43 protein-coding genes and 1 pseudogene (1 of these 44 cut by a window edge) are annotated in these 57,671 nt (G+C 48.5%); 28 read left to right on the top strand and 16 right to left on the bottom strand.

What is annotated here, in order from left to right:
- Positions 1-622, top strand: partial view of a TetR/AcrR family transcriptional regulator gene (locus JNUCC31_RS12450; protein WP_192271515.1) — the 3' portion only. The gene continues 2 nt to the left of window position 1, outside the view; only the last 622 of its 624 coding nucleotides appear in the window; only part of the start codon is in view: it crosses the left edge, with 1 base visible at position 1; its stop codon occupies positions 620-622.
- An 84-nt stretch (positions 623-706) separates the two neighbouring features.
- Entirely contained in the window at positions 707-1,297 is a 591-nt protein-coding gene (locus JNUCC31_RS12455) for a GNAT family N-acetyltransferase (RefSeq protein WP_192271517.1), read from the top strand.
- Between the two features lie 181 nt (positions 1,298-1,478).
- On the opposite strand, the gene JNUCC31_RS12460 is transcribed toward JNUCC31_RS12455, so the two are convergent.
- The gene (locus JNUCC31_RS12460) at positions 1,479-2,780 is read right to left on the bottom strand and encodes a serpin family protein (RefSeq protein ID WP_192271519.1); all 1,302 of its coding nucleotides are present in this window, start codon (positions 2,778-2,780) and stop codon (positions 1,479-1,481) included.
- A 198-nt stretch (positions 2,781-2,978) separates the two neighbouring features.
- Here JNUCC31_RS12460 and JNUCC31_RS12465 point away from each other — a divergent pair, with 198 nt between their 5' ends.
- Positions 2,979-3,581, top strand: a complete 603-nt coding sequence (locus JNUCC31_RS12465) for a hypothetical protein (RefSeq protein ID WP_192271521.1) — start codon at positions 2,979-2,981, stop codon at positions 3,579-3,581.
- Positions 3,582-3,744: 163 nt separating this feature from the next.
- On the opposite strand, the gene JNUCC31_RS12470 is transcribed toward JNUCC31_RS12465, so the two are convergent.
- From JNUCC31_RS12470 to JNUCC31_RS12485, 4 genes are all read right to left on the bottom strand, one after another.
- A protein-coding gene (locus tag JNUCC31_RS12470; protein WP_416234357.1) for an IS3 family transposase occupies positions 3,745-5,072 on the bottom strand; the annotation gives its coding sequence in 2 pieces (ribosomal slippage) (positions 3,745-4,703 and positions 4,703-5,072; 1,329 coding nt in all).
- 524 nt (positions 5,073-5,596) lie between these two features.
- Positions 5,597-7,477, bottom strand: coding sequence for an ABC transporter ATP-binding protein (locus JNUCC31_RS12475; protein ID WP_192271523.1), 1,881 nt, complete (start codon positions 7,475-7,477; stop codon positions 5,597-5,599).
- Positions 7,474-9,201 carry an ABC transporter ATP-binding protein gene (locus JNUCC31_RS12480; RefSeq protein ID WP_192271525.1) on the bottom strand — a complete coding sequence of 576 codons (1,728 nt, stop codon included), beginning with the start codon at positions 9,199-9,201 and terminating at the stop codon, positions 7,474-7,476. The genes JNUCC31_RS12475 and JNUCC31_RS12480 overlap by 4 nt, the downstream gene beginning before the upstream one ends.
- Positions 9,198-9,740 (bottom strand): MarR family winged helix-turn-helix transcriptional regulator, encoded by a 543-nt coding sequence (locus tag JNUCC31_RS12485; protein ID WP_192271527.1) that lies wholly within the window; start codon positions 9,738-9,740, stop codon positions 9,198-9,200. The genes JNUCC31_RS12480 and JNUCC31_RS12485 overlap by 4 nt, the downstream gene beginning before the upstream one ends.
- A 280-nt stretch (positions 9,741-10,020) precedes the next feature.
- Between JNUCC31_RS12485 and JNUCC31_RS12490 the strand changes: the two genes are divergently transcribed.
- The 3 genes from JNUCC31_RS12490 to JNUCC31_RS12500 all read left to right on the top strand — a co-directional run bounded on the left by JNUCC31_RS12490 (position 10,021) and on the right by JNUCC31_RS12500 (position 15,402).
- A complete protein-coding gene (locus JNUCC31_RS12490; RefSeq protein WP_192271529.1) occupies positions 10,021-12,294 on the top strand; it encodes an S-layer homology domain-containing protein in 2,274 nt (757 codons plus the stop codon).
- A 166-nt stretch (positions 12,295-12,460) separates the two neighbouring features.
- Positions 12,461-14,269: a sensor histidine kinase gene (locus JNUCC31_RS12495; protein ID WP_192271531.1), complete on the top strand. Its 1,809-nt coding sequence runs from the start codon at positions 12,461-12,463 to the stop codon at positions 14,267-14,269.
- Positions 14,266-15,402, top strand: coding sequence for a response regulator (locus JNUCC31_RS12500; RefSeq protein ID WP_192271533.1), 1,137 nt, complete (start codon positions 14,266-14,268; stop codon positions 15,400-15,402). The genes JNUCC31_RS12495 and JNUCC31_RS12500 overlap by 4 nt, the downstream gene beginning before the upstream one ends.
- 149 nt (positions 15,403-15,551) lie before the next feature.
- Here the strand turns inward: JNUCC31_RS12500 and uxaC are convergent, their stop codons facing one another.
- Positions 15,552-16,994: a glucuronate isomerase gene (gene uxaC / locus JNUCC31_RS12505; RefSeq protein WP_192271535.1), complete on the bottom strand. Its 1,443-nt coding sequence runs from the start codon at positions 16,992-16,994 to the stop codon at positions 15,552-15,554.
- Between the two features lie 205 nt (positions 16,995-17,199).
- Here uxaC and JNUCC31_RS12510 point away from each other — a divergent pair, with 205 nt between their 5' ends.
- On the top strand, positions 17,200-17,946 hold the full coding sequence (locus JNUCC31_RS12510; RefSeq protein WP_192271538.1) for an MBL fold metallo-hydrolase: 747 nt from the start codon (positions 17,200-17,202) through the stop codon (positions 17,944-17,946).
- A 126-nt stretch (positions 17,947-18,072) separates the two neighbouring features.
- On the opposite strand, the gene JNUCC31_RS12515 is transcribed toward JNUCC31_RS12510, so the two are convergent.
- The 3 genes from JNUCC31_RS12515 to JNUCC31_RS33280 form a co-directional block, all read right to left on the bottom strand.
- Positions 18,073-19,545: an alpha-amylase gene (locus JNUCC31_RS12515; RefSeq protein ID WP_192271540.1), complete on the bottom strand. Its 1,473-nt coding sequence runs from the start codon at positions 19,543-19,545 to the stop codon at positions 18,073-18,075.
- A 192-nt stretch (positions 19,546-19,737) separates the two neighbouring features.
- Entirely contained in the window at positions 19,738-22,059 is a 2,322-nt protein-coding gene (locus JNUCC31_RS12520) for a helicase C-terminal domain-containing protein (RefSeq protein WP_192271542.1), read from the bottom strand.
- Positions 22,060-22,095: 36 nt separating this feature from the next.
- Positions 22,096-22,242: a hypothetical protein gene (locus JNUCC31_RS33280; protein ID WP_228469632.1), complete on the bottom strand. Its 147-nt coding sequence runs from the start codon at positions 22,240-22,242 to the stop codon at positions 22,096-22,098.
- Positions 22,243-22,527: 285 nt separating this feature from the next.
- Here JNUCC31_RS33280 and JNUCC31_RS12525 point away from each other — a divergent pair, with 285 nt between their 5' ends.
- The 11 genes from JNUCC31_RS12525 to gcvPB all read left to right on the top strand — a co-directional run bounded on the left by JNUCC31_RS12525 (position 22,528) and on the right by gcvPB (position 39,732).
- A complete protein-coding gene (locus JNUCC31_RS12525) occupies positions 22,528-24,435 on the top strand; it encodes an LTA synthase family protein (protein ID WP_488656257.1) in 1,908 nt (635 codons plus the stop codon).
- Between the two features lie 278 nt (positions 24,436-24,713).
- Entirely contained in the window at positions 24,714-26,420 is a 1,707-nt protein-coding gene (locus JNUCC31_RS12530; RefSeq protein ID WP_192271544.1) for an amylo-alpha-1,6-glucosidase, read from the top strand.
- Between the two features lie 193 nt (positions 26,421-26,613).
- The gene (locus JNUCC31_RS12535; RefSeq protein WP_192271546.1) at positions 26,614-28,362 is read left to right on the top strand and encodes a sensor histidine kinase; all 1,749 of its coding nucleotides are present in this window, start codon (positions 26,614-26,616) and stop codon (positions 28,360-28,362) included.
- Positions 28,340-29,524 carry a response regulator transcription factor gene (locus JNUCC31_RS12540; RefSeq protein ID WP_192271548.1) on the top strand — a complete coding sequence of 395 codons (1,185 nt, stop codon included), beginning with the start codon at positions 28,340-28,342 and terminating at the stop codon, positions 29,522-29,524. The genes JNUCC31_RS12535 and JNUCC31_RS12540 overlap by 23 nt, the downstream gene beginning before the upstream one ends.
- A gap of 129 nt (positions 29,525-29,653) precedes the next feature.
- Complete coding sequence (locus tag JNUCC31_RS12545) at positions 29,654-30,916, top strand: ABC transporter substrate-binding protein (RefSeq protein WP_192271550.1); 1,263 nt, start codon at positions 29,654-29,656, stop codon at positions 30,914-30,916.
- Positions 30,917-30,940: 24 nt separating this feature from the next.
- Positions 30,941-31,927 (top strand): carbohydrate ABC transporter permease, encoded by a 987-nt coding sequence (locus JNUCC31_RS12550; protein WP_192271553.1) that lies wholly within the window; start codon positions 30,941-30,943, stop codon positions 31,925-31,927.
- Positions 31,927-32,739 carry a carbohydrate ABC transporter permease gene (locus JNUCC31_RS12555; RefSeq protein WP_062321381.1) on the top strand — a complete coding sequence of 271 codons (813 nt, stop codon included), beginning with the start codon at positions 31,927-31,929 and terminating at the stop codon, positions 32,737-32,739. The genes JNUCC31_RS12550 and JNUCC31_RS12555 overlap by 1 nt, the downstream gene beginning before the upstream one ends.
- Positions 32,740-32,770: 31 nt before the next feature.
- Complete coding sequence (ebgA, locus tag JNUCC31_RS12560) at positions 32,771-35,902, top strand: beta-galactosidase subunit alpha (RefSeq protein WP_192271555.1); 3,132 nt, start codon at positions 32,771-32,773, stop codon at positions 35,900-35,902.
- A complete protein-coding gene (locus JNUCC31_RS12565) occupies positions 35,895-36,677 on the top strand; it encodes an SDR family NAD(P)-dependent oxidoreductase (protein ID WP_192271557.1) in 783 nt (260 codons plus the stop codon). Before ebgA ends, JNUCC31_RS12565 begins: the two co-directional genes overlap by 8 nt.
- A 49-nt stretch (positions 36,678-36,726) precedes the next feature.
- Entirely contained in the window at positions 36,727-38,127 is a 1,401-nt protein-coding gene (gene gcvPA, locus JNUCC31_RS12570; protein ID WP_192271559.1) for an aminomethyl-transferring glycine dehydrogenase subunit GcvPA, read from the top strand.
- Positions 38,128-38,154: 27 nt separating this feature from the next.
- The gene (gene gcvPB, locus JNUCC31_RS12575; protein ID WP_192271561.1) at positions 38,155-39,732 is read left to right on the top strand and encodes an aminomethyl-transferring glycine dehydrogenase subunit GcvPB; all 1,578 of its coding nucleotides are present in this window, start codon (positions 38,155-38,157) and stop codon (positions 39,730-39,732) included.
- A 222-nt stretch (positions 39,733-39,954) separates the two neighbouring features.
- On the opposite strand, the gene cidR is transcribed toward gcvPB, so the two are convergent.
- On the bottom strand, positions 39,955-40,839 hold the full coding sequence (gene cidR / locus JNUCC31_RS12580; RefSeq protein WP_192271563.1) for a cidABC operon transcriptional activator CidR: 885 nt from the start codon (positions 40,837-40,839) through the stop codon (positions 39,955-39,957).
- 157 nt (positions 40,840-40,996) lie between these two features.
- On the opposite strand from cidR, the gene JNUCC31_RS12585 reads away from it, so the two are divergent.
- The 5 genes and pseudogenes from JNUCC31_RS12585 to JNUCC31_RS12600 all read left to right on the top strand — a co-directional run bounded on the left by JNUCC31_RS12585 (position 40,997) and on the right by JNUCC31_RS12600 (position 43,999).
- Positions 40,997-41,368, top strand: a complete 372-nt coding sequence (locus tag JNUCC31_RS12585; RefSeq protein ID WP_192271565.1) for a CidA/LrgA family protein — start codon at positions 40,997-40,999, stop codon at positions 41,366-41,368.
- A complete protein-coding gene (locus tag JNUCC31_RS12590) occupies positions 41,365-42,045 on the top strand; it encodes a CidB/LrgB family autolysis modulator (RefSeq protein ID WP_192271567.1) in 681 nt (226 codons plus the stop codon). Before JNUCC31_RS12585 ends, JNUCC31_RS12590 begins: the two co-directional genes overlap by 4 nt.
- A 105-nt stretch (positions 42,046-42,150) precedes the next feature.
- Positions 42,151-42,669 carry an AbrB/MazE/SpoVT family DNA-binding domain-containing protein gene (locus tag JNUCC31_RS12595; protein ID WP_192271569.1) on the top strand — a complete coding sequence of 173 codons (519 nt, stop codon included), beginning with the start codon at positions 42,151-42,153 and terminating at the stop codon, positions 42,667-42,669.
- A 127-nt stretch (positions 42,670-42,796) separates the two neighbouring features.
- A pseudogene (locus JNUCC31_RS34100) lies at positions 42,797-43,190 on the top strand (Crp/Fnr family transcriptional regulator); the annotation flags it as partial.
- Between the two features lie 2 nt (positions 43,191-43,192).
- The gene (locus tag JNUCC31_RS12600) at positions 43,193-43,999 is read left to right on the top strand and encodes a DNA alkylation repair protein (RefSeq protein ID WP_228469715.1); all 807 of its coding nucleotides are present in this window, start codon (positions 43,193-43,195) and stop codon (positions 43,997-43,999) included.
- Positions 44,000-44,137: 138 nt separating this feature from the next.
- On the opposite strand, the gene JNUCC31_RS12605 is transcribed toward JNUCC31_RS12600, so the two are convergent.
- The gene (locus JNUCC31_RS12605; RefSeq protein WP_192271573.1) at positions 44,138-44,524 is read right to left on the bottom strand and encodes a DoxX family protein; all 387 of its coding nucleotides are present in this window, start codon (positions 44,522-44,524) and stop codon (positions 44,138-44,140) included.
- A 404-nt stretch (positions 44,525-44,928) separates the two neighbouring features.
- Here JNUCC31_RS12605 and JNUCC31_RS12610 point away from each other — a divergent pair, with 404 nt between their 5' ends.
- Complete coding sequence (locus JNUCC31_RS12610; RefSeq protein WP_192272957.1) at positions 44,929-45,228, top strand: winged helix-turn-helix transcriptional regulator; 300 nt, start codon at positions 44,929-44,931, stop codon at positions 45,226-45,228.
- A 116-nt stretch (positions 45,229-45,344) separates the two neighbouring features.
- Here JNUCC31_RS12610 and JNUCC31_RS12615 read toward each other — a convergent pair whose 3' ends face one another.
- From JNUCC31_RS12615 to JNUCC31_RS12635, 5 genes are all read right to left on the bottom strand, one after another.
- Positions 45,345-46,349: a Gfo/Idh/MocA family protein gene (locus JNUCC31_RS12615; RefSeq protein ID WP_192271575.1), complete on the bottom strand. Its 1,005-nt coding sequence runs from the start codon at positions 46,347-46,349 to the stop codon at positions 45,345-45,347.
- A 69-nt stretch (positions 46,350-46,418) separates the two neighbouring features.
- Positions 46,419-48,083 carry a glycerol-3-phosphate dehydrogenase/oxidase gene (locus JNUCC31_RS12620; RefSeq protein ID WP_192271577.1) on the bottom strand — a complete coding sequence of 555 codons (1,665 nt, stop codon included), beginning with the start codon at positions 48,081-48,083 and terminating at the stop codon, positions 46,419-46,421.
- A 392-nt stretch (positions 48,084-48,475) separates the two neighbouring features.
- Entirely contained in the window at positions 48,476-49,963 is a 1,488-nt protein-coding gene (glpK, locus tag JNUCC31_RS12625; protein WP_192271579.1) for a glycerol kinase GlpK, read from the bottom strand.
- A 23-nt stretch (positions 49,964-49,986) separates the two neighbouring features.
- Entirely contained in the window at positions 49,987-50,565 is a 579-nt protein-coding gene (locus tag JNUCC31_RS12630; RefSeq protein ID WP_192271580.1) for a glycerol-3-phosphate responsive antiterminator, read from the bottom strand.
- A gap of 247 nt (positions 50,566-50,812) precedes the next feature.
- The gene (locus tag JNUCC31_RS12635; RefSeq protein WP_192271581.1) at positions 50,813-51,580 is read right to left on the bottom strand and encodes a GTP cyclohydrolase II; all 768 of its coding nucleotides are present in this window, start codon (positions 51,578-51,580) and stop codon (positions 50,813-50,815) included.
- 747 nt (positions 51,581-52,327) lie between these two features.
- On the opposite strand from JNUCC31_RS12635, the gene JNUCC31_RS12640 reads away from it, so the two are divergent.
- The 4 genes from JNUCC31_RS12640 (at position 52,328) to gntK (ending at position 57,174) form a co-directional block, all read left to right on the top strand.
- Positions 52,328-53,602, top strand: a complete 1,275-nt coding sequence (locus tag JNUCC31_RS12640; RefSeq protein WP_192271582.1) for an ABC transporter substrate-binding protein — start codon at positions 52,328-52,330, stop codon at positions 53,600-53,602.
- Positions 53,603-53,730: 128 nt separating this feature from the next.
- A complete protein-coding gene (locus JNUCC31_RS12645) occupies positions 53,731-54,597 on the top strand; it encodes a carbohydrate ABC transporter permease (RefSeq protein WP_192272959.1) in 867 nt (288 codons plus the stop codon).
- Between the two features lie 21 nt (positions 54,598-54,618).
- Complete coding sequence (locus JNUCC31_RS12650) at positions 54,619-55,446, top strand: carbohydrate ABC transporter permease (protein WP_062321352.1); 828 nt, start codon at positions 54,619-54,621, stop codon at positions 55,444-55,446.
- A gap of 177 nt (positions 55,447-55,623) precedes the next feature.
- Complete coding sequence (gene gntK, locus JNUCC31_RS12655) at positions 55,624-57,174, top strand: gluconokinase (RefSeq protein ID WP_192271583.1); 1,551 nt, start codon at positions 55,624-55,626, stop codon at positions 57,172-57,174.
- Positions 57,175-57,671: the final 497 nt, after the last annotated feature.

The raw sequence follows: 57,671 nt of genomic DNA on the forward strand, positions 1-57,671 counted from the left end.
GAGCAAACAAACAAACCCGCCCCGTTCCCCGGGCAGACCCAAAGCTGGTGCCGAACAGACATCAGCCCAGTCCAAAATACTGATGACCGCCTCACAGCTCTTTATGGAATATGGGTACGAGCCCGTCTCCCTCCAGCAAATTGCTTCACTATGCGGAGTGACCAAAGCGTCGATCTATTATCATTTTTCCAGCAAAGCCGAGCTGTTCACCGTTGCCATCACTCGCATGATGGCGATGGCCATGCAGCAGACCGCCCTTCGCCTGGATGAACCACGAACGTTGCAAGAGCGGCTGATACGTGTTGCGGAAGCGAAGATGGAACATTCACATATTGAAACCGAGGCCATGTTGCGTGAAGCGGAGAAGCATCTTAATCCGGAACAGCTTGCCCAGATTCGGGAAGCCGAGGTTCGAATTTTTGAAGTTCTTGCTGCCCACTTCCAGCGGGAGATGGATAACGGTTATCTGCGGACTGCCAGCCCTATGCTGCTGGCTCATGCGTTTACGTCTCTGCTGATGTTGGCTAATCGTGAAGACGTGCGTAACATGCATGCAAATATTACCGATCTGGCACGCGAGCTGGTGGCACTGTTTTTGGTGGGGGCCGTTCACCGGGCGTAAAAGACCTCTCTACACTTTTGCCAATGCAGCGATACCGGTTCAATTTGTTAAGCAAGTATTTTTGAACTACAGGAGGAATGAACCATGTCCCAACCAACACCATCCCAACGAATCCCACGTCTGTTGGAAACGAAGCGCATCTATCTGCGTCCGCTTGAACCAACTGACATTGATACCTATTTTCCCGGATTGTTTGACCCCGAGATGCGCAGACTCACCGGAACACAAAACAGCTTTACCCGTACCCAAGTAGAACGCTACATCGAAAACGCGGCCCAGGATGACTCGCGGTTGCTGCTGCTGATTGCCTTACAGGAAAATGACCAGGTCATCGGGGATATTGCCCTAATGGACATGCACGCCAAGAATCGCAGTGCGCACATTCGGATCGCCATTGATAACATTGAGCACCAAGGAAAGGGGTATGGAAGCGAAGCTATGCTTCTCATGCTGGATTATGGTTTCGGCATCTGCAATCTGCACCGAATCGAACTTGAAGTATATGCCTTTAATCCACGTGCTATTCATACATATGAGAAGCTCGGATTTCAGCGCGAAGGCGTGAAGCGGGATGCTTTCTATTATAATCACCAATATCACGATGCCATTCAGATGAGCATACTGGAGGATGAATTCCGTGAACGCCATACCCCCCGTCAGACAGGTAACGATTAGTCTATTTGCCCATTTAAAAAGAAAAAACCGCGGAGCAGTAACCGTCCGCGGTCAGAAAAGTCAGATGATCGGCCAGCGTGACAGCTCGCTGGGTATCTATATATTTAAATCCATTCGTATCGTTTGACTCCGGCCCATCCATCACATGAAAGAACGGTTTGGAAGGTTTGCTCTACTGCGCTTATTTCTCCTCAAGTGGTTCCGGGTTATAAATAGATCCAGCAAACACCCATGCATCTGTAGCCTCATCTACTACAGCGACCATAAATGGACGATTCACCTCAAACTTCGCCGGATCAGTTGGCGGAGCACTTCCGGCCTCCATTCCCACCATTGTTGAAGCAGCAGCTACAGTACCTTGCTCGTTAACCTCCATCACTGCATGATGAAGTATCTGACCAATGTATGCTTGCAAGTTCGGTCCGGGAGTAATCATATCCGTGAAATTGGCGGCATAAGGGTCAAAGGCCATTTCCATACCCAGCCGTTGCAATACCTCTTTCAGGTTCAAGCCATACTCTGCACGAAAACGTGGCAAGGACAGCTCAACCAGCCTGTATTCAGAACCGGTATCGAGTCTTTTCGGGTCATCCAGCAACTGCTGATGGACCTCTTCCAACGTATGACCCTCTCGCGGCAAAACGACGAGTAGATACATCTGTCCTTCTCCGTAGGGCAGTCTAACCGCCTGCCAATCCTCATTCTCCGTGTAGTGGAACTGCCTCGACTGATGCATCATCCGCACAGAAAGGGCTTTTCCACTTGCCGGCTTGAACTCGTCGTCAGTCGTGTACTCCGGGTTAAACTCATCCATCCAGTTTCCATCAAATGCAATAGCATTCACCAGAATCATCAGAGCTTCATCTCCAGGAGGCTCCTGCATCAAATTTGGGATCATGCCTTCGGTATGCTGCTTCACCCATTGGTTGATCTCTTCCTTTGCTTGTGCCGGTTGTTCATTCAACGTCCTGATCTCGGCATCATAAGCGTGCTGTATGGTTGTTTGGTATGCTTCCTCTACCGGAATTCCTTTCTTCGTCCACATGGAGTTCGCTACACCGATCTGTATGCCTTTTCCCGGATGGGTCAACAACTGCTGCAAAGCCGCTTGAGAAGCATTCACTCGGTCCATTTCCATCCCCGACCAGCCCATGACCTCTGCCATCTCTCGCCTGGTCTCACCTATGCTACCGTTATATGCCATGCCAATCGCCGCCGCAATGCTGTAAGGTGAAATCAGCAGATTATTCCCGCCAGCCTTCTCTTTTGCGCTCATCTGTTGAAGGATGCGCAGCCCCATGGCGTTCATGGCTTGGACTCTTTCGGGTTTGATTTCTTTGAGAGCAGCATTTCGTTCTGTCTGGGATAGCTCCTGATTCGAATTGGATTCCATCTTGTCCGGGTCCTCCTCTGATGAACAGCTTGTAATGATCAGCCCACTTATACAACATAATAACAGCAGTATCCCTAACCGTGTATGCATCGTAATCCCTCCTCATCCGTAGTACTCAGATACTCGTCAAAGCTATTCACTGATTTCCTTTTTTTACTAGACGTATGGTTGAGAAAAAAGGTTACTTACACTTCTATACCAGGGTCACCAATTTCTACTGTAGAAAGCACCATTCAAAACGAGTCAAAACGGTTATATCTATACCATATACGAATGGAGGGATTCCCTATGATTCCGTCAACGTTGGAACAATTGGAGCAAGTTCGCAAGGAATGCCGTACCATGGTCAAAAAGAGAGCCACCGCTTCAGCCGGTTCAACACTCGTTCCTCTTCCCGGTACAGACGTACTGGCCGATGTGGGGATGCTCATGCAGCTATTGCCTGCCATTAATAATAAATTTGGATTATCGCAAAAGCAGCTTGATGGTATGGACCCTGAGACCAAATCCATGATCTACGGGTTCGTCATGTCCATCGGAAGTAAAATCATCGGACGTATGGTAACCAAAGAACTGGTGGTACAGGTGCTGAAAAAAGTCGGGGTACGCGTAGCTACCAAATCGGTCGCCAAATTTGTCCCTTTTGCAGGTCAGGGGCTGGCTGCCGCACTCAGCTTCACGGCGATGCGTTATGTCGGGAATAAACATATCGAGGACTGTTATGAAGTTGTGAAACGCATGATCGAGCAGCGTGAATTACTACCGGGTGAACCAGCGCCTTCTGCGCTTGAGGAAGCTACCGGTGACGCGAAGGTGGAAGTGAAGACGTCCTCCAGCTCCTTCGCAGATGTACCTGCGAAGGAGCCTGACGATCAGCAAGAAAGTAAATAAATGAGTCGTGATAATTTCGGTTATACAGTGCCGATATGACAAAATTGGATTATCTTATAAGACTCTTGGAACATCGTATGTGGATAAGATGAAGAACCTAGACAACAAAAAGGGACGCAGCAGTGGTAAAATGTACCCCTTGTAAAGGACAATTAAAAAAAGGTTAGGCCACCTCAAGCTGCTGCCTGTAACGCGCAGGCGGCAGCTTCTTTAAGTTCCATTGACCTCGATAATGATTGTAATAGATCATGTAGCTTTTCACTTCTTGCGTAACTTCTTCCAAAGTCATACACGTTTTGAAATTCGTTTCATCTTTAAAATGCCCAAAGAATGATTCTTGTGGAGCGTTATCCCAACAGTTTCCTCTACGTGACATGGATTGACTTAGCCCCATTTCTTTCACAAGCTTTTGGAACTTCGGATTGGTGTAGTGAAATCCTTGATCCGAATGAATCAAGGCATCCGAGGTGAGATGGCGATGTTTCTTGAGTTGTTTCAACGTGTCGATCGCAATGTCCAAACCAAGTGAAGCAGAGACTTCATAGGCTAAAATTTCATTCGTTTCGGCGTCTTTTATCGTGGACAGATAGGCCCGCTTGTTTTTCCCATAGGTTAAATACGTGATGTCGGTTAAGAGAACTTGACCGGCGACCCCTGGCTTAAAGGCTCGCTTTAACGTGTTGGGACAGGTTCGATGCTCTTGAGTGGCTTTGGCCATACGTCGTGCAGGATTGGCTTTTCGAATCGGACAAACGATGTTGTACTTTTGCATGACTCGACGGATACGCTTGAGGTTGTATGTAACTCCATATTGGTTCTCCAGCGTCATTTTGATTTGACGAGCTCCCTTCTTCCTTCCCCGGTAACGGTAGGCTTTCAGAAGAATCGCTTTGACGTTTTCATCGTTTTGTTCCTGTTTTTGACGATGTAATTGAGCATTTTCACTACGATATCGATAGTAGCCCGAACGTGAGACCCCGGCGATTTCACATAGAACATGCACCTTTCGCTGGAGAGGGTATGCCCTCATCATCTGTTGAATCAGTTCGAATTTTTGCCACGTACTTAATTGAATTTCTTTTTTCTCATCTGCCTTTCGAGTTGATCGAGCTTTTTTAAGAATTCATTCTCCGCTTCAAGCCATTTCATTTTCGCTTCTAAACGGGCATATTTTTCTTCGAGACTTAATTCGCGGGTCAGAGGACGTCCTGAGGCGTGTTTTCTAGCGTCTGTTAATCCTGCAGGTCCTTGTTCCTGAAAAGCCGCACGCCATCGATTGGAAGCCTTTCGAATCCGGGTTGCCCCCAAAACGTCAATGGCAAAGCCCGCCTCCTGAAAAATCTCACTTGGAAACTTACCTTGATTATACTCTTGAATAAATCGTTCTTTAAAAGCATCCGTATATGTAATGGCTTTAGCACTGACATTTTTCACATAGGGATTTGTTCTTAACTGAGCTTGCTCTTGAGTTGTAAATAACTTTTTAGACATCCACTTTGACCACCGCTCGTTTTTTATTCATTGTACACAAAAAAGACCCTATAAGATGACCTTTTTAAAGTGTCCATCTTATAGGGTACATTTTATGGTTCACATGGCTTCGTCCCTTTTCGTTGTTACTATCTTCTAGACTGCATCGTATCTTTTGCTCTGTTGTTGCAACCTCAGTATGATGATGATCTGTGGACGAACGTTTAACGAACCGAGCACACGCTATTGGGCCAAATAACACCATTTCTGCGGTCTAACGAACCTCAGACGCTTTATTTCCTCATTCTGTGCTCCCTTTCGCCGCTTTTTACTAATTTCGTGGGATTAGCGTGTCTCCAGTTCGTTAGCTCTGGCATCCCACGCTAATCCCCGATATAAGGTGCCCTCGATTCGTTAGCGTTGGGAGATGAGACATCGTACACTGCATTGCATGATACACTGCTTCTTGCCCTGCATCACACCATTCACGATAAATAGCCGGGATCACCCAGAGGGTGCCCGGCTATTTTTAACGCTGTCAGTTATTAGATCGCCTGCGGCTGTTGCTCCGTGAACTGACTGTTGTACAGATCGGCATAGAAGCCCTGTTTGGCCATTAACTCCTCATGATTGCCCTGCTCAATGACGTTACCATGATCCATGACAAGAATCAGGTCGGCACCACGAATGGTGGACAATCTATGGGCAATGACAAAGCTGGTGCGATCCTTCATCAGATCATTCATCGCTTTCTGGATGAACACTTCAGTCCGCGTATCGACACTGCTCGTCGCTTCATCCAGAATCAGAATGGCCGGATTCGCCAGAATCGCTCTCGCAATGGTCAGCAATTGCTTCTGTCCTTGGGAAATGTTCGATGCTTCTTCATTCAGCACCGTGTCATATCCATCAGGCAAGGTACGAATGAAGTGATCGGCATGGGCTGCATCGGCCGCTCTGATGACTTCCTCTTCCGTTGCACCTTCCCGGCCATAGGCAATGTTGTCACGGATCGTTCCGTTGAACAGCCATGTGTCCTGAAGCACCATCCCAAACAGGCTACGCAGCTTACCGCGTTCCATGTCCACGATATTAACGCCGTCAATCGTAATTTGGCCGTCCTGAATTTCATAGAAACGCATCAGGAGGTTGATCAAGGTCGTTTTCCCCGCCCCAGTAGGCCCGACAATGGCTACCGTCTGTCCCGGTTTTACATCAATATTCATATTATGAATGAGTAACTCATCCGCTTTATATCCAAAATTCACACCATGGAATGCAACGGCACCCTGTGGCTGCTGCAATTGTACCGGTTTTGAAGACTCCGGAACTTCTTCCTCTTCATCCAGCAATTCAAATACCCGCTCCGCCGAAGCGATCGTGGACTGAATGATATTCGAGATGTTGGCGATTTGGTTGATCGGCTGAGTGAATTGACGGGAGTACTGTGTAAATGCAAGGATATCCCCGATGGAAATGGCACCACGCGTAACAAAGATCCCACCGACTACACAGATCAGCACGTAACCAAGGTTACCTACAAACGTCATCAGCGGCATGATAATACCCGAGATAAACTGGGCTTTCCAACCGGATTCATACAGTTCTTCGTTCACTTTTTCGAACTGTTCTACCGAATGCTCTTCCCGTCCAAAGGCTTTGACCACCTTGTGTCCGGTGTACATTTCCTCGACATGCCCGTTCAATTCACCAAGTGATTTTTGCTGGCCTGCAAAGTGCTTTTGCGAACGGGATGCCACCAGCATTACAACAACTACGCTTAATGGCAGTGTCAAAATGGTAATGAGGGTCATCCATGGACTAATGGTCAGCATCATGATGATAACTCCGACAATGGTGACTACAGACGTAATGAACTGTGCCAAACTTTGTTGGAGCGTATTACTGATGTTGTCCACATCATTTGTCGCCCGGCTTAAGGTTTCCCCATGGGTACGGGAGTCAAAATATTTCAGTGGCAGACGTCCAACCTTGGCACTGATCTGCTCACGCATGTCATACACAACTCGCTGAGCGACACCAGCCATCAGATATTGCTGAATGTACATGAAAGCTGCACTAAACAGATAGAGTCCCACAAGCAGATACAATACTTTCATCAAGGCAGGAAAATCAATCCCGGCACCTTGCACTCCCTGAAGGATGGCAATAGCGCCTTGACTGAGAATATCGGTCCCTTCCGCCATAACCTTCGGACTGATGATGCTGAACACGGTACTTAGAATTGCAGCAACCAACACACCCAGCAAACGATAGCTATGAGGCTGAAGATAACGCATCAAGCGCCGCAGTGTACCCTTGAAATCCTTTGCTTTCTCCACAGGAGGCCGCATGCCCATTCCGCCTCCGGGATGACCCGGCCCGCCAGGGGGACGAGGTGACTTGCGTTCTGTACGTTCACTCATGCGATCTCCTCCTCTGTCAGCTGGGAGGATACAATCTCGCGATACACTTCATTGTGCTCCAGCAGCTCTCTATGTGTTCCTGAACCGACAATCCGTCCCTCATCCATCACCAGAATACGATCCGCATCCATCACCGTACTTACACGCTGAGCCACAATAAGCACTGCTGCTTCAGTCGTTTCAGTCTTCAGGGCAGCACGAAGTTTGGCATCGGTTTTGAAATCGAGAGCCGAGAAGCTGTCATCAAAAATATATACTTCCGGACGGCGAATGAGTGCGCGTGCAATGGACAAACGCTGCTTCTGTCCACCGGATACGTTGTTACCTCCCTGCGCAATGACGCTGTCGTAACCGTCTTTCATCTCCGTAATGAAGTTCTCTGCCTGGGCCGTTTGAGCGGCTCGCACAATTTCCTCCATCGTGGCGTCATCCTTCCCGTGCCGAATATTCTCCGCAATCGTTCCGGTGAAAAGAACCGCCTTCTGCGGTACAAATCCAATTTTGGCCCGCAAATCTTCCTGCCGAAGCTCACGCACATCCGTACCATTCACCCGTACAGTACCCTCGGTTACATCATAAAAACGTGGGATAAGACTAAGTAATGTGGATTTCCCTGAGCCCGTACCGCCAATAATGGCTGTAGTCTCACCCGGGCGTGCCGTAAATGAAATGCCTGACAAAGCAGCATTCTCTGCACCCGGATAACGGAATGTCACGTTGTCGAATTCAATGGTGCCTTGCAGCGATTTCATATTTCGAGGCTGCTCTGGGTTGCTGAGATCCGGATGCATATCCAATACTTCGTTGATCCGCTCTGCCGAAGCCGAAGCTCTTGGAATCATGACAAAGATAATGGAGACCATAATGAGAGAGAACATGATTTGCATCGCATACTGAATAAAGGCAATCAATGAACCAATATCCATATTGCCGCTGTCAATCCGCTGTCCACCAAAATAAAGGATCGCAATCATAGAAAAGTTCATAACCAGCATCATGACAGGCATTAATGTTGCCATGAGTACATTCACTTTAATGGAAACGTCTCTCAGATCCGTATTGGCTCCATTAAAACGAACACGCTCATGCTCCCCGCGATTAAAGGAACGAACTACACGAATCCCTGTTAGTTGCTCACGCAATACCAAATTAAGTCGGTCCAGCTTTTTCTGAATTTGTTTGAACAAAGGCAGACCCTTCGCACCAATCAGTGCAATGGCTCCCGCCAGCACAGGCAGGACCACCAGGAAGATGGTCGATAATTTGGCATCCTGGGATACAGCCATAAAGATACCACCGATACACATCATCGGAGCCATAACCATCATGCGCAGCATCATCGTTAGTACGTTCTGAACCTGCGTTATATCATTGGTCGTACGGGTAATCAGCGATGCTGTACCCAATTTATCGAATTCCTGTAACGAAAAGTTCTCCACATGGCGGAACACTCTGCTGCGCAGTTTTTTGGCAAATCCACCCGCTGTACGGGAGGACAGATAACTGGCTGTTACGGAACAGGCTGTGCCTCCAATGGCGATTACCAGCATCCAGCCGCCAATCTGCCAGATGTAAGGAACATCCCCTTTTACGATACCGTCATTGACGATATCCGCCATCAGGGTTGGCAAGTACAGCTCAGCCAATGACTGCAGCAGCACCAGACCCAAAATAAAGAAAATGGGGATTCGGTACGGCTTCAGCATGCGAAACAATTTCATCATGGCTTATCATCTCCTTGTGTGGACGTATCCGTCTGTTGGGAAACCAATGTATCAAAAAAGGTGTACACCTTGGTCAACAACTCCGCTAATTGAAGACTGTCTTCCTCTCCCAAATGCTCGACGAGCTGGTTGAATGTTTGCATTCGCTCCTCATGTGCAGCTCGAATAATCTCTCGGCCTGCGTCGGTAATGGTGATGCGAACTGCCCGTCGATCCTCGGGGTCCATAGTTCGCTTGACCAGTCCCTCATCCTCAAGACCTCGAATGACAGGAGTAATCGTCGGTGATTTTACGCGCAACAAAGCACTGATTTCCGATACTTTCAGTCCTGGATGATTCGATTGGATTGTGTCATTGAAATCAGGCGGATTGTCCTTCCAGTTCAACCGTTCTCCAGGATGCATGCCGTGGAGTAAACTGCCCAATACCATAATTTCATTATGATTGCGCCCATGAGGTTTATGCTGCCTCCATTTGCCTTTACTAAACTGCATGATGGAGTATAAAACCTTCTGGGCGACCGGATCTATACCAGTCATTATTGTCCCCCCTCTTATTTTCGTTATCATTCCATAGAGATCCAACACCATAGGATATCTATTAAATAGCATCTCAATTAAATAGCCATTCAATTAATTAGGTGTACTAAGTATATTCTTGTGAAAGTTGAAAGTCAAACAACAAATTTATATATAAATTTAACACCCCAAGAGGCTACTTAGGCTTGGGGTGTTGGGTTTGTCATTTTCCCGTCATTGGCAGTAGATATACTTGTTTTAAAAGCAATTAGTCACAATTTGAAGGAGATGAAGGTTCGAAATGAACAGGTTTACAATAGGAAAAACAGGGGTGCTGCTGGCTTTGTTTGCAGCTTTGCTGAGCGGTTGCGTGGGAAACTACTCTTCCGCAAAGGTTGTTTTTAAGAATGATAAGCCAAATGCAGACGAACAGCTTTATATCCGTTATGCGGATGGAACTGTAGCTGACGTTCCAAATCCCGAAGCGGAAACAACCGTTACCGTTCCACTCGATAATAGTAAATTAACGGTCGGTGGATATATTGAAAGCAACGACATCGCATGGGTACCGCAATACTCCTATGACTCAAGTGATTTTTCAGATATTAAGCTGAATATCGACGCCATTGCGAACACAAAACCTTCCATGTCCGCTCATCGTGTGGATTTCACCGAAGCGCCGAAGATGGATGCCTCTCATCCTGGATACGCAAGTGTTACACTTAGCGTATATGACGGTCAAGATGATCTTGTGGATGGTCAGACCGAAATCTTTTTGAAAAGCGATACTTCGAACGTGTTGTTTTATAACACCAATCCACGGCCGAATAGCGGACAAATGACAGCTAATGGAGCATTTTCCTGGTATACGACAAACGGATACGTCACATTCCTTATTCAAGCCAATTCTCCTCAAATCAATAAAAAAATTAGTGTGTATTCCGGATCTAAGCTTCTGACGGATAATCTCTTTCATGTCGTGTCCGATATCAAGGTATACAGCACGAACGTCGCCAATTCGATTCCAACGGGCCAAACGTTGTCCATGAATGCAGAGGTGACCCCAGCGAACGCAATTAACCCTGCCGTAACCTGGTCTGTCACCAATGAAACAGGAACAGCAACCATCGACTCAGAGTCAGGTGTACTGACAGCCGGAGATCCAGGGACGGTCTTGGTACAGGCTACTGCAACGGATGGTAGTGGAGTCGTCGGCAGTGTTCGAGTTACGATCACGCCACTTCCCGTTCTGGTGAACTCCATTACCGTAACAGGAAACACCTCTGTACAAGTGGGCCAGTCCATTCCATTGACCGCGAATGTTCTGCCAGCTGATGCAACGAATTCTTCAGTCGTATGGACAGTACAGAACGGAACTGGCAAAGCGACCATTGATACGAACGGAGTGCTGACTGGAACTTCCGCAGGAACCGTTCTGGTTCAAGCCAAAGCAGCAGATGGCAGCGAAGTATTGGGTGACGTTGAGATCACGGTTACACCTGTTCTCGTGAACTCCATTACCGTAACAGGAAACACCTCTGTACAAGCGGGCCAGTCCATTCCATTGACCGCGAATGTTCTGCCAGCTGATGCAACGAATTCTTCAGTCGTATGGACAGTACAGAACAGAACTGGCAAAGCGACCATTGATACGCACGGAATGCTGACTGGAACTTCCGCAGGAACCGTTCTGGTTCAAGCCAAAGCAGCAGATCTTTCAGGCGTGTTCGGAACCAAAACCATTGAGATTACCGCGATCAACAATGGGGGTACAGGAGGCAACACAGGTGGAAGTACTGGAGGAAGTACTGGAGGTAGTTCAGGTGGCGGTTCAAGCTCAACGCCGACCACTGCCCCAACACCAGCACCAACTCCTGTGGTAAAACCGGAGCCGACTCCCGAGCCAACAACGATACCAAACGCTGTATCAGGAGCGAAATTCAACGAGCAAGTCGTGAATTTGGATAACCTTATGACGAGCCTTAACCAAAAAATTAAAGCAGCACAGTCTAATCCTGCTGTACAGTTATCGGATACAAGTAAGCACTGGGCTGCATCAACAGTAAATACCTTCGTGAAGCTGGGAGTCGTAACAGGTTATGCCGATGGCTCCTTCCACCCGAACGCCAGTATCACACGTGCCGAGTTTGCAACGCTGATCGCCAAAGTATTCGATCTATCGAGTAGCCAGGGCAGTGCAATGAGTGACGTATCCGGTCACTGGGCCGAAGCTTCCATTCGCTCCCTGCAAGGTAAGGGCATATTATCGGGCTACCCCGACGGCACATTCAAGCCAAATCAGGAGATTAAGCGTTCCGAGATGATCGCCATCATCTCTCGCATTATGGATCTGAGGAATGTAATCACGACGGAAGCCCCTGTCATCACGGACCTTGAACAGACCTGGAATAAAGAGCAGCTTCAGCAGGCTGCTGCAGCCGGAATCATCACAGGAGACGGAAAAGGACAGTTCCATCCCGCAGACTCCGCCTCCCGTGCTGAAGCACTGACGATTATGCTACGAGTGCTCCAGACCAATCCCGAACTTGGTGCACTTCTGAAATCCATCCAATAAGTCCGGAATCACATCAGTCCGCTCGGCCTCTCGAAGGCAGAGTGGACTTTTTTTCAAACAAAAAAATGTAAATCCCCCTTTCAAACACATATGTTTTTGATTCTATTTCTGCTAAAATTGGATGCATATCATGCAAGAATATGACTTGATTAAAGGCGGCTCATCTATGAATTATAATCTGTACTTATCTGCACTATTGATGGCTGCAACCTGCTGTTCTTTAATGATGGCTTACCTCTCCTACAAAAGAAGAAATTTGCCCATTGCTGTTAGTTACGGCCTCGGGATGTTTGTCAGTTCTTTTTATACTTTCGGGTACGCATTTGAGATCGTTAGCGGAAGCCTGGATCAGATCCAATTCTGGCTCCGAATCGAATATATCGGCATTCTGCTCGGTCCCATCTGTTTCTTTCTTATGGTGCTGCAATATACGGGACGAGAAGCCTGGGTACGCATGCGTAACGTTTTATTGCTGCTCATTGTACCTCTCCTTACGTTTATCGCACATATCACCAATAAGTCGCATCACCTATACTACAAGAGTATGACGATCGATAATTCCGCAGGCTTTCCTCTGTTCTCTTTTGAGAAAGGACCCCTATATCAGGTTCATGTCCTATTTTCCTACACGCTGTTTTTTATGGGTATTTTCTTCCTTGTACAGATGTTCCGACGTGCTATACCACGCATGAAAAAGCAAATCTCGCTGATGATTCTTGGCTCCTGGGGGCCATTCGGTTTTTCTCTTGTTTACTTAAGTGGTGTCCTCCATTCACCAATCGATATCTCACCTTTTGGATTTATCATCTCGGGTGTCTTCTTTATGTGGGGAATCTTTCAATTCAACATGTTTCGTTTGGCTCCGCTGGCTTGGCAAAAGGTGTTTGAGTCCATGCAGGATGCTGTCATTGTCTTTGATCTGGACCACGTCTTAACCAGTTTCAATCGCTCTGCACGTGGAGTTATTGAGGGACTGCACCCCAAACATATTGGTCAGCCCGCAAGTCTTGTCCTTGCGGATTACCCACTTCTATTGGAGAAATTGATCCAGCAACCCTCTTTTGCCAGCAAGGTTCGGCTATCCGGCGTGCAAAGTAACAAGTTGTATAATGTACATTTTTCTCTGGTAACTCACCGAGGCGGGAAACACATCGGCAAAATGATGCTGCTCAGCGATGTGACTGAAGCCATCCGGGCAGAAGATAAGCTTCAGGATAATGCCAGAAAATTAACTGAATTGAACACATTCAAGGACAGAATGTTCAATGTGGTCGCTCACGATATTCGTGATCCCGTTGCCGTACTTGTCAATCTGATGGATTTGCTTGAAGAAGAGATACAGGACTTCGGCGGGGATTCGGAGGAGATTGTTCAGGAGATGAGACAACAGATCCAGAATACGTTCGCCTTGGTGGAGGGATTGCTCGAATGGTTCCGTAGTCAGAGCGGAGGCCAGGTCTTTCATCCCGTGGAGCGGAACCTGACCCATTCCGTTGAAGCGAGCATACGTCTGCTTCGCTTGCGCAGTGAAAATAAGCAGATTCGGATCATTTCTAACATATCGCCGGGAATCTCCGTATATGCAGACAAGGATATGCTCGATCTGATCCTTCGAAATCTGTTATCCAATAGCATTAAATTTACGAATTTGGGTGGACGAATCACATTGAACGCTAATCGGGTGGACCAGCATATTGTCGTATCCGTAAGTGATACCGGGGAAGGCATCTCGGATGAACATGCACACTCTCTCCTTCAGGACGAATATCCGATATCTGCCACAGGAACTGCTGGAGAACGAGGGATCGGGTTTGGATTGAATCTGTGCAGAGAGTTCGTGCGCCTGAACGGGGGCGAAATCTGGTTTGACAGCAAACTCTCACAGGGCAGCAATTTCTACTTTTCCGTTCCGGTTCCTCCTGAACCTGGTGCGGCTCAGCCACTATTCTCAATGAAAGCGGGGATTGGGGCATGAAAGTCATTCTGGTGGATGATGAGAAGGCCATGCATCTCATTATGAAAAAAATGCTGGCCAAGATCGAGAAGGTCCAGATTGTGGGCGCATTTCTGGATACTACGGCCGCAACAGCATACTTGGCCGATCATGAGGTAGACTTGATTTTTGTAGATATTAACATGCCCAGGGAAAGCGGGCTCGAATTTGCTGAAGGGCTGCGAAAGCTGGGCAAACAGACGCGAATCGTCTTTATAACCTCCCACAAGGAATATGCCTTATCCGCTTTTGATGTCTTCGCTTTTGACTACATGGTTAAACCTGTGGATCAAAATAGACTTCAACAGACTGTTCATCGGGCACTTGAGGAATGGCGTAAAAGCCCGGTAGCTGAGACCACGAAAGTCTCACAGGCTCAATCTGTCGAATTCAATGGGCTGGGGAGAATTGAGATTCAGAGTCCCAAAGGAATCAAAACGAAATGGAAATCCAGCAAAAGTGCAGAACTGTTCGCATATCTGCTCATTCATAAAGGCCGGCTTGTGTCCAGAGCACGTCTAATTGAAAATATTTTTGGGGGCATGCCACAGAAAAATGCGGAAGTCTATCTCAATACGACGGTCTATCAACTGCGTAAACTGCTGGATGCGTACGGATTGAAACAAGTACTTCACACAGACAACAACCATTACGCCCTGAATTTGACGGATATCACAGTAGATTTTCTTCGTTTTGAAGAGGGTTGCAAGATGCTTTCTGTCATTCAATCCGAGGAAGACATTGAGCAGGCGCGGACACTGGAGCAATTATATGTGGGCGATTTATTCGGGGATAATGTCTATACCTGGGCCTGGAGCGAAATCGAGCGTTTATCAATCGTGTATACCTCGTTAACCCGTCGATTATGTCTGGCCCTGATGAGAGTACGCGACATCAGCTCAGCCACCCTTTTGCTCAAGAAGCTGCTGTCTCGTAACGAACTAGACGAGGAATCATTAATGCTGCTCTTGCAGGCGTTAACTACACAGAAGAACAAAGAGGCGCTGATCGAGCAATACGCACATTTTACGAGTCAGTTGCTTCGGGAAATCGGTACAGGCCCTTCTCCCGAAGCATCCGCTCTATACGCAAAGCTGCTGTCTGAACTGGAATAGATATGGGACCATCGGTACGAACTATAACATAAAGAAGCTCCCTTCAAGTCATCAGGTTGATCTTTAAGCCTGACGACTTGAAGGGAGCATTTGGTTTACTCGAAAGAGACAGGTGATCTGAATCGAGGAAACATTTAAATTTTACCGGATCAGGATTGCGAAGCAGAGACCGTCTTCAGTGTGGATGCAAAAGGGAAATACGCCTTCGCATTGTTGTAGGCGATGCCTTGAACGATCTGTCCAAGCATTTCCATATCATGCGGTACCTCACCCTGTTCGGCCCATTCACCGATGAGATTGCAGACCAGGCGGCGGAAATACTCATGTCTTGTGTACGAGAGGAAACTGCGGGAATCGGTCAGCATGCCGACAAAACGGCTGATCAGACCAACATTCGCCAGCGCCTTCATTTGAGCGAGCATGCCGTCCTTTGTATCGTTGAACCACCAGGCTGCACCCAACTGGATTTTGCCTGGAATACCGCCGCCCTGGAAGCTGCCGATAATCGCAGCGAGCACTTCATTATCCCGAGGATTCAGGGAATACAGTATCGTTTTGGGCAACGCCTGCTCCTGCTCCAATGCGTCCAGCAGTCCAATCACCGCAGAAGAAAGCGGCGTATCATTTACGGAATCATAACCGGTATCCGGACCAAGCTGTGCGAACATCCGGCTGTTATTGTTGCGGGCAGCATTAATATGGAACTGCATCACCCAGCCGCGATCTGCGTACAGTTTGCCGAGGAAAGTCAATGTTACCGTCTTGTACTTGTCCTCTTCCTCACGGCTAACCTTCTGCCCTGCGAGAGCCTTGGCAAATATAGCTCCTGCTTCCTCCCGTGTAGCCACACCGAAAGGTACATAATCCAGTGCATGATCCGATACTCTGCCACCTACGGAATGGAAGAACTCCACCCGGGATTCTAGGGCAGCAAGGAATGAGTCATAATCAGAAATCGCCGTTCCGGCTGCCTGGGACAGCTTGCCTACCCATTCCGAGAAAGTATCGCGGTTCAATTCCAGCCCTTTATCCGGACGGAATGAAGGCAGCACAGCGGTATTGAATCCTTCCATCTCCTGAATCTTCAGGTGATATTCCAGGGAATCACATGGATCATCGGTTGTGCATACCACGGTGACATTGGATTTGGTAATCAGATCACGCGCACCGAAACCTTCACTGTTCAGTTTGGCATTTACCTTTTCCCAGATGGCCGGGGCACTCGTCTCATTCAATACTTCATAGACACCGAAATAACGCTGCAATTCCAGATGAGACCATGCATACAGCGGATTACCAATCATCATCGGCACGGTTTTGGCATAAGCGAGGAAACGATCGTAATCAGTTACGCCTTCTCCACCCGTAATATACCGCTCCTCAATTCCGTTTGCGCGCATGAGCCGCCACTTGTAGTGATCACCGTATAACCAGGCCTCCGTAATATTGCTAAAGGCTTTATTCTCGTAGATCTCCTGTGGACTGAGGTGGCAGTGATAGTCCATAATCGGCATGTCCTTTGCATAGTCCTCATATAACTTGATCGCCGTTTCATTGTGCAACAGAAATTGTTCATCCAGAAAAGACTTCATTCGCCTCACACGCTCCCTTTAGGTGAGTTTACGTTCATATGGGTTCACTTCCCAATCTTTACGCTACACTGTTTGCCCACAAAGTTCAATATAAAATGATAGCGTTATCAAAAAAGGTTGCTTTAGGCATATTTCCTGGAACAAGGTATACTGAATTTAATCGCACTGATACTGATCTGAAGATTGATAGAAGGAGATGGAATGGATGAAAATAACATTTCTTGGTACAGGAGACATGTTCAGCGTGGAGCAATACCACAACAGTATGCTGGCCGAATTCGGCGACACCCATCTGGTTATTGATTTTCCTGAATCCAATGCAAAAGCATTAAAGGAATATGGCTTTTCTATGACGGAAATCCACAATGTGTTTATTACCCATCTGCATGAAGATCATATTAACGGAGTACAGATGCTCGGATATTATTCACAGATTGTGGGCAATCGTAAGCCACGTCTTTTTATCCACGAAGAGTTGATTGATCCGTTATGGAATATTTTATCTCCAGGCATGCGCTATACCACAGATGGGGAGCGCACGATGAGCGACTATTACGATATCGTACCTTTACCGGATGGAGGCACATTTGAACTGGGGGGCGTGACGTTTGAAACTTTTCGAACACAGCATGTGCCGGGCATGGTCAGCAATGGCCTTCTTGCAAAACCCTACTTCTACTATAGTGCGGACAGCACACTGGATCAGGAACGGGTGGAACAGAATGCCGCTGACGTGCAGCTCATTTTCCATGAATGTCATATGCATGATCTGGTGATCAAATCCCATACTTCATTGAAGGATCTGCAGCAGCTGCCTGCCGAAGTGAGACAGAAAACCGTGCTGATGCACTATCACGATGAATACGCGGATGCTGACAAACGGACACAGTTCAACCAAGAGCATGATCTGCAAATGGTGGGCACGCTGGAATCGTTTGAACTGGATGTGTAAGTAAGTCAGTTAATTTAACGAAATATGGGGAACCGTTCCTAAAAACGAAGTTAACCCAAAGAGGGTATCTTCGAAGCCTGATTCCATGGCAACGAGACACCCTCTTTGCTTACTGTTATATCTAAATTATTCTCCCTGCTCACCCTGATCCGGGAGAGCCCATACGGAGACGCCCCCGCCACATACATGGAAGGTGGCCCAGCCGTCTTTCCCAATGGTAATGCTATCCTCACAGCTATGCGTCAGATCGGTCCAGACTTCGCCAGCACGGTGCTCGCCAACAAACATTCGTTTCTCGCCATCTTCTCCGTTCGAGATCACAACCGCACAGCCAGAGCCTTCGATTTCCTCCACGCCGCGGCGCACCCAGCCAATGGTATTCGGATGATCGAAGTAGTCCTCCTGCTCCCCGTATGCCTTATGACAGCGAGTTGACAATAGAATGTCCAGAATCTCCTTTTTGCCATCTACAGGCTCGGGTCCACCTATACCGTAATAATCTCCATAAAAGACAACAGGATATCCGTCACGGCGCAGCAGCGTCAGTGCATACGCACTGGGCTTGAACCAGTCCGCAACCCAGGATTCCAGTGCTTCATGCGGCTGGGAGTCATGGTTGTCGACGAATGTTACGGCATGGGTAGGATGGGTCTGTACCAGCGTATCCTCGAAAATTTTCGAAAGGTCAAAATTTCTGCCCGCCAGCGAGGCCTCATGCAGCTTGTAATGCAAGGACACATCAAACAGATCAATCTGATAGTCTACGGTGTCCAAAAATTCACGACACGCATCCAGGTTGGAGTTCCAGAACTCACCTACGATGTAGAAATCCTGACCGCGTTTGCGGATCATCTCAGCTGCGAATTCCTTGATGAATTCGTGGTTGATATGCTTGATCGCATCCAGTCGGAAACCGCTGCATTGCAGCGTATCGATGAGCCATTTTCCCCATTGCAGCATTTCCTTTCGGACATCCGGGTGATTGTAATCAATATTGGCGAACATCAGGTAATCATAGTTGCCGAACTCATCGTCGACATTCTGATTCCAGTTCTTGTTCTCTCCTGCAATGCGGAACACACCGCTTCGTTCTTCTTTGGCATCAAAGTCGGTGCCGTTGAAATGTTCGGCGTTCCATTTGAAAGAGGAGTATTGATCCCCGCGACCCGGAAATGTGAATTTGGTCCAGCCCTCAATCTCGAACGGTTTGGAGATTTCCTTCAACCGATCATTGGGATCGACCTCAATCACCTTGAAGACTTCGGTCTCATCCGCACCTGCCTTATGATTCATTACCAGATCCACATAGACGGAAATGCCATTCTTCTGGCACTCGGCAATTGCCTCGACCAGTTCCTGTTTGGTGCCATATTTAGTGCGCACGCTGCCCTTCTGGTCAAATTCGCCCAGATCGTACAGGTCATATACGCCGTAACCAGTATCCTCAGCAGATATGGCTTTCGTCACCGGAGGCACCCACACGGAGTCGATACCTTTGGCTTTCAGCTCTGGCGCCATTTCGGCCAATCGCTTCCAGTGGTTTCCGTCTGCGGCCAGGTGCCATTCAAAAAACTGCATCATCGTATGATTTCTCTTCATTCCCAACCGACCTCCTTGATTGCTTTCGAAGCGGACCACGGTACGGATGTATATCGTCCTTGTTCGTTCGTATGCTATCCAAGTAATACCCTTTTCGGCCTATCCTTCAATCATACTGAGAAAGAAAACTGAAAAAACCTGCTATCGTTCTTTACATGACAGAATGTGTAGTTCAATTCCATATCATTATCATTATTGGGGCAAAATTCGTGTGTAGTCCTGCCATTCTTCGGGCAGCAATGAACGATACGGTTCCTGGGTGAATCGATCGTCAACCAGCACCAGCACACCTCTGTCCTCTTCCGTACGTATCAGCCTGCCACCTGCCTGCAATACCTTGTTCATGCCGGGGAATACATAAGCATAATTAAATCCATTGCGCCCTGTCCGACTATAATAATCACGGAGTACGTTGTTCTCCAGACCAATCTGGGGAAGTCCCGCCCCAACCACCACAACACCGTTCAGACGATCACCCGGCAGATCCACACCTTCCGAAAATACACCGCCCATAACGGCAAATACCAATCGTGTTCGTTCCGGATGTGGCTGGAACGCGTCCAGAAACGCCTCCCGTTCCTCTTCACTCATGCCCTGCTCCTGCATCACGACTTCTGCCTCGCCAGGCTGTTCCATATACGTCCCGTGTACTTCGCGCATATACGGATAAGAAGGGAAAAAGACGAGCAGGTTGCTATGGGGCCACTCGGCAACCAACTGGCGCAGCATATTGGCAATGGGCTGCCTCGAAGCTTCACGATCCCGATAGCGAATCGATAATGGCAGCAATCTCACATCAAGCTGTTCCCGCTGGAACGGCGAAGGGATACGTAAGGTATAATCCTCTTCCTCCGCACCTAGCATATCCCGGTAATAGCCGAGTGGTGACAATGTCGCAGAGAAATGAATCGTGGAACGGAATCCTTTGGCCGTCTGGCGCAGCAGCACGGATGGATCAAGGCAGAACAGCTTCACTCGTACTTCACTTCGCACACATTCTGCATAGGTAATGAAGCGTTCATCGTACAGCTTGGCAATGCGCAAGAAATTCTGTGCGGTGAAATAAGCATCCAGCAGCAATTCATCCGTCTCGGCATTACCCGAACCCCCTTCTACAAGGCATTGCTCTGCAACCATGACAAAAGGCTCCAGCAGTTCAATCAGTTCCTCGGGTGCTTCCTGCTGCAATATTTTTCCTTCATCTCCACCGTTCTTGCGAAGCGTGATCAGGTATTTGTCGATGGCACCCGTACGATCAGCGATGGCTTTGGCGGCGGGCACACGGTTGCCCAGCGGTTGGAACTCCCTTTTGACATCCAGAAAGACCGCCTTCTCCAGCTCAGCCGAAAACATCATTCGGCCCCGATCAACCAGATTATGTGCCTCATCGACCAGTAAAACCGTCTTGCGTTTCTGCTCCTCCAGCATGCGTTTGAGAGAGATACGCGGGTCGAAAATATAGTTATAATCGCAGATCACTGCATCCGCTGCATACGCAGCATCCAGTGAAAATTCAAATGGACATACCCGATGCTTGCGTGCGTACTGTTCAATAACCGGGCGTGTCATTAACGTCTCATGTTCCAGCATATCCAGCACGGCCCCATTAATACGGTCATAATACCCTTCACACATGCCACATTGTCCCGTATCACAGGCTTCTTCTTCCTTAAAACAGATCTTGTCCTTCGCGGTCAGACTGACCACATGCATCTTCAATCCTTCCGCCTGCATCCGGGCAAAAGCCTCTTCTGCCGCAACACGCGTCGTCGTTCTTGCGGTCAGATAGAACAATCGCTTGGCTTCCCCTTCACCAATGGCCTTGACCGTGGGAAACAGTACGGACATCGTTTTGCCAATACCCGTTGGCGCCTTCGCCATCAGTCCCTGCCCCTCACGAATCGTCTTGTATACCGCTCCTGCCAGCTTGCGCTGTCCCTCTCTATATTTGCGAAAAGGAAAGGGCAGCTCTCGAACGCTTCTATCTCGCTTCTCTTCATAGGCCACGATCATCTCTGCATATGGCGCATAGCCAGCCAACAGCTCTGCCGCAAACTGTTCAAGCTCCTGCCGTTCCAGCATCCGACGAAACCGTCTTTCTTCATTACTCACGGTGTGCACGTATGTAAGCTGTACCTGCATACGGGGTTCATCATGCTGAACAGCATACATATAGGCATACATCATAGCCTGCGCCCAGTGTACAGGGGCCCCATCGCCCAGATCGTCCAGGTTTCCCGCAGTTGATTTGATCTCATCCACCGTCAGCTGGCCATCCAGACGAATCAACCCGTCGCATCGGCCCTCCACCACGTAGGTTAAGTCGCCATGTTGCAGCTCCACTTCGAGAACCACTTCTTTTAGATCCTCTTCTGTGTAATCTTTCTGCACCCGCTGGTGTATTCGGGTTCCCTCCTGCATCGATGCATTCGTACGAAACCCTGGACGTATGCTGCCGCTGCGGTACACATATTCCACCAAAGGCCTGACTGATATTCGAATTGCGGTTGTCATGCGATCACCCGTTCTGATTGTAGTCTTTATACTTTATCACGAAAAGTAGTGCTCAAACCAGCCAATCAGCAGATTGGACTCCCCCCACCGCAACCGCAGCACGAGTGAGGGGCTGACAGCACAGAAGCCTGCCATGTTCCCAAGACCGTCTTTCATCACCGCATTCACTATTGAATAATCCAAAGGGAAACTTTGGCTTTTAATTGGGTATATAATTTACAGGATATCATGCTGCACGTTGGGCAAGCATCATTAAACTTTCAATTAACAGCCCTTTCCGCCTCTTCTTCCATTGGAAGGGGTTGTTTGCATATTCGAGATTATGAATGGCCCCATGCTCTGCTCTCTGTTCTTAGTATTCCTAAACAGGCGAGCCGGTTATGAAGTTGGGTACTTTTTGACACAACATGCCATGAGATAGCATAATACTTGTTAAATGAAACTTCGGAAAGGAAGGAAGGCGGTAACTTGTCACGCAATTCACTCACCCGGTTTCTAAGCGGACCGTTTATAGTGTTCACCGTTATTATGATGATCAAAAGCTCTCTGGCCTGGATTGTAATCTTCGATGACATCCCCGTCTGGAAACCGCTTCTGACAGAGTTGCCGCTGATCTGGATTTGCTTCTGTCTGATTGAATGGTTCGCAGCGAAACGCCGGATGTGGCTTTACCTCGGGCTAGATCTGATTCTGTCGGGTATCTTCTTCGCAGCCATTATGTACTACAAATATTATGGTGTCATTGTCAATTATCACGCCCTCGCACAGGTGAATCAGGTAACCTCGGTCAAGAGCAGCATGTTCTCTTTGCTCGATCCGTATTATTTGTTTATTTTTGCGGATATTCTGGTTATTGCAGGGATACTCATTCGTCGCCGGATCAAGCTCGGCGTGACCGAACGTTTGGGCAGAATGCCGCTGGAACGACGCGCCAGAAGACGGATTGCCTCGGTCATCCTGATGCTGTCCATGGTGCTCTGCATGCTCAACATATACCCTAACCGGGCGAGCATGAGCGAGATTACACAAGCGGAGCAGATGGGAATTCTCGGTTATGAAGCGTATACCATTCTGGCTGACCGCCCTGATAAGCCCGTACCCATCGATAAGATCGATCAGGACCATATCGACGAGATTAAACAAACGACAGCATTGCCTGCTGTTGTAGAGCAAGGCGCAGCCAAAGGACGTAACGTCATTGTCCTCCAGCTCGAATCATTCCAGAACTTCCTGATCGGATTGCAGGTGGATGGACAGGAGGTTACACCCCATCTGAATCAATTGGCTGCACAGAGCCTGTACTTCCCCAACTTTTATCAGCAAGTGGGACAGGGCAATACGTCGGACGCCGAATTTGTGGTGAATACATCGTTCTACACGCCACCCAACGGGGCCGCAGCTACCGTCTATGCCAATAAGGAGCTCCCAAGTCTGCCCAGATTGATGTCAGCGAACGGCTACCAGACAGCCACTTTCCATACGAATGATGTGCACTTCTGGAATCGAGATCAGTTGTACAGGGCGCTTGGATTCGACCATTATTATGACATTAATTATTTTGGAACTGAAGATTCCATCGCCTTCTCGGCATCGGATGAAGTGTTGTACAGCAAGACACTGGATAAACTGGAGGCCATGCAGGATTCAGGATCACCCTTCTACGCACAAATTATTTCCATGTCTGCACACCATCCTTACCATTTACCAGAAGATAAGAAGAGTCTGACGTTGCCGGAGCGGTATGTTAATACGTTGCCAGGGGATTATCTTGTATCCCAGCATTATGCCGATCAGGCTGTGGGGCAGTTTATCGAGGGACTTAAGGAACGCGGACTATGGGAAAATAGCCTGCTGGTCGTTTACGGGGACCATCTGGGTCTGCCGATTTACTCGCTGGATCGGACTGACGAGAAGTTGATGCAGGAAATCTACGGTCGGGAATACACGTCCGCAGACATGATCAATATTCCACTCATCGTCACCGCTCCTGGCATCACCCCGGCAGCTAAGCTGGAACAGATCGGAGGACAGGTGGATATTCTGCCAACGATCGCCGGGTTGACCGGTGCCTCTCTCCAGAACCAACTGCATTTTGGGCAGGATTTGCTGCGTGAGGGAAATAATCTGCTGCCAGAGCGCTATTATCTGCCCTCCGGTTCCGTATTGAACGATGCTTCACTGTTCGTTCCTGCGACGGGATATGGAGATGGAACCCATTACTCTCTTGCGAATGCGGGAAGACAGGATGTAATTTCAGCAGAGCAATCAACTTCTTCTGGCTATATTACGAAGGAAGAGTATGAACGGGCATTGGATCTCCTTCATTTATCCAATAGTTATCTAACTCAGTTGCCTAATCGAAATGCAGTAAAATGATCCAACATGCAAAATGAACCCATCTTTCACTTTTAATTCATGATAAAAAAGACAAGAGTCCGTGAGAAGGTCCGATAACGACCTGATTCATGGGCTCTTTCTATTCCCTCTATATCTAACACTTTCTCCCCAATTCTCTAACAAAAAGACACCTATAACCACCCGATTCATCCATTACCAACAAATTCCCCTCTTTAGCGAAGACACCTGGACGTTCCTGTTCCTTGAGCAGCGGTTTACAATTAGAGCGTATTATTCCTTGTTGAAGGAGGACGATCATGAAATTTGACCTGAACATTGTACCCTTCAGCCGCAGAGAGTCGTTCCTTGCAGTCTCTCTTCTGCCTGAAAGCAAGAATAGACAGCAGGGCCTCTATCTTCGAACTGTACGGGGTGGGGATGATAAATTTGGCGAAGCGTTCCGTATTGAACTGCTGGATCAGCAGAATCAGACGATTCCATTCACGGCAGAAGCTTCTCCAGAAACTGTCCGGCTGAATTCATCAGAGCCCGCAATCTTTGCTGAAATCTGTATTTCGGATAGCCGCACGGTCCGCTTCCGCTCGAAAGGGTGCGGGATCAGGTTGACCTTTATCCCGTCAACTTATGATTATGCATATGAGGTAAATAAGAACAGCTGGGAAGTGAACAGCTTCACCCATGAATGCCGATTCATGCTGACTGGACTTGTAGGCGACATGAAGCTGGAAGTGCCGTGGGATAAAATCAAGAGCTCACGCGTAATCGCGGAGTTCAGTATGGATATGGACACGAATACAGCTGAGTTTGCCGTTGAGGAGTTCCGCACAGTATGGGAGCCTCGGCCAAAATGGGCGTCCTTTGATGATGACGTAGAAGCGGTTCAGACTGAGTTTAACCGGTGGCTTGACAGTAGTCTTGCGATCCCTGATCGCTGGCAGGATGCGCGGGAGCTGGCGGCTTACATTACTTGGTCCTGTCTGGTTCCCGCGGAGGGATGTCTGACGCGTCCTGCCATGTACATGTCGAAGAACTGGATGACAAATATATGGAGCTGGGACCACTGTTTCAATGCGATGGCGCTTGTTCGTCATGATCCAAAACTTGCATGGGACCAGTTCATGATCTTTTTTGATCGACAAGATGAAAGTGGCTTGATTCCTGACTTTGTGAACGATAAATATGAACTGTGGAACTGCAACAAACCTCCTATTCACGGATGGACACTAGCTTGGATGATGCAACGTACGGATGCTATCCGCGAGTCGCAGCTTCGTGAAGTGTACGGTCCATTGTCCAAGTGGACGAAATGGTGGTTCCGGTATCGTGATGATGATGGTGATGGGATCCCCCAGTATAACCACGGTAATGATTCCGGCTGGGATAACAGCACAGCATTTAATAATGGAATACCTGTAGAAAGCCCGGATTTAGCTGCCTTTCTGATTATCCAGACAGAGCTTCTTGCTGAAATTGCAGGGTTGCTTGGGCTTACGAAGGAATCTTCGGAATGGAGAAAGCTGGCGGATGATACGCTGGAGAAGATGATCAGCCACTTCTGGAAAGATGATAGATTTATCTCCTTACGTTCAGGTACACATGAACCTTCAGCTGGAGACAGTCTGCTGTTATTCATTCCGATTCTACTGGGCAAACGCCTGCCTGAACCGATCAGAGATCTTCTTCTGGAAGGGCTCAGGGAGGAGAATCGCTTTCTGACGGAAAATGGTTGGGCGACCGAGAGCATAAGCAGCCCTTACTATATACCAGACGGGTATTGGCGCGGACCGATCTGGGCACCATCGACCATGCTTCTCGTGGAAGGCGCAGCCGCAGCTGGTGACCTGGAACTGGCTCGGGAAGTATCCCGCCGCTTCTGCAATATGCTCAGCCGAAGTGGTATGGCAGAGAATTTCGACGCGCTGACTGGTGAAGGCCTACGTGACAGGGCGTTCACATGGACATCGAGTGTGTTCCTGGTTCTGGGGCATGAGTACACAACCTAAAACGAATAATGCACCTCCCCGTAAAGCTGTTTTAAACGGCTTACGGAGAGGTGCTTTTCCCGTTTCCCCGAGAAATTTTATTTGCACACAACAATTTGAAAGCGTTACCATGAAATGATTGGATTCTTCTATAGGCTATCTGTCCATGCTAGAATGCAGGTAGATGTAGTTATAGCGAGAGGGGAAATCGTTTATGAACGTCCAATGGATCAGGCAGCTTAATAAACGCATTTTCTCTGGTTCCTATCGCAGTATACGGACCAAGCTGCTTTTCTGTTTTCTCATCGTCACTCTGATTCCTCTGCTCTCGCTTGGTGCGTTGTCATACTACCAATCTGCCAAAATTATCAATTCCCAGTTTGGCAAATATGGTGAAAATGCTGTAGCGCAGTTGGAGCAACAAACAAGTTCATCTTTAAGCCGAATGAAACAAATGAGTGAAACGATCTACTCGTATTTGCTTGACCCCGCCCATGCAGATTTAAGAAATCAGGCACCTGTAAGCTATAGTGAAATCATTGAGAAGAATGACTTTGAAGCCCTACTCAAATCGCTGCGGACGGATCTAACCGCTGGAATCTATATCATTACTCCCTCTGGTTATTATTATGGAGAGAACAATTTGAATGTTGATAAGCTGAAAAATATTCCAGAATGGAAGACAAAACCCGCTTCTTATAAAGGAATATACTGGCTCGGCTTTTATATGCAAAATCACGCAATGAGCAGCTCAGGTGATTCGAATCTTCCCGTCCTTGGACTCGCTGTTCCGATTCATAACTCCAACGGGACGCAAAACGGAAGTACCATACTCATAGAGGAGAATGCGCAGGAACTGATCCATATGTTCAAACTATTTGAAACAGATACGAAGTCGCATCTGACCATTAAAGCTTCGGACGGAAGGATTGTGTATGAGAGCGCCTCCACTTTTACGAAGAAGGACAGTGATATTACATGGATTCGGACCCTTGCCGTGAACCAGTGGACCATAGAAGCAAGATTGCCTGCCAAAGCCTTCTACCTATCCTCGGGCATTATTCGGTCGAATACGATTGTCGTGGCCGTTATTTCATGTCTGCTTGCTTTTGGACTCGCTTATCTGTTTTCATCAAGATTTACAGCGCGTATTCGCACGCTAAAGGATTCGATGAAGAAGGTCAGCTTCGGTAAGCTGGATACACGGATGCCGATCGAAGGTAAAGATGAGCTAGGTAGCCTTGATATGAGTTTTAACCGGATGGTAAGCGGTGTCCAATCGCTCGTACAAGAAGTGGAACAGAGCGAACGACTCAAGAAGGAAGCGGAACTGAAGGCTTTCCATTATCAGATTAACCCCCACCTGCTGTTCAATACGTTGAACTCCATTCAGTGGAAGGCCCGTCTGGAAGGGGCTGATGATATCCGTCAGATGTTATATCACTTAACGATGGTGTTAGAAGGAAATCTGGATATATCGCAGGAACTGATCACGTTGGGCAGAGAGCTACGCATGATAGAGCATTTTCTGAAAATTCAGGAGATCAGGTACGGAAATGTGTTCAGCTATGAGCTGAATTGTGAGGACTCACTAAAACAGTATCTGATCCCACGTATGACTCTGCAGCCACTGTTTGAAAATATATTTTTCCATGGCTTCACGGATGGGATAGGTGTAATTAAGCTGGATATCACCGTAGTAGAAAGGAATGAGCTTCTGCTGATTCTCAGGGATAATGGAGCGGGTATGACGGAAGAGAAACGGGAGCGTCTGCTTCTTCCAGATCCGAAACGTCGTGGGCGCGGAGGATTAGGCGTACAGAATGCAGACCAGAAATTCAAACTGCACTTCGGCTCACAGTACGGGCTTACGGTACATTCGACTAAGGGTGAAGGTACAGCGATTGTCATTCATTGGCCCAAAGAGGAGGAGCACCCGGATGGATACAGCAAAGAGAATTAAGGTACTGATTGCAGATGATGAAAGTATTGTACGGAAAGGTCTACGTTCGACCGTACCTTGGGAGAAATTTGGAATGGAAGTTGTAGCTGACGCGCCCAATGGACAAAAAGCCTGGGAAGCCTTTCTGGAGCATAGGCCTGAAATTGTCATTACAGATATTGTAATGCCAGAGATGGATGGCATTGAGCTGTCTCGCAAGATAAAAGAGATGGCGGCGAAGACCAAAATAATTCTGCTCAGTTGCCACCGGGATTTTGAATACGCGCAGCAGGGAATTCAACTTGGGGCATCCGGATATCTTTTGAAAACCGCTTTTGAGGACGAAGAACTTGAAGACATGTTAAAGAAGTTCCAGCAGGAACTGTCTGTCTTCGCCCCAGCCTCTCCAAAAGACGAAGAACGAATGGAAACATTGCTCTTTGCATGGCTGAACGGGCATAGCTGTAAATTTCCAGAGGAGCTGGAGAAGCTGCATAGCGATCAATGGCATTGTAATGGTCAGCCGCTGTTGATATATCTGATTCGAACGGCAGAATGCGGAGCAATGTGGACCGAGCTACTACAAGATGCTGGGAAGAATGAATGCAGCATGCGCGAGGGTACGATCATTCCTTATGGAGAAGAATACTGCTATTGGATCGTTCCTGATACGCTGCGAGAGTCAGCAGACAGCCTTCTGGTAGAGAGTAAGAGCAAATGCAGTCAGTTGAAGTGGACTCGTAAAGAATCCTTGCTCCACAGCGATGATCTGAAGCAGGCGTTCCAGAACCTTCATAAAGAAGCTGAGCTAGAGAAGCTGTATGGGATATCCGTAAATCATTGGCCAGATCCGATCTGGAAAGCCGTGAATCTACTGTATGCTAATCCCGCAGCTGACTGGTCAGCCAGCGAACTGGCGGAAGAGGTTGGGCTCAGCCGCAGTCATTTCTCCATTCTGTTTAAGAAGGCTGTCGGTGATAGTTTCATTGCCTTCCAATATAAACGGAAACTGCGCCTTGCTTATGGTTTACTGCGGGATACACATCTAACCATGCAGGAAATTGCGGAACGGACAGGACTTGGGGACAGCAAATATTTTAGCAAATGGTTCAAACGCTGTACGGGTCAGACACCGAGTCATTACCGTGCCCAACAAAAAGACGACAGCTCTCGAACAGATTGACACCTGCTTCAATAATTCGAACAAAATCACAACAACATTCGAATAGATACACGTTTTGAACCGCTTTCATTCGCGTTACGATGAAAGCGGTTCAATTATTATAAACCTCACTGACAGGGAGCTGACAATATGAAAAAAAGAATTTCACACATTGTCCTTGCAACGACGCTGATGGTATCCATACTGTCTGCATGCAGCGGTAACGCTGGAACAGCCAATCCGGAGAACGGCGGTTCGGATCAGACGAAGACGCTTCGTTTTGCAACCTGGGATACGGGAGACGCGCTCAAAATTGAGCAGGATATCGCCAAGAAGTTTGAAGCAGAACATCCCGGTACAAAGGTGCAGGTTGAGGCCTATGCGGACGGATTTGACCAGAAGCTTGCCGCAGGCTTTGGAGCAGGTAACCCGCCAGACGTCATGTACATGTGGGACTTCCCTACCTACCACCAATCTCTTGAACCACTGGATAGCTTCGCAGAGAAGGATAAAGACCTGAAGATAGATGATTTTTACAAAGGATTGTTCAACTATGGAAAAATTGACGATAAGCTATACGGCATTCCGGCCGGTTTCACGACACGTGTCGTCTATTATAACAAAAAGCTCTTTGACGCTGCCGGTGTCCCTTATCCCAAAGACGGATGGGAATGGAGCGAATTCCAGGATATCGCTAAGAAACTAACGGATTCATCCAAGAAGCAGTACGGCTTTGGTGCCCGCGCCGAGAATGATACGTATGACTTGCAGGGCTTTGTCTGGAGTAATGGCGGCTCCTTTATTTCCCCGGATGGTAAAACCATCGAAGGCTACATGAACAGTAAAGAAACCGCTGAAGCGATCCAAATGTTTGGTGATATGGTGAAGGACGGCACCGCCGTGCTTACAGGTGGTAAAGGCCAGCAAAGCGGTGATGATATTTTTAAAGGCGGTAAGATCGCCATGTGGGAAAGCGGAATCTGGCCGCTCGAATCATTCAAACAAGCGGGAGTCGATGTAGGTACGGTCGAAATTCCAGCTTTCCCAGGCAAACCGGTTAAAGGTGTACTGGCCGAATCCGCCCTGTCTATTGCCAAAGACTCCAAGCACAAAGAGCTGGCATGGGAATTCGTTAAATTTTATGTCTCCAATGAATCGATCAAAATGCGCGTTGCTGACCTGCCAGTACGACAAAGTGTTGTAAACGAACTCAAGAAGGATCAGGACCCACTCTACAAGCCTTATTACACCATGCTTGAGCGTTCGGACAATACACCTGCATTTCTACTCAATCCGAAGTGGAATGAAGTGAACCGACAGCTGTCGGCTGCGGTGGAAGCAGTCATGCACGGCAGCAATGCCCAAGAAGCATTGAATCAGGCGGTTAAGGACAGCGAGCGATATTTGAAATAACACTTGTAGAAAGAAGGTTAGGAGATGGCTCAGACCTACCTGCAGAATACATCGGAACCGATAGCTACCCTTAAGGCCTTGAAAAAACGCAAATGGGGTGGGCTTGCGCCCTACCTCTTTATCTTCCCATGGATATTTGGATTTGTTGTTTTCACTTTAGGTCCCCTGCTGTTCTCGCTGGTCATTTCATTTTTTGATTGGCCCATCGTCGGAAAGGTAACTTTTATCGGGCTAGACAACTACGTAGAGATGTTTTCGAATGATCCACTTTTTTGGAAATCTCTATTTGTAACACTGAAATTTGCAGCCCTCTTCGTCCCGCTCAATATTATAGTCGCACTCGGACTTGCCATGCTGCTAAACCAAAGGGTTAGAGGAAGCGCCATTTTCCGTACGGCATTTTATCTCCCCTCTGTCATCTCAGGTGTGGCGCTTGCTATGATCTGGTCCTGGGTATACAGCGGAGACTATGGAATTCTGAACTATTTCTTGTCCGTCCTTGGCATCCAGGGGCCTGATTGGCTGAATGATACGAACTGGTCGCTTGTTGCGATGGTCGTTGCCAGCCTCTGGGGACAAGGATCCATGATGCTTATTTTCCTGGCTGGACTTAAAGGCATTCCCAAGGACCTGTACGAATCCGCTTCAATCGACGGAGCAGGTAGAATCCGAAAGTTCTTGAGTGTAACCATTCCGATGATTACACCAACCATTCTGTTCAACCTCATCACATCGATTATTGCAGCATTCCAGCAGTTAACTCTTGCCCTGCTACTCACGGGAGGCGGGCCAATGAAATCAACCTATTTCTATGCGATGTATATGTATGAGAACGCTTTCAAATATTTTAAAATGGGTTACTCTGCCGCAAACGCCTGGTTTATGTTTCTGATTGTGCTTACCTTGACGTTTCTGGTATTCAAATCTTCGGAAGCCTGGGTGTTCTATGAAGGTGAAATGAAAAAGAATCCGCAGAAGAAGCTTAAAGCCAGTAAAAGGGGGCGGGCCTGATGAAAAAAGTATTTGCTTACGTGTTGCTGATTGTTTTCTCACTGCTGTTCATCGCCCCACTCTTCTGGGCGGTGACCACGGCACTGAAATCACCGCAGGAGCTTTATCTGTTTCCTCCCAAATGGATTCCGTCCGACTGGAAATTCAGTAACTTCGCAGAGGCATGGAATATCCAGCCCTTTAATTTATTTTTAAAAAACACACTGCTCGTTACGGTTTTATCCACCATAGGTCAGCTGATATCCTGTACGCTCGTTGCTTACGGCTTCGCCAGATTTCAGTTTAAAGGCCGTGATTTCCTGTTTCTTGTCGTTCTGGCGACCATGATGATCCCGTGGGAAGTAACCATGATTCCGCAGTATATGGAATTCAACTATTTGGGATGGATCAACACACTCAAACCGCTGATTATTCCGTCGTGGTTTGGCTCTGCCTATTATATCTTTTTGTTACGGCAGTTCATTATGACCCTGCCCCGTGAGCTGGATGAAGCAGCGACGATTGACGGCGCCAGTAAAATGACGGTTCTGCTCCGAATCATTGTGCCGCTAATGGGACCTTCGCTGATCCTGGTTTCCGTATTCCAGTTCATGAGTTGTTGGAATGATTATCTGGGACCGCTCATTTTCCTGAATGATCAGACAAAATATACGTTGACGCTTGGCCTATCTCAATTTAAGGGCATGTACGGTGTTGATATGCAGTCCATCATGGCCATCACCTGCTTAATTTCGATTCCGCCGCTTGCGATTTTCTTCTTCGCCCAGCGTTACATTGTCGGCGGAATTGCCACGACAGGTATTAAAGGATAGGACACACCGATAGAGGAAGGGAATGACGATCATGACTGTTATGAACATTGGGCGCGACTGGGATAACCTCAGCGTGCTGGAGAGAAACCGCGCGAAGAGTCGCTCCTATTTTATTCCTCACTCCAATAAAGAAGATGCTCTGAGCTATGACAGAGGAAGCTCTCCGTGGTTCAAATCGTTGAACGGCATTTGGAAATTTCAATTCGCTGAGGGGCCTGAGCTGGCCCCCCCGGATTTTCATCAAAATGAATACGACACCTCGGGTTGGGATGATATCCCTGTCCCTGGCCATTGGCAGTTGCAAGGCTACGGAAATCCGCATTACACGGACCTGTACTACCCATTTCCTGTCGATCCTCCTCATGTACCTAATGATAATCCAACGGGTAGCTACGTAAGGGAATTCACGCTGCCAGACCATTGGGACGGAAGAGTTGTTTCACTTAAGTTTGACGGTGTAGATAGCGCATTTCATGTATGGCTGAATGGTTCGTTTGTCGGGTACAGTCAAGGCAGTCGCCTGACATCGGAATTTGATCTGACCCCTTACCTGCAGGCGGGAGTTAACCGATTGGCAGTCCGGGTTTACCAGTGGTCTGACGGTAGTTATTTGGAGGATCAGGATATGTGGTGGATGAGTGGCATTTTCCGGGATGTCTATCTGGTTTCCGAGCCTTCAGCGTTACGCATTACAGATTACCGAATCGTAACAGAGCTAGATACAGAGTTTACGAATGCGGTACTGTCGGTCCGATTAGACCTGAATGGAGAAGAAGTTCAGGGCAAAATACAGTTGCAACTGCTGAATAAAATTGGAGCGCAGATCCTGTCTGCTGAGAAAAATGTAAATCATCCTTCAAGTGTTGAGTTCAACCTGCCTGTGGCGAAGCCTTCCTTATGGAATGCCGAATCTCCTTATTTATATCATCTGATCATTTCATTGGTTGACTCGAAGAATCAAGTTATAGAAACGATTGCCCAACGAGTCGGGTTCCGCCGTGTGGAGGTCAGGGATGGACAGTTCTTGGTTAATGGCGTAGCGATTCTTCTCAAAGGCGTGAACCGACATGACCATCATCCAGATACAGGACGAACCGTTACGGTATCCACCATGCGCGAAGATATCCTAATGATGAAGCAGCACAATATCAATGCGGTGCGGACGGCACATTATCCGAACGACCCGCGGTTCTATGATCTATGTGATGAGTATGGGTTATACGTTATGGAGGAGACGGACCTGGAAACGCACGGCTTTGAGCCGCTGGGCAATATTTCACGTCTTAGCGACGACCCGGCTTGGAAGGATGCCTATGTGGACCGTATCCGACGTATGGTGGAACGCGACAAGAATCACCCTTCCGTAATTTTCTGGTCGCTTGGCAATGAATCGGGCTTCGGCTGCAATTTCCGTGCGATGTCTGAGTGGTGCAAAGCCAATGATTCCACACGACTTATTCATTATGAAGAGGACCGTGAAGCGGAAGTATGTGATGTGGTGAGCACGATGTATTCTTCCGTGGAGAAGATGGAAGGTTTCGGCCAGCTAACGGATCATCCGAAGCCACATATTCTATGCGAATTTGCTCATGCAATGGGCAATGGACCCGGAGGGTTACGGGCGTATTTTGACACATTTGATACTTATCGGCGCCTTCAAGGCGGCTTTGTGTGGGAATGGATCGATCATGGACTTAGCAAAAAATTAATCGATGGCAAGGTTGACTATGCTTACGGCGGCGATTACGGTGATGTACCGAATAACAGTAATTTTGTTATTGACGGGCTGGTTCGTCCAGACCGTACCCCCTCTCCGGGACTCATTGAATATAAGAAAATCATCGAACCCGTCAGGGTCACAATGATAGATGCAGGAAAGATTCGCGTAACAAACCGTTATGATTTCGTGACACTGGATCATCTACAGGTCCACTACAGTGTCACGGCTGATGGACGAACCGTTAACAGTGGTGTACTCGTACTTCCGCAGATTAGTCCGGGTGATAGCGCGGACGTATTGATTCCAAATTTGGATTTGACAGATCAACAGTCGATTCATTTTGAGCCGGGTACAGAGATGTGGCTGAATGTCGGATTTACGCTGGCAGCAGACTGCGCTTGGGCGGAGCAAGGGCATGAGGTAGCTTGGGCACAGTTTGCACTGCCGAGTCATTCAAGCTCAGCCACATCTTCCATATCGCAGATGTCTGTAGAGCAGAAATTGTCAGTTACCGAAGAAGGACGCGAGCTAGTCATTGCGAATGACAGTTTCCGTATTTCATTTGACCGTCTACGTGCAGGGTTTACGTCCCTTCGCCTGAACGGAAAGGAGCTCATTCAACATGGACCCCGACTCAATTTCTGGCGCGCACCGATTGATAACGACATGTATGTGCTCCCAGATTGGCGCAAGGCACACCTCGATCGACTGACAGAGCGGATAGACAATTTTCGGTGGGAGCAGCTGGACGAAACGTCAGTACGTGTTATCTGGACTTCTCGCATAGCACCACCCGTCCACGATTGGGGCTTCCGATGTGAAACGTCCTATACGGTAACTGCAAGTGGACTAATCATGATGGATGTGAAGGGAATGCCAGAGGGAACACCACCTGCTATGCTCCCGAAAATCGGTCTTCAGATGGAAGTGCCCGGTGATATGGACCATGTGAAATGGTATGGGCGCGGGCCGGGTGAGAGCTATTCGGATAGCCGGGAGGCCGGACGTTTCAGCGTATACCAGAACAGTGTAGATGGATTGTTCACATCGTATATCTACCCTCAAGAGAACGGAAATCGGACAGATGTAAGGTGGATGTCGATAGTCGATGGAGCAGGAATCGGTCTGCTGGCGGCAGGAGCGCCAACGCTAGATTTCAGCGCTAGACGTTACACAGATGGTGATCTGGAGAAGGCCCAGCATATGAGTGATTTGGCACCTCGAGATTTCATCACACTGAATCTGGATTACCGACAGAATGGGCTGGGAAGTAACAGCTGTGGCCCAGCACAGTCCCCTGAAAATACAGTTAAGCCAGAAGCGTTCCGGTTCCGCATCTTGCTCCAGGCTTATATGGCAGAGGATAGCTCTCCTGAACGGCTGAGCCGCCGAATGAGTACAGAAGCGAAGCAATATGAAATGGAGGAAGATCAACATGCTTAATACACATGACGTTTTGAATTTATCTGGCAAGGTAGCCGTCGTTACTGGCGGAGCATCAGGCATTGGGCTGGCCACCGCTGAGCTTCTGGCGAGCTTCGGGGCACATGTTGCCTTGATTGATATCAATGAAGCTGCGGGTAACGAGGCCGTCGCCAGTATCCGTGAACGGGGCGGTCAGGCCAGCTTTTACTGCTGCAACGTGACCTCTGCCGCAGACTGCGAACGCACAGCCTCAGAGATTGAATCAGCTCTTGGAGGGATTCACATCCTGTTCAATAACGCCGGGGTCATCCGCCGCAAAACGGTTACCGAGTTGGATGAAAGAGACTGGGATCTTGTACTGGACGTCTCACTCAAAGGTGTCTTCCTCCTCTCTAAATATGTAATTCCCATTATGGAGCAAGGCGGCGGCGGTAGCATCATTAATACAGGTTCAGGTTGGGGACTGAAAGGTGGTGACCGCGCAGCAGCTTATTGCGCAGCAAAGGCTGGCGTTGTCAATCTGACTCGTGCCATGGCTATCGACCATGGAGCGGCAAACATTCGAGTCAACTGTGTATCACCAGGGGATACGGATACACCGCTCTTGCGTGACGAAGCGAAGCAGCTACAACAAGATGAGTCAGCATTTCTGGTTGCCTCTGCAGGAGGCAGACCGTTGGAGCGTCTAGGTACACCGCATGATATCGCGAATGCTGTATTGTTCCTGGCGAGTGACTTGTCCTCATGGGTAACGGGCAGTGTGCTGGTCGTTGACGGAGGCGGAATTGCTTAGGGCGGATAAGAAAGATCATTTTCCCAACATATGAACGGAGGCGTTAATTGTGGCTGACAACAGAACATATGCCCATCCCTATATTCCAAATACCGTTCCGGAGGTCCGGGACGCGATGCTGAAAGAAATTGGTTTAACATCTATGGAGCAACTCCATGATGCAATTCCTGACAGCCTGAAGCTGCAGCGGGAGATGGACCTACCGCCGGCCATGAACGAGTATGAACTGCGCCGACATATTGATGGACTGCTGGCGAAGAACAAGCACAGCGGAGATTATCTTAATTTTCTGGGTGCAGGATGCTGGCAGCATTTCATCCCGGCCGTATGCGACGAGATCAATCAACGTTCTGAATTCGTGACAGCCTATGCTGGTGAGCCTTATGAAGACCATGGTCGGTTCCAGGCCCTGTTCGAGTATCAGAGCCTGCTTGCCGAACTGGTGGATATGGATGTCGTGAATGTTCCAACCTTTGACTGGGCTCAGGCGGCTTCCACCGCGATCCGCATGGCAGGACGTATTACAGGGCGCAAAACCGTACTGCTCCCTCGTTCTGTAGATCCAGATAAGGCGGCAATTATTCGTAATTACTGCACCCCGGTCATGGATCTCCAGTATGTTGACATCGATCAGGTGACAGGACGAATGGATCTAAATGATCTGCGCAGCAAATTAAGTGACGATACGGCGGCGATATACTTTGAAAATCCCGGTTACCTTGGAATCATTGAGGATCAGGGAGCTGAGATATCTGAGCTGGCCCATAAAATAAATGCGGTATCTATTGTAGGTGTTGACCCCATATCCCTTGGAGTTCTGGAGCCTCCAGGTCGTTACGGGGCGGATATCATTTGCGGAGATTTACAGCCGCTAGGTATGCATATGAACTTTGGCGGTGGGCAGGCTGGCTTCATCGCAACACGTGATGAGGAAAAGTATGTCATGGAATACCCTTCTCGACTATTTGGCATCGTGCCAACCGAGGTGGATGGCGAATACGGCTTCGGAGATGTTGCCTATGAACGTACATCATTCGCTCTTCGGGAGAAAGGCAAGGAATCGGTAGGGACTCAGACGGCTTTATGGGGCATTACGGCAGGAGTATATTTGGCCCTCCTCGGTCCTGTTGGCATGCATGAGGTTGGCAGCACGATTATCCAGAAATCGCATTACGCTGCGAAGCAGATATCACGAATTCCAGGTGTGTCGCTTCGCTTCGAAAAGGGCACCTTTTTCAAAGAGTTTGTCGTTGATTTTAATGATACGGGTCTAACCGTTGAGGAGATCAACCACAGATTAATGGATACAGGGATTTTTGGAGGCAAAGATTTATCCTCATCCTACCCAGCGTGGGGTCAATGTGCGCTCTACTGCGTCACGGAAACGCATGCTCAGGCGGATTTGGACCGACTTGTCGATGCTCTTCGTTCCATTGTCAGCACATCATAGTGATCATATAGAGGAGGACTGAACGCCATGAAACGGATTCGCAGAGACCATAAGGTTCGTAAGTTTCACCAAGCGAAATGGGATGAGCCCGTTATCTTTGAACTTCATCGACACGGAGAGCGGGGCGTTATCCCGCCGGGGACGGAAGCAGCTGTAGCCGCTGAAGCAGGTAGCGCGGAAGACAGCATACCAGCGTCCATGTGGCGGCGCAATACGCCGGCTTTGCCAGAAATCGGTCAGGCCAAGGTACTGCGGCATTATCTGAGACTATCCCAGGAAACGTTGGGATCGGATATGAATGTGGAGATTGGTCAGGGAACCTGCACGATGAAATATATTCCCCGGATTAACGAAATGCTTATCCGCAATCCCCGTATGACCGAGCTTCATCCGCTACAGGATGTGGATTCTGTTCAGGGGATGCTGGAAATATTCCATAATCTCGATCTGGCCATGCGTGAGATTTCCGGTATGGATGCTTTCTCCTTTCAACCGAGTAGCGGAACCCAGGCACTTCTGGCTATGGCCTCCATCGTCCGTGCCTATCATGATGCGCGTGGTGAAGGTGAGCAGCGTGATGAGATCATTACAACCATCTTCTCTCATCCTTCCCAGGCCGCTACAGCTGCCGTCAAGGGATATAAGATTATTACGTTGCATCCAGACGAGGATGGATTCCCGGATCTTGAGAAGCTGAAGAACGTTGTCTCCGAGCGGACAGCCGGATTCGTTGTGGCTAATCCAGAGGACACAGGCATCTATAACCATCGTATCCGCGAATTTACGGATGTCGTGCACGAAGCTGGTGGTGTCTGCTATTATGATCAGGCTAACGCCAATGGCCTGCTCGGGATTACACGAGCGAAGGAAGCGGGTTTTGATATGTGCTTCTTCAATCTCCACAAAACCTTTGCTGCGCCCCATATGTGCGGCGGTCCTGCAACGGGTGCTCTCGGGGTGACGGATGCCCTGAAGAGTTTCCTGCCTGGGCCATTAGTGGAGAAGGAAGCGGGCGGACGGTATATCTTGAAAGATCAAACGGAAGTCAGCATAGGTAAAGTGCGCAGCTTTCACGGTGTAGCCCAGACCGTACTCCGCTCCTACGCCTGGATTATGAGTCTCGGACCGGACGGTCTGAAGGATGTCGCCCAGGTGGCAGTGCTGAATAACAACTATTTATATCATAAAATTGTTCAAATACGCGGAGCGAGTGCCCCGTATGTCCAAGGACGTCGTCTAGAACAGGTCCGCTACAGCTGGAAGCAGCTCACCGATGAAACTGGAGTGACGACGGAGGATATTACGCGGAGAATGTGCGACTTCGGCCTGCATTATTGGACCTCCCATCACCCATATATTGTTCCACAGCCGTTCACACTGGAGCCAACCGAATCCTATTCCAAGGAAGATCTCGACGAATATATCCATGCGCTGGAGCATATCTCGAACGAAGCCTATACACAGCCAGATATCGTCAAATCGGCTCCACACAACAGCACGGTGCACCGCAACGACGAATCATCTTTGGACGATCCGAAGCAGTGGTGTATTACCTGGCGTGCGTACCTGAAAAAAACACAGCCAGAACTTCAGGAACAACATTAGCTTGTTACGCAGCATATACTCTTGTTTATTTAGAGGAACATTAATATTACTCATTCTAAAAATAAACAAAGATGACCCTCAACACGTGTTGAGGGTCATTTTAGTATACACTCTATAGCTTTCATATAACTCTATAGCTTTCATATAACTCTATAGCTTTCATATAACTCTATAGCTTTCATATAACTCTATAGCTTTCAGTTGGAGTCTACACCGGATTTCTTATTCGCTCAGCATGGACTGTGTGAAGCCGATCCATTCTCTGGTGGCAAAAGACAGATAGCGATCCTTCCGCCAGATCATGCCAAGCTGCCAGGGAATCACAGGCTCCACCACGGGTATAATGCGCACACGCATATGATCGACCTCACGGCATATCGTCTCTGGCAGCAATGCCACCCCCAGATTGGCCGCTACCATTGCACTGAGCAGGTCCCACTGGGAGCTCTCATATACTACCCTGGGCTGAAATCCTTCATGCTGACAGGCAACAATGATCCGGTCATGCAGCGCAAAATCTTCCCGGAACAGCACAAATGAATCATGTTCCAGTTCACGCAGCGCGACCGACTCTCTATCCGCAAGTGGGTGCGAAGGGTGGACAAGCAGATTCAGCTTCTCTTTCACAAAAACAAAATGATCTACCAGTTCATCCACCGTTGGCAATACGGCAACCCCAATATCCAGTGCACCACTGATAACATCTGCCTCCACTTTTTTGGCACCATCCTCGAACAACTGAATGGTCACCTGCGGATAGGCTTTGTGAAACTCACCAATAATCATCGGGAAAAAGCTGGACCCCACCATCGGAGGCAAACCGATCCGCAGATGCCCTTTCTTCAGATTCATCAGATCGTCCAGCTCGGACGACAGGCTGCGAAATGACTTTTCAATCTCCAGCGCTTGCCGGAAAAAAACATGCCCAGCATCCGTTAACGCTACCTTCTTCCCATAACGATCCAATAGGGTTACACCCAGTTCGTCTTCTAGGCTTTTAACCGTTTTGCTAATCGTCGGTTGTGTAATGAACAGCACTTCGGCCGCTTTGGTAAAACTTTGTTGCCGAGCAACTTCCAGAAAATATTGCAAATGGCGGATATCCATCGTCTGATCCCCATCTCTCATAGATAAATGGAATGATAAACATTCTTAATATGCATTTTACTCATGAAAGAATGCGATGTAAAATTTGTGATATCAAATGAATCATTTTCATAAACAACTCAAAATCATCACGTTCATTATACAAGGAGGGATTGAAGTGAAGAAATGGGGCCTTGGCATTTTGCAAGTCGCGCTTCTGATGGCCTTTTCACTGCTCATGGACCTGCTGGCCCGTGTCCTCCATCTGCCTGTACCGGGTTCAATACTCGGTATGGCCGTGCTCTTCATCCTGCTTCAAACTCGCGTCGTGAAGCTGCGCTGGATCGAAATTGGCGCTGCCTGGCTGCTCGGTGAGCTATTGCTTTTTTTCATCCCGTCAGCCGTCGGCATTATGAACTACATGCCGATGCTCGAGCATGACGGACTGCAAATTTTATTTATTGTTCTGCTCAGCACATTTCTGGTCATGGCCTGCACAGGCCTGGTTGCCACCCGGATTGCCAAACGAAAGGAGCGTCACACCGGATGATTGGATTCCTCTGCCTGTTGTTAACCGTCGGTATATACTGGGTCGCCAAACGCATGTATCGCAATCTGCCCAAGGTTTATCTGTCTCCGCTGCTGATTACGCCACTTCTTGTCGTCGGTGTGCTGCTCGCAACAGGTACGGATTATGCTGCCTACAGTAACGGTGGCAAATGGTTAAGTCTGCTGCTTCAACCTGCAACGGTGGCCTTTGCCGTACCGCTTTATACGTTTTTCCATGTACTCAAAAAGCATATCTCCGAGATCGTCTTCAGTGTCATGACAGGCTCCGTGGTGGCAGTCCTCTCTTCTGCCCTGCTCGCCAAATGGCTGCGTCTGGATTCAGGACTCATTCATAGTCTGATTCCGAGATCCATTACGACTCCAATTGCCATGAACGTATCGGCTACCATTGGAGGCATTCCGGCTGTTACGGCAGTCTTTGTCATTATGACCGGTCTGCTCGGGGCGATTATGGGTCCATCCATTGTGAAAATGCTGCGCATCGATGGCGAGATTGCACGTGGAACGCTGCTTGGAACCGGTGCCCACGGAACAGGAACATCCAAGGCATTCGAGCTCAGTTCACTGACAGGCACCATCTCCAGCATCTCCATGGTACTGGCCGCATTGTTCACATTGGCGGTTGCACCCGTGCTATCCAAACTTATTTTCCCATAAAAGATAGAATTAACCCTATTTTTTGAAATATTATTGTTGTATTAAAGCCCTTTCTTCCTTACAATAAGGACAGGTTTTAATTGTGAATATTGCGGGGGAGATGCGATGAAAAGAACCGGAATGAAGAGATCTCTGGACCGCCTTGGACGAATTGTCCTTCCCAAAGAAATGCGGGATACGATGGAAATCCATATCGGCGATCCGCTTGAGTTTTTCATTGAAGGGAAAGAGTTGATTTTGAGAAAGTACAAATCAACGTTGTGTATTTTTTGCGGTGATGTGGATACGGAAATGTATTTCAAAGAGCAATTCATCTGCCGGACTTGTGCAATTCAATTAAAACACCCGGATGACACTCCCGAATTTTTCGTTCCTCAGAACAAACAGGCTCCTGCAGCCGTGGAGCGTCCTGCTACCGAATCCGCCACAGTCTCATCTCCATCAACGGAAGAAGGGACTACAGCTGCCAATCATGAGTACCCGGACTTGCGACCCAAGACGGCACGTATGCTGCAACAGATGAAGGAAATTGTTGAACAGAATCCTGGCTTGGCTCAACAGCAGATTGCGGAAAAGCTTGGCATTAGCCAAGGACGCGTCTCCCAACTTAAAAAACTACTATAATAGGAATTTAGTCGATTATTTATATTCAGGAGACCTTCCGTTTAAAGAAGTCCCGTTGCAAGAGAACCCGTTGAACTCCGTGGGTTCTTCTTTTTTTTATATTCATACCGTAATGGAAAGGAATGTTATGGATAAACGCCTCTACTTATCACAATTCAATCTCATGCGCTCCTTGTCAGAAGCAGATCTGATTGAAATGGACAGTATGACGTCCATCACGACCATGCCCAAGAATACGCTGATCCAGACTCCAGATACATATACAGAGGGCTTCTATTTTGTAAAAAAGGGAACCGTCCGCCTGTACACATTAACGGAAGAAGGTAAACAATTTACTCTCGATATATTGAAGGAAGGGAATGTGTTTGGGGAAATGAACGGTATTTCGCTCGGCACACGTTCCTTATATATCGAAACCATGGAGGAATGCGATATTTGCCTAATGAACAGGCAGCGTTTTGAACAATTCCTTATCGAACACCCCGAGTTTATGATGAATCTGATGAAAGTAATCAGCGAGGACATTCTTCTACGCAAAGGCGCCCGTAAAGGGGCTGACATTCCTGATCACATCCGCAATCTGCTGCAATCTGGACATATCGAATCGGTAAATCTGACGGAGTGGCTCGCTGTCGATCACATTCTCCTTTTTCAGCAGATTGCCCATGATCTGGGAATGGGCGCTGAAACCCGCAAGATCACGGAGCAGTTAACACAGATGAATGAACAGCGAATCATGAAAATCATTCCGACCATTGCCTCGAATTGGCTCAACCTTATGGAGCGAATGGGAGATAAAGAGCGAATCCGCCACTTCCGTTCCCTTGCGGAGCATCGTTCAGACAGTGTGCGCTGCTGGGCAGCCTTTATCATCGGGTCGGATTCCCGCTTAAGCCTGAATGATAAACTGGATCGCACCCGGTCCTTTGCAGCGGATCACCACTTTGGTGTACGAGAGATTGCCTGGATGGCTGTACGGGAGCCAATCACGGCTGAATTATCCAATGCGCTAACGTTTTTTATGGACTGGGCTATCGATCCTGACCCATTAATCCGACGGTTTGCCATAGAATCGACAAGACCTCACGGTGTGTGGGCCAAGCATATTCAGGAGTTAAAAGAAAATCCTGCAATAGCCCTGCCTCTACTCAACCATGTAAAATCGGATGCTCATAAATATGTGCAGGACTCTGTCAGCAACTGGTTGAACGATGCTGGCAAAACCAACCCGGATTGGGTTCGTCAGGTATGCGAATCTTGGATTCAGCAATCGGATACCAAGCATACGCTGCGGATCATCACACGTGGTCAACGAAACCTCAGCCTCTAATCCGTAATAAGCCCTTGTATGGGGCGCTCCCCCTCGGCATTACGATACCAAAAGATGACTACCGCTTTGTTGCAGTAGTCATCTTTTTAGTATCTCTGAGTCCTATCGAATTACATCAATTCATTCTGAATCGATCTCTTAGACTTGCACAGCGTCCATATTCATTTCTTCTGCTTCCAGTTTACGCATGCCCATAATCAGAACGATGATGTTGGCAACCAACAACACTGCCGGGAAAGGAATTGCTGCATATTGTCCATAGATCAGATGACTTCCCACTGCCCCAATCATAATGAACGTCAGTACCCCCGAAGCCAGAATACGCGTACGCGGAATCAGCAAACCTACAGCACTGAGCAGCTCCACTGCTCCGATCAGATACATCGTCCAGGTTGGGTAGGAGAATCCTTTGAAAGTCTGCACCATCATCTCTGATCCACTGACCTTGTTAAACCCTGACATTACAAATACACCTGCAAGCACAATCAGTGCGATATATCCCAAAATTCGTAATCCGTTGTTCATATGTATAGTCCTCCTGTAAATAAATCTTCATATCCATCTGTTGTATCAAAAGCAATCTATGTAAAAGTTACAACGTAACTCTATTTTAAAATTAGCCATTTGCACCTGCGAAATTAGTATGTGTTGATATCATACATATTAATAATCATTAACTTACTTTTATGAAGTGAGTATATAATAATAACATTATTTATTCAAGTAATTTTTTGACGAATAGTGTATAATACATTAAAAAGGTTGTTAGAGCATTATTCGTATGAACATGTTGACTCGTTGTCCCTTACTTTGGTCAGAGCGGCAGAAAGCCAAGCACTTTTATATATACGAAACAAATCAAATCCACCAATACTTGAATCGAGGTGAACACGTTGAAGCTGAGAAAAGTAAAATCGCCTAGTCCCTGCATGATTACTCAGGCCATGGATATCATCGGTAAGAAGTGGGTACTGCTCATCATGTACCAACTCTTATCCGGACCCAAACGATTCACAGAATTGGAAGCAGAAATGGCGATTAGCGGTCGGTTGCTATCCGAACGTCTGAAGGAAATGGAAATGGAAGGTATCGTAACCCGGCATATGTATCCTGAAATTCCGCCTCGCGTAGAGTATGAATTGACTCCAAAAGGCAGAGCCATTGAACCCGTCATTAACCAGATCTACAACTGGTCCTCAGACTGGTTGAAGCAGCAAGAGTCTAAGTAGCCGGATTCATGTTCAACACAAAAACGCCTGAATCGAACTGATCTGTGGATCAGTTTTAGGATTCAGGCGTCTTTGTTTTTTACAGGTTCACATTCTTCGGTACGTATAAAAAAGGATTAATGCGAGAGATGTTTGGATGGCTGAAGCTGTACCGGCAGTCCGGAATCTGCCGAAACCAAGGCAGCCGTTGTAATCTCCTGTGTGCGGCACGCATCCGCATAATCAGACAAGATCCGTGAGCGGTCCCCGGTACGAAGGGCGTGAATGAACGCTTCATTTTCCCGCTCATACGGGTTATGCCCTGCGGGAATCTCCAGACCTGCCATCGCATGAGGGGCAGTACTTGGTAGAAGAAGACGTTCAGGTGTCCAGTCCCAGACTCCAGCATCCGTGTAGAACTGGAGCCCTGCGCCGCCTTCACCATCTGGCAGCAGGCAGGTGTTGGCAATGCTCGCGATAGCACCACTCTCCAGCTTAAGTGTTACATTCGCCACATCAGCTACCGTGACATGTTCATGCTTCTCATGCATGCTGCGCTGAGCCGCTACAGCGTATACCTCTGTCACTTCACCAGCACAATACCGCAGCAAATCCACGATATGGGTCGTCTGTTCCACAAATTGTCCCCCGGAGCCCTCCTGACGACGCCACCAGTCAACTCCCGGCATTCCGCCCATCCAGCGTCCAAGCGCCATGCCCACGGTCTGTTCCTTCATCGCTTGCTGCAGTACCTGTGCAGCCTCCTGATAACGGAAATGGTAACCTACCGATGTTAACAATCCCGACTTCTGTATCTGATCCAGTACCTGGCGAGGAATATCCATGCCTGTACTCAGCGGTTTTTCCACCAGGAACGGGATACCCCGGCGAATCAACTCTGCTTCAATCGATCCGTGAGACATCGGAGGCACACAGATATAGACCGCATCCAGCTTTTCAGTATCCAACATATGCTCAAGTTCACCGTAGCCAACAGCATCATAGACGGAAGCCATGGCCTCCGCCTTCTCCAGCGTTGTTCCACAGACAGCTGCTACACGAACGCCCTCCATTCGTGCCAGAATATCTGCATGTACCTTACTGAACCAACCTGTTCCAATGATTCCGATCTGTAACGTCATAGATGTAATCCCCTCTCCTTGTTACACGCTTACATGTTCCATTCGACCCCCATTTGCGAAATCCTGCAATTAGATTCGGCCCGATGCTTCCATAAGCAACTGATCCAGTTCGTTCGCAAACCGTTTCGCTTGCTCGCCAGACCAAGTCAGGCGTTCAGCCATGTACTGAATAACTGCCGCCTTATGTTGACGTACTTCGTCAATGCGGAAAAACAAGTCCCCGGTTCGTCTGACAAAAAAGTCTGAAGGTGTTACGGCCATCTCCTCGTCTATGGCATAACGCAGCATTAATAACAGTTCCTGTGGCATGCCGTGCAGTTCAGCTTTGGCCCGCGGATCAGGCATTCGCTCGTACACCGCATCCACATTGGACCCATATCTGCGGGCCAAGTGCTCTGCAGCAGATCGGTCGAGTCCCAGTGCGACCCCATCCTTGATCTTGCGTTCAGTATATGCGCCAAAATTAACGGAACCGCCGACATCTCCCCCGGAGATCGGCATCTCTTTTGTTATACAGGGACCAACGGTTTTACCCGTTTCCTGCTCCAGTTGGCGTGCAGCCAGATCAACTACCATCTCGGCCATTTTACGGTATCCGGTTAATTTGCCCCCGGCAATCGTGATCAATCCCGAAGGGGCTACCCATACTTCATCCTTACGTGAAATTTCAGAAGGCCCTTTGCCTTCCTCATGAATGAGCGGACGAACACCCGCCCAACCGGACTCCACATCCTCGGCACGAATTCGTACGTTCGGGAACATCCCGTTGACAGCATCGATGACATAATCCCGATCCGCCTCGGAGATTAACGGGTGTGCAGGATCATCTTCGAAGACGGTATCTGTGGTTCCGACATAAGTTTTACCATCACGCGGAACAGCAAAGACCATTCGTCCATCCGGTGTATCAAAATATACAGCCTGCCTTAACGGGAAACGTGTACCATCAAATACGAGATGAACGCCCTTGGTCATCTGCAACGTTTTCCCATGGCGTGAACCATCGATCTTCCGCAGCTCATCCACCCATGGACCGGACGCATTAATCACCTTGGTTGCCCGCAGCTTATAAGATTGGCCGCTAATCTGATCCACAGCCTGGATACCTGTAATCCCCCCGTTCCCCTTCTCCTTCAGGAATCCTGCTGCTTTTACATAGTTCACGGCCTGTGCACCGCGCTGTACCGCTTCCTTCAACACTTCAATTGTAAGCCTGGCATCGTCCGTTCGGTATTCCACATAGCGTCCACCACCCAGCAGCCCGTTCTTGCGCAGCAAGGGCTCACTTTCTAAGACGGCTCCGGCATTTAACATATGGCGCCGCTCACTGCGCTTCACACCTGCAAGCCGGTCATACACCATCAGGCCAATGGACGTGCTGAATCGGCCAAAGGTACCTGCCGTATAGATGGGGAGCAGCATCGGTTCGGGTGTCGTTACATGCGGCCCATTCTCGTACACCACCGCTCGCTCCCGTCCCACCTCAGCTACCATTTTCACTTCAAACTGCTTCAGATACCGTAAGCCGCCATGCACCAATTTGGTAGAACGACTGGATGTTCCCGCCGCAAAATCCTGCATTTCGACCAGTGCTGTCTTCAATCCGCGGGATGTTGCATCCAGCGCAATCCCGGCACCCGTGATTCCCCCACCAATAATCAATATGTCAAAGTGTGCATTCGCCATCCGATCCAAGTATTCCGTACGCTTTGCCGCCGAGAACGATGCTGTCATCCCGATTCCTCCCATTCATTACCTTTGTATTGCCCCTAAAAGCACAAAAAAAAGACCACGTCATTCGCTTCAGCAATTGCTGAGCGGCACGTGGTCTCTCCCGATCTCCAGACATCATTTTTTAACTTGTGACTTAATCCTATCACACATTTCCGGCGGCGTGAAGGCCTGAAATGACACATTATTCAAAAAAATTTTAAAAAGTTGTTCTGCCTGCGGATGGAATTTCAAACTGATCCACTAATCATTTATTTTTCCTTAAAGTGGATAGTTGTTTTCTCTCCCCCAGGAAAATAAACCCTGTAAGTTGTGCATCATTTTCCACCAATAAATATCATTTATTGTATATGTTTAACGAAAAAGTACAAATGACCATTTCAAGTATTATCCATTCATTTGAAGACCATTGCTGCCTTTACCGCACGTTGCCACCCTGCATACAGTTCTGTACGCTCTTCCTCAGCCATAACCGGATAGAAGACACGTTCCGTATTCTCGTGATTCGCCAATTCATCTGCACTATTCCAATAGCCTACTGCAAGTCCTGCCAGATAAGCCGCACCCAATGCAGTCGTTTCGTTCACATTGGGACGCTCCACAGGGATATTCAGAATGTCACTCTGGAATTGCATCAGAAAATCATTGGCCGCCGCTCCCCCATCCACACGCAAGGCATTCACCGGAATACCTGAATCAGATTCCATGGCCTCCAGCACATCCCGGGTCTGATACGCCAGTGCCTCCAGGGTTGCACGAATAAAGTGCTCTTTGGTCGTTCCTCGCGTTAAACCAAAGACCGCTCCCTTCACCTCACTATCCCAGTAAGGGCTCCCCAGGCCCACGAATGCAGGCACCATATATACGCCCTCTGTAGAGGGTACACGTGCCGCATAGTCTTCACTGTCCTTTGAGGAACGAAGCATCCTTAAGCCGTCACGCAGCCACTGTACCGCCGAACCTGCGACAAAAATGCTGCCTTCCAGCGCATACTCGATCTTGCCATTCATGCCCCAGGCAATGGTTGTAATCAGCCCATGCTCGGACTGCACCGGCTTTTCTCCGGTATTCATGAGCATAAAACATCCGGTGCCATACGTATTTTTCATGCTGCCCTTCGTGTAACAGCCCTGACCGAATAATGCCGACTGCTGATCCCCTGCAGCTCCGGCAATCGGAATCCGATGACCGAAGAAGTGATAGTCAACTGTATGTGCATACACCTCGGAAGAACCGCGCACCTCTGGCAGCATCGCTTTGGGAATGTCCAGAATCTGCAACAATTCATCATCCCATTGCAGATCATAGATGTTGTACATCAAGGTCCGGGAAGCATTGGATACATCAGTAACGTGTGTACCACCGCTCAGCTTCCAGATCAGCCAACTATCGATTGTGCCAAACAGAAGTTCACCTTTTTCTGCACGCTCCCGGGCATCAGGCACATGATCCAGAATCCACTTTACCTTGGTTCCCGAGAAGTAGGGGTCAATGAGCAGGCCTGTTTTGCGATGAAAAAGGTCACCCAGTCCCTTCGTCTTCAACTCATCACAAATTCCAGCCGTTTGTCTGGACTGCCAGACAACTGCATTGTAGATGGGGCGGCCCGTTTCTTTGTCCCATACGACAACCGTTTCCCGCTGATTCGTAATGCCGATGCCGGCAATCTGGACCGGCTTGATTCCACTTTCGGCCAGACATGAAGCCATCACCGCCAGAATGGAACTCCAAATTTCATTGGCATTCTGCTCCACCCAACCCGGCTTGGGAAAGTACTGCGGAAATTCCTGCTGTGCAATATGCACAATCTCCCCGCTCCGATTAAACAGAATAGCCCGGGAACTCGTCGTCCCCTGATCAAGGGCCAACATATATTTTTCCATACAGACAACCTCCTGTTGTGGGATTACTGCTTATATTCTGTATGCGATTTCTTGTAGTGCCGAATCAGGTTCACGTTGGAAGTGGTTACTGCGGTAGCTCCAGCCTTCAGCGCCAGTTCAACCTCTTCCGGTGAGCGGATCAGCCCACCTGCAATGATGGGTATACCTGTCCGTATGGATACTTCTGCAATAATATGCGGGATAACACCAGGCAGTACTTCAATATAATCCGGCTGGGTCTTGGACAGCAAAAGATAACTTTTCTCCAGTGCATTCGTATCCAGCAGAAAAACGCGCTGTATGGCTGTGATCCCTTTCTGTTTCGCCTTCTGAATTACGCTGGCTCGCGTCGAGATCAGTCCTGCCGGGCGAATATGCTGACATAAATACTCTGCGGCATATTCATCGTTCTTCAGCCCCTGCACCAGGTCAGCATGCAGTAATATTTTCTTGTCACGCCGCCGCGCTTCCTCCAGCACACTGTGAAGCTGGGCAATGTGCGTATCCAGCACAACCCCGTAGGTGTAAGGGCCTTCAATCATCGCCTCGAACTGCTTCATGCTCTTGGCAGCCGGTAACACATACTGTCCCTCAAATGGCACTTTCGTTCCTCCCGCATAAATCAGATGCCTATATTGTATAGTCCGTATGGTATGAACGGCAAGCGAAGTCAGGATAGCAAGATTAATTCTTGGGGTATGACCGTTCCGTCCCGTTCTCCGAAATCAAAAAAAGCTGTTCGCATACCCTCGGAAGGAGCATACACGAACAGCTTAACCGGTCTGTTGAACAGTATGAAAGACAAACTTTTGGCAAAATCATGCTGAGTGATCTATCAGGATCAACCTTTTAAGCTTGGGCTTGCGGAAGCAAGGGTTCTCCTCCAGCCCAGCCATCATTTTCTGCCAAGTGACCGGAACGGCTCACTTTGGTCTGCAAATATTTTTCATTGAAGGCCGAACGATCGCCCCACAGCGGAACACGTCCACCAACATTCAGTCCCGCTTCCTGCAAAGCAGCGAGCTTGCGTGGATTGTTGGTGATCAATGTAACGGGTGCTGAACGCAACGCACGCAATACGGCAATCGCATCATCGTAATCACGCGCATCGTCTGTGAATCCAAGTTGCAGATTGGCATCTACGGTATCCAGACCTTCCTCTTGCAGCAGGTACGCCATCGCTTTGCTGAACAGGCCGATGCCGCGGCCCTCATGGTTCGCCAAGTAGAACAGTGCGCCTGCTCCATGGGCAGCAATCATCTTCATCGATTGCTCCAGTTGGAAGCCGCAGTCGCAACGTTTGCTGCCAAAGATGTCGCCTGTATGACAGATGCTGTGCATCCGAATCAGCGCTTCCTGGGCTTCGGCAAAGTCACCGTAAACCAATACGCTGGATTGCTGGCGTTCTGCCAGTTCGGCAGTTGCCAGGGATTCAATCAGCTCGCCGCTTTCCATCACTTTCTCCGATTTCATCCAGCTGTACCATTGGAAGGTATGTGTCTCTCCATCCAGATTCACCGGAAGTTTAATCGGCCCAACGAGGTATATGAATTCTTTTCCACTCGGAAAAGTCTGAATTTTGGGGGCAAGCAGTTGAATAATATGTGAATTAATCATTAGTAAGTTCCTCCTGTTAAGCCATCTTGGTTATGAATTGATTCGCATCCAGACGTAAAATGGATCACTGAAATGCATATCATACGTATCGGAGCATTTTGCATAAATCCTTAAAGCAGCTTCTAATCAGCAAGATATAGATCGAAGTGATCCTATCCGTCTATATTTTGTACCCGTTAGCGTTGGGAATTGAATTACGCAAAATGCTTATCTATATTATCGCCATCATCATTAGTTACTTTATGTAAGCAAGTTTAAAATAAAAATTATATTGTGTCAAGTAACTTTTGTTTTTAAAGTAACTATTGAACACTCCTGCTACTTAACCTTCGCTTGAAGTGGGGGATTCTTGGGTAATCGAACCTCTTGGTTCGAAGTGGACCAAGCTATTCCTCTGGTTCTGACAGTTCTTGAAGATATTACGATCTCTATGGCAACCTCCTTAATGTTTCGGGCTGTATTTACCTCCCGATCACGGAGGGTCTGACAGGATGGGCACATTGCAGTTATTATAGCACATACGTTCGGTTCCGAATACAAAAAAGATAGCAATTTATCCCCGCCTAAAGCTGAAGCTTTTGAGGAAAGGGTCTTCTCTCCTTCATATAATAAATTCATGATCCGTAACCGACACAAATTTGTGTTTCATTTCAGGAATATTGGGTATGAGTTTATAAACTGCTCATACACTTATGTTGTAGTCCATCGCACTTCATGCCTCGAACTTAACGATGAGGGGGTTATCACATGATCCGCCGAAAAAGAACATGCTGGACAGCCATTCTGCTAGTCTGTGTCATGCTGGTGAGCGGATGCTCCATCTGGCCGGGACAGAATGATTCATCGAGCAACAAAAAGGTAACGCTTACATTGTGGTACTGGAACCGTTCCATCGATGATAAGCTGATTGCCAAGGCCAGGGAAAAGTTCCCCAATATTGAACTGACTGCCCAGAAAATTGGTGGTGATTTCAAGGCAAAACTCAAAACGACACTCGCTGCGCGCTCAGGTGAGCCGGACATTGTCGCATTGAACGATTGGATCATGGAGCTCTTTCCCAGCGAGGACCGCTTCTATAATCTGTATGATCTTGGCGCAGGTGACGTCGAAGACCAATATCTGGATTGGAAATGGAAGCAAGGCGTTACACCGGACGGACAGATGATCGGCTTCCCCATGGATACGGGACCGACCGCCCTCTTCTACCGTGCAGATCTGTTTAAGGAGGCCGGATTGCCTTCCGAGCCTGAAGAAGTGGCTCGTCAGATCAACAACTGGGATGCTTACTCTGCTGCAGGAGAAAAGATCAAAGAGAAGTTCGGAGGCAAGGTATTTCTAACCGATAATATTGGAACCGTTTACAACCAAGTGTTGTCACAAGGAACGGAGCGATATTTCCGTCCGGACGGCTCGTTTATCGGCATGGATTCACCACTCGTCAAGCAGAGCTGGGATACCGCCGTATCCTTCAAGCAAAAAGGGCTGCTCGCCAATGCAGACGGCTGGACTCCTGGCTGGAACGCAGCGATGAATAATGGTGAGATTGCTTCCTTTGTGGGAGCGGTCTGGATGAAGCAGGTGTTGCAGGAGGCTGCGCCGGATACATCTGGCAAATGGCGGGTCACTCGCGCTCCTGGCGGAGATGGCAATAACGGCGGATCATTCCTGTCCATTTTGAAGTCGAGCAAACACCCCAAAGAAGCATTCGAAGTCATCCAGTGGCTGCAAAGTCCGGAAAATCAGCTTGAACAGTATACGACGTTGAACCTGTTCCCTTCAGCTCCGGGCGTGTTTGATACACCGGCGATGAAAGAGGAAGAGCCCTTCTTTGGCGGACAGGCGACAGGGCCTGTGTTTGCTGAATCGGCACAGCATGTGCCAGAGGCCTTCTTTGGCGAACGATACCCTTCGGTACACAACATCATTACCCGGCGGCTGAATGATATTGCGAAGCAAAATGCCAACCCGGAGCAGGTCTGGCCCGATACGGTGCATCGTGTTGAACGGGAATTACAGCGTTAATCCAGACACTCTATGAGATGGCAATCCGCAAAGGAGGAATTCATATGGCTGTAACCGAACCTCGCCTCACTCCGGATCCCGGAACGGCACGTCCGGATTTGGATCGTCAGAAATCACTCTTCTCCCGGATGTGGGAACATCGTGCACTCTATGTGGCGATCTCTCCGTTTTACATTCTGTTTGCCGTGTTTGGACTATTCCCGATCGGGTTCTCCTTATATCTGGCCTTCCACAAATGGGATGGCATTGGTATGATGACCTATAACGGACTAAACAACTTTAAATATATGCTGACCGATGCTGAATTCTGGCAAGCGGTGGGCAACACGTTCATGATCTGGATTTACTCTACCATTCCGATGTTGTTCTTTGCCCTGATTGTTGCATTCTTGCTCCATGCACCGTTTGTGAAGTTCCGTACGCTGTTTCGTGTGGGCTATTTCCTGCCCAACGTAACATCCATCGTAGCCGTCGCCATTATTTTTGGTGCCCTGTTTGCCAACAACTACGGGTTTCTCAACTATCTGCTACAATCCGTCGGGCTTCCCGTGGTGGAATGGCTAAATGCGCCCTGGGGCATCAAAGTGGCGATCTCCTCCATGGTGGTCTGGCGCTGGACAGGATACAACGCGGTCATCTATCTGGCCGGACTTCAGAGCATCCCGCAGACTTTGTATGAAGCTGCGAAGATTGACGGCGCATCCGGAATACAATCCTTTTTCCGAATTACGATTCCGATGCTGCGTCCCGTCATTCTGTTCACTGTCATTACATCAACGATCGGCGGCATGCAGCTGTTCACCGAACCGCAAATTCTCGTGGGTAACGATGGCGGCGCCGGCGCGGCCGGGATGACTATTGTCTTGTACCTTTACCGTGAATCGTTCATTAACAATTACTTCGGGTATGGTGCTGCGGTTGGCTGGGGGATGTTCCTCATTATCGCCCTGTTCTCGATTGTGAACTGGAAGCTCGTTCAAGGCAAGTCATCCTGATGTGACAAGGGGGGAGCGCTCATGACGTCCAAATCTCTCAAATCTCTGGTATTGTATACCGGTCTTATCGGGGGCATGCTTATTTCCATGTTCCCGTTCTATTGGCTGATTGTAATGTCTACCCGGACGACGTCCGATATCTATAAGTTCCCGCCTCAGCTCTGGTTCGGGGGTGAACTGTGGAATAATATCAGTCGGGTGCTTCAGCAGATTGACTTCTGGGGCGCATTCATGAATACGTTGTTTGTGTCAGGCTTGGTGACGGTACTGGTGCTGTTTTTTGATTCACTGGCAGGGTTTGCGTTTGCGAAGTTTGAATTCCCGGGTAAAAAGTGGCTCTTCGTCCTGCTGCTCGCCACCATGATGGTGCCTTCCCAACTGTCGCTGGTCCCTTCCTTCGTGCTTATGGCGACGTTCGGTTGGGTCGGTTCCTTCAAAGCCCTCATTATTCCGGGCATGGTGAATGCCTTCGGCATCTTCTGGATTCGCCAGTATGCCACGGAGTCCATTCCCAATGATTTACTGGATGCCGGACGCATCGACGGGTGTAATTTCTTCAGGCTGTACTGGAACGTGGCATTGCCCATTCTGCGGCCTGCGTTTGCCTTCCTCGGCGCGTTCACGTTTATTGGCGTATGGAATGATTACCTCTGGCCCTTGATCGTCCTGACAGATGCACGAAAGTATACGTTGCAGATTGCATTGTCCCAGTTAAACGGGCTGTACAATACAGATTATGCGATGGTTATCGCGGGTACACTGCTGGCTGTTATTCCGTTGATCGTCATGTTCCTGTTCATCAGCCGCCAGTTTATCTCCGATATTGCCGCAGGAGCTGTGAAGGATTAAGGAATACCGCATTTTGATCCATCCCTCAAGTCTGATATTCTTATCTATAGATAAAATACCAGATGCCATATAAGTTGGATGAATAGCGCCACGTGGGCGGAAGGCTTTCTGTACCCGGAGTGTAAACGTGTAACAGCATTCATTTAACTTATATATTCAAGAAAGAGGGATGACAAAATGGCTTCTTCACCCTATATGATCGGCGTAGACATCGGCACCACCTCCACCAAAGCCGTCCTGTTTGAAGAGAACGGAACCATCGTGGCTCAGGGCGGTGCCGATTACCCACTGTATACCCCTACCCCTGCGATTGCAGAGCAGGATGCGGAAGATATTTTCAAAGCCGTCGTGGAATCGGTTAAACAGGCGACCTCCAAGGCCGGCATCAAACCAGATGAAATCCTGTTTGTCTCATTCAGTTCGGCCATGCACAGCGTTCTGCCTGTCGATGAAAACGACAAACCCCTGATGCGGGCGATGACATGGGCAGACAATCGCAGCGCCGAGTGGACGGAAGCACTCAAAACCGAAATGAACGGTCACGAAATCTATTTGAGAACAGGTACGCCGATTCATCCGATGTCACCTCTGACCAAAATCATGTGGCTGACCAGAGATCAACCGGAACTGTTCAAACAGACACACAAGTTTATTTCAATGAAAGAATACGTATTCTATAAATTGTTCTCCGAGTATGTGATTGATCATTCCATGGCCTCTGCCACGGGAATGATGAATCTCGAAAAGCTCGACTGGGACGAGGAAGCTCTCCATGTCGCAGGCATCACTCCGGAACATCTGTCCCGTCTTGTGCCAACGACGCATCTTCTCAAGAAAGGCTTGAATCCGGAGTATGCCAAGGAGATGGGCATTGCGGATACGACGCCATTTGTCATCGGAGCAAGTGACGGCGTGCTCTCCAATTTGGGCGTAAACGCCATTGATCCTGGCGTCGTGGCGGTTACCATCGGGACCAGCGGAGCGATTCGCACCGTCGTGGACAAGCCGGTCACCGATCCAAAAGGGCGTTTCTTCTGTTATGCGCTCACGGAGGATGCGTGGGTGATTGGCGGTCCAGTTAACAACGGCGGGGTTATATTCCGTTGGATTCGGGACGAGTTTGCTGCATCCGAGGTTGAGACAGCGAAACGACTCGGGATTGATCCGTATGAAGTATTGACCCGTGTCGCCGAAAATGTACCGCCAGGCTCGGAAGGCCTGTTGTTCCATCCGTACATGACGGGTGAGCGGGCCCCACTCTGGAACCCGAATGCACGAGGTTCATTCTTTGGCCTGACGCTGCATCATAAGAAAGAGCATATGATTCGCGCGGCTCTTGAAGGTGTCTTGTTTAACCTGTACACCGTCATGTTGGCGATTGAAGAGAAAATCGGACGTCCCAAAAAGATTCAGGCTACGGGCGGCTTCGCCCGCTCTGAGCTGTGGCGCCAGATGATGGCTGATATTTTCGATCAGGATGTCATCATTCCCGAAAGTATCGAGAGCTCCTGCCTCGGGGCAGCCGTACTGGGGCTCTATGCCCTTGGCCGCATCGATTCCCTCAGTGCCGTCTCCGGCATGATTGGATCGACGCATCGGCATCAGCCAGACCCGGATAGCGTTCGCATCTATCGCGAATTGCTGCCGATCTTCATCCGCATCTCCCGCAAGTTTGAAGAGGAATATGCAGATATTGCCGCTTTTCAGAATAAAACGATGCAGAAGTGAGTGGATTGGGTGAGTGAGTAGGCAAGTGGGCGAGTTCATCACAGGCCACGTCTTCCTTCTGCCAAACGCCGTACGCTAACGAACCTTACGCACCTTATTCGAGGTTTAAAGCTTGGTTTAGTATTCTAACGAACCTCAGCCACCTTATAACGGCTGATTGCAGCATATATCTGCCTATAAATTTAAAATACAGGGCAATAGCGTGCCTGAGATTCGTTAAAAACTTGATTATGCCGAATACCCTCCAATAGCGTGTGTGAGGTTCGTTGGAAGTAGCCGTTCACCCTAACCATACTATGGATGGCCGCTTGGGGCTGCGCCCGGTTCGTAATAACATATGACATCCCGATGACCCGTCTGATGTATATTCATGAAGGCTGTTCCCGAGTGCAATGGGGGACGGCCTTTTTCATGCAGGCTTTTTTCCACAAAATATAATAAGCATGATCCACGTTACGCCTCCGCACCCTTCACATAGGGCATAACAAAACTCCACA

It is taken from the genome of Paenibacillus sp. JNUCC-31 (assembly GCF_014844075.1).
Lineage (GTDB): Bacteria > Bacillota > Bacilli > Paenibacillales > Paenibacillaceae > Paenibacillus.

Coding starts and splice junctions, on each gene's coding strand:
- JNUCC31_RS12455 (WP_192271517.1), top strand. CDS start 707: ATGTCCCAACCAACACCATCCCAACGAATCCCACGTCTGTTGGAAACG.
- JNUCC31_RS12460 (WP_192271519.1), bottom strand. CDS start 2,780: ATGCATACACGGTTAGGGATACTGCTGTTATTATGTTGTATAAGTGGG.
- JNUCC31_RS12465 (WP_192271521.1), top strand. CDS start 2,979: ATGATTCCGTCAACGTTGGAACAATTGGAGCAAGTTCGCAAGGAATGC.
- JNUCC31_RS12475 (WP_192271523.1), bottom strand. CDS start 7,477: ATGAGTGAACGTACAGAACGCAAGTCACCTCGTCCCCCTGGCGGGCCG.
- JNUCC31_RS12480 (WP_192271525.1), bottom strand. CDS start 9,201: ATGATGAAATTGTTTCGCATGCTGAAGCCGTACCGAATCCCCATTTTC.
- JNUCC31_RS12485 (WP_192271527.1), bottom strand. CDS start 9,740: ATGACTGGTATAGATCCGGTCGCCCAGAAGGTTTTATACTCCATCATG.
- JNUCC31_RS12490 (WP_192271529.1), top strand. CDS start 10,021: ATGAACAGGTTTACAATAGGAAAAACAGGGGTGCTGCTGGCTTTGTTT.
- JNUCC31_RS12495 (WP_192271531.1), top strand. CDS start 12,461: ATGAATTATAATCTGTACTTATCTGCACTATTGATGGCTGCAACCTGC.
- JNUCC31_RS12500 (WP_192271533.1), top strand. CDS start 14,266: ATGAAAGTCATTCTGGTGGATGATGAGAAGGCCATGCATCTCATTATG.
- uxaC (WP_192271535.1), bottom strand. CDS start 16,994: ATGAAGTCTTTTCTGGATGAACAATTTCTGTTGCACAATGAAACGGCG.
- JNUCC31_RS12510 (WP_192271538.1), top strand. CDS start 17,200: ATGAAAATAACATTTCTTGGTACAGGAGACATGTTCAGCGTGGAGCAA.
- JNUCC31_RS12515 (WP_192271540.1), bottom strand. CDS start 19,545: ATGAAGAGAAATCATACGATGATGCAGTTTTTTGAATGGCACCTGGCC.
- JNUCC31_RS12520 (WP_192271542.1), bottom strand. CDS start 22,059: ATGACAACCGCAATTCGAATATCAGTCAGGCCTTTGGTGGAATATGTG.
- JNUCC31_RS12530 (WP_192271544.1), top strand. CDS start 24,714: ATGAAATTTGACCTGAACATTGTACCCTTCAGCCGCAGAGAGTCGTTC.
- JNUCC31_RS12535 (WP_192271546.1), top strand. CDS start 26,614: ATGAACGTCCAATGGATCAGGCAGCTTAATAAACGCATTTTCTCTGGT.
- JNUCC31_RS12540 (WP_192271548.1), top strand. CDS start 28,340: ATGGATACAGCAAAGAGAATTAAGGTACTGATTGCAGATGATGAAAGT.
- JNUCC31_RS12545 (WP_192271550.1), top strand. CDS start 29,654: ATGAAAAAAAGAATTTCACACATTGTCCTTGCAACGACGCTGATGGTA.
- JNUCC31_RS12550 (WP_192271553.1), top strand. CDS start 30,941: ATGGCTCAGACCTACCTGCAGAATACATCGGAACCGATAGCTACCCTT.
- JNUCC31_RS12555 (WP_062321381.1), top strand. CDS start 31,927: ATGAAAAAAGTATTTGCTTACGTGTTGCTGATTGTTTTCTCACTGCTG.
- ebgA (WP_192271555.1), top strand. CDS start 32,771: ATGACTGTTATGAACATTGGGCGCGACTGGGATAACCTCAGCGTGCTG.
- JNUCC31_RS12565 (WP_192271557.1), top strand. CDS start 35,895: ATGCTTAATACACATGACGTTTTGAATTTATCTGGCAAGGTAGCCGTC.
- gcvPB (WP_192271561.1), top strand. CDS start 38,155: ATGAAACGGATTCGCAGAGACCATAAGGTTCGTAAGTTTCACCAAGCG.
- cidR (WP_192271563.1), bottom strand. CDS start 40,839: ATGGATATCCGCCATTTGCAATATTTTCTGGAAGTTGCTCGGCAACAA.
- JNUCC31_RS12590 (WP_192271567.1), top strand. CDS start 41,365: ATGATTGGATTCCTCTGCCTGTTGTTAACCGTCGGTATATACTGGGTC.
- JNUCC31_RS12595 (WP_192271569.1), top strand. CDS start 42,151: ATGAAAAGAACCGGAATGAAGAGATCTCTGGACCGCCTTGGACGAATT.
- JNUCC31_RS12605 (WP_192271573.1), bottom strand. CDS start 44,524: ATGAACAACGGATTACGAATTTTGGGATATATCGCACTGATTGTGCTT.
- JNUCC31_RS12610 (WP_192272957.1), top strand. CDS start 44,929: ATGATTACTCAGGCCATGGATATCATCGGTAAGAAGTGGGTACTGCTC.
- JNUCC31_RS12615 (WP_192271575.1), bottom strand. CDS start 46,349: ATGACGTTACAGATCGGAATCATTGGAACAGGTTGGTTCAGTAAGGTA.
- JNUCC31_RS12620 (WP_192271577.1), bottom strand. CDS start 48,083: ATGACAGCATCGTTCTCGGCGGCAAAGCGTACGGAATACTTGGATCGG.
- glpK (WP_192271579.1), bottom strand. CDS start 49,963: ATGGAAAAATATATGTTGGCCCTTGATCAGGGGACGACGAGTTCCCGG.
- JNUCC31_RS12635 (WP_192271581.1), bottom strand. CDS start 51,580: ATGATTAATTCACATATTATTCAACTGCTTGCCCCCAAAATTCAGACT.
- JNUCC31_RS12640 (WP_192271582.1), top strand. CDS start 52,328: ATGATCCGCCGAAAAAGAACATGCTGGACAGCCATTCTGCTAGTCTGT.
- JNUCC31_RS12645 (WP_192272959.1), top strand. CDS start 53,731: ATGTGGGAACATCGTGCACTCTATGTGGCGATCTCTCCGTTTTACATT.
- JNUCC31_RS12650 (WP_062321352.1), top strand. CDS start 54,619: ATGACGTCCAAATCTCTCAAATCTCTGGTATTGTATACCGGTCTTATC.
- gntK (WP_192271583.1), top strand. CDS start 55,624: ATGGCTTCTTCACCCTATATGATCGGCGTAGACATCGGCACCACCTCC.